The sequence below is a fragment of the Klebsiella sp. ZJOU C1 genome (genome assembly GCF_035620215.1).
Lineage (GTDB): Bacteria > Pseudomonadota > Gammaproteobacteria > Enterobacterales > Enterobacteriaceae > Klebsiella > Klebsiella variicola.
In genome coordinates, this window is record NZ_CP141644.1 from 3,700,084 (window position 1) to 3,757,754 (window position 57,671).

The 57,671-nt window shown below is 51.8% G+C and carries 43 protein-coding genes and 2 pseudogenes (2 of these 45 only partly in view); 17 read left to right on the forward strand and 28 right to left on the reverse strand.

Annotated elements, in window-relative coordinates; all coding sequences use genetic code 11:
* Both SPE70_RS17770 and SPE70_RS17775 read left to right on the forward strand, forming a co-directional pair.
* A protein-coding gene (locus SPE70_RS17770) for an NAD-dependent epimerase (protein ID WP_008804104.1) crosses the window boundary here: on the forward strand, positions 1-176 show its 3' portion. Its footprint begins 829 nt before the window's first position; only the last 176 of its 1,005 coding nucleotides appear in the window; the start codon falls outside the window, past its left edge; it ends in the stop codon at positions 174-176.
* 399 nt (positions 177-575) lie between these two features.
* A complete protein-coding gene (locus SPE70_RS17775) occupies positions 576-698 on the forward strand; it encodes a small membrane protein (protein WP_004144151.1) in 123 nt (40 codons plus the stop codon).
* 422 nt (positions 699-1,120) lie between these two features.
* Here SPE70_RS17775 and ugd read toward each other — a convergent pair whose 3' ends face one another.
* The 18 genes from ugd to SPE70_RS17865 all read right to left on the reverse strand — a co-directional run bounded on the left by ugd (position 1,121) and on the right by SPE70_RS17865 (position 24,117).
* Complete coding sequence (gene ugd, locus SPE70_RS17780) at positions 1,121-2,287, reverse strand: UDP-glucose 6-dehydrogenase (protein ID WP_000704907.1); 1,167 nt, start codon at positions 2,285-2,287, stop codon at positions 1,121-1,123.
* Between the two features lie 163 nt (positions 2,288-2,450).
* Positions 2,451-3,821, reverse strand: coding sequence for an O9 family phosphomannomutase RfbK (gene rfbK, locus SPE70_RS17785; RefSeq protein ID WP_004899416.1), 1,371 nt, complete (start codon positions 3,819-3,821; stop codon positions 2,451-2,453).
* 22 nt (positions 3,822-3,843) lie between these two features.
* Positions 3,844-5,259, reverse strand: a complete 1,416-nt coding sequence (locus SPE70_RS17790; RefSeq protein ID WP_012967599.1) for a mannose-1-phosphate guanylyltransferase/mannose-6-phosphate isomerase — start codon at positions 5,257-5,259, stop codon at positions 3,844-3,846.
* Positions 5,260-5,485: 226 nt separating this feature from the next.
* A complete protein-coding gene (gene gndA, locus SPE70_RS17795) occupies positions 5,486-6,892 on the reverse strand; it encodes an NADP-dependent phosphogluconate dehydrogenase (RefSeq protein ID WP_000043543.1) in 1,407 nt (468 codons plus the stop codon).
* Between the two features lie 175 nt (positions 6,893-7,067).
* Complete coding sequence (locus SPE70_RS17800; RefSeq protein ID WP_023340502.1) at positions 7,068-8,087, reverse strand: glycosyltransferase family protein; 1,020 nt, start codon at positions 8,085-8,087, stop codon at positions 7,068-7,070.
* Between the two features lie 65 nt (positions 8,088-8,152).
* Entirely contained in the window at positions 8,153-9,685 is a 1,533-nt protein-coding gene (locus tag SPE70_RS17805) for an oligosaccharide flippase family protein (protein ID WP_023340503.1), read from the reverse strand.
* Between the two features lie 33 nt (positions 9,686-9,718).
* Positions 9,719-10,624, reverse strand: coding sequence for a hypothetical protein (locus SPE70_RS17810; RefSeq protein ID WP_023340504.1), 906 nt, complete (start codon positions 10,622-10,624; stop codon positions 9,719-9,721).
* 18 nt (positions 10,625-10,642) lie between these two features.
* Positions 10,643-11,623 carry a glycosyltransferase family 2 protein gene (locus tag SPE70_RS17815; protein ID WP_324726395.1) on the reverse strand — a complete coding sequence of 327 codons (981 nt, stop codon included), beginning with the start codon at positions 11,621-11,623 and terminating at the stop codon, positions 10,643-10,645.
* A 21-nt stretch (positions 11,624-11,644) separates the two neighbouring features.
* Positions 11,645-13,042, reverse strand: coding sequence for an undecaprenyl-phosphate glucose phosphotransferase (gene wcaJ / locus SPE70_RS17820; RefSeq protein ID WP_110209705.1), 1,398 nt, complete (start codon positions 13,040-13,042; stop codon positions 11,645-11,647).
* Between the two features lie 71 nt (positions 13,043-13,113).
* Complete coding sequence (locus SPE70_RS17825; protein ID WP_023340507.1) at positions 13,114-14,268, reverse strand: glycosyltransferase family 4 protein; 1,155 nt, start codon at positions 14,266-14,268, stop codon at positions 13,114-13,116.
* Between the two features lie 148 nt (positions 14,269-14,416).
* On the reverse strand, positions 14,417-15,442 hold the full coding sequence (locus SPE70_RS17830) for a cellulase family glycosylhydrolase (RefSeq protein ID WP_023340508.1): 1,026 nt from the start codon (positions 15,440-15,442) through the stop codon (positions 14,417-14,419).
* 154 nt (positions 15,443-15,596) lie between these two features.
* Complete coding sequence (locus SPE70_RS17835; protein WP_023340509.1) at positions 15,597-16,697, reverse strand: EpsG family protein; 1,101 nt, start codon at positions 16,695-16,697, stop codon at positions 15,597-15,599.
* A gap of 60 nt (positions 16,698-16,757) precedes the next feature.
* A complete protein-coding gene (locus SPE70_RS17840; RefSeq protein WP_023340510.1) occupies positions 16,758-17,600 on the reverse strand; it encodes a glycosyltransferase in 843 nt (280 codons plus the stop codon).
* 22 nt (positions 17,601-17,622) lie between these two features.
* Complete coding sequence (locus SPE70_RS17845) at positions 17,623-18,720, reverse strand: glycosyltransferase (RefSeq protein ID WP_023340511.1); 1,098 nt, start codon at positions 18,718-18,720, stop codon at positions 17,623-17,625.
* 67 nt (positions 18,721-18,787) lie between these two features.
* A complete protein-coding gene (locus SPE70_RS17850; RefSeq protein WP_023340512.1) occupies positions 18,788-20,950 on the reverse strand; it encodes a polysaccharide biosynthesis tyrosine autokinase in 2,163 nt (720 codons plus the stop codon).
* A gap of 14 nt (positions 20,951-20,964) precedes the next feature.
* Complete coding sequence (locus SPE70_RS17855) at positions 20,965-21,402, reverse strand: arsenate reductase/protein-tyrosine-phosphatase family protein (protein ID WP_071787526.1); 438 nt, start codon at positions 21,400-21,402, stop codon at positions 20,965-20,967.
* Between the two features lies 1 nt (position 21,403).
* Positions 21,404-22,540 carry a polysaccharide export protein gene (locus SPE70_RS17860; RefSeq protein ID WP_023340513.1) on the reverse strand — a complete coding sequence of 379 codons (1,137 nt, stop codon included), beginning with the start codon at positions 22,538-22,540 and terminating at the stop codon, positions 21,404-21,406.
* A gap of 143 nt (positions 22,541-22,683) precedes the next feature.
* Positions 22,684-24,117, reverse strand: coding sequence for a capsule assembly Wzi family protein (locus tag SPE70_RS17865; protein ID WP_023340514.1), 1,434 nt, complete (start codon positions 24,115-24,117; stop codon positions 22,684-22,686).
* 286 nt (positions 24,118-24,403) lie between these two features.
* Between SPE70_RS17865 and SPE70_RS26465 the strand changes: the two are divergent.
* A pseudogene (locus SPE70_RS26465) lies at positions 24,404-24,531 on the forward strand (hypothetical protein).
* A gap of 545 nt (positions 24,532-25,076) precedes the next feature.
* Here SPE70_RS26465 and SPE70_RS17870 read toward each other — a convergent pair.
* Both SPE70_RS17870 and galF read right to left on the reverse strand, forming a co-directional pair.
* Positions 25,077-25,706: a phosphatase PAP2 family protein gene (locus SPE70_RS17870; protein WP_023322980.1), complete on the reverse strand. Its 630-nt coding sequence runs from the start codon at positions 25,704-25,706 to the stop codon at positions 25,077-25,079.
* A gap of 315 nt (positions 25,707-26,021) precedes the next feature.
* Positions 26,022-26,995: pseudogene (galF, locus tag SPE70_RS17875) on the reverse strand (GalU regulator GalF).
* 770 nt (positions 26,996-27,765) lie between these two features.
* On the opposite strand from galF, the gene SPE70_RS17880 reads away from it, so the two are divergent.
* Complete coding sequence (locus SPE70_RS17880) at positions 27,766-29,349, forward strand: TerC family protein (RefSeq protein WP_012541074.1); 1,584 nt, start codon at positions 27,766-27,768, stop codon at positions 29,347-29,349.
* Positions 29,350-29,575: 226 nt separating this feature from the next.
* Here SPE70_RS17880 and asmA read toward each other — a convergent pair whose 3' ends face one another.
* The 4 genes from asmA to alkA all read right to left on the reverse strand — a co-directional run bounded on the left by asmA (position 29,576) and on the right by alkA (position 33,730).
* Positions 29,576-31,423 carry an outer membrane assembly protein AsmA gene (gene asmA, locus SPE70_RS17885; protein ID WP_096834557.1) on the reverse strand — a complete coding sequence of 616 codons (1,848 nt, stop codon included), beginning with the start codon at positions 31,421-31,423 and terminating at the stop codon, positions 29,576-29,578.
* A gap of 30 nt (positions 31,424-31,453) precedes the next feature.
* The gene (gene dcd, locus SPE70_RS17890; RefSeq protein WP_004151145.1) at positions 31,454-32,035 is read right to left on the reverse strand and encodes a dCTP deaminase; all 582 of its coding nucleotides are present in this window, start codon (positions 32,033-32,035) and stop codon (positions 31,454-31,456) included.
* Between the two features lie 90 nt (positions 32,036-32,125).
* Positions 32,126-32,767 (reverse strand): uridine kinase, encoded by a 642-nt coding sequence (udk, locus tag SPE70_RS17895; RefSeq protein WP_002912442.1) that lies wholly within the window; start codon positions 32,765-32,767, stop codon positions 32,126-32,128.
* A gap of 114 nt (positions 32,768-32,881) precedes the next feature.
* Positions 32,882-33,730, reverse strand: coding sequence for a DNA-3-methyladenine glycosylase 2 (gene alkA, locus SPE70_RS17900; RefSeq protein WP_077139367.1), 849 nt, complete (start codon positions 33,728-33,730; stop codon positions 32,882-32,884).
* Between the two features lie 137 nt (positions 33,731-33,867).
* On the opposite strand from alkA, the gene yegD reads away from it, so the two are divergent.
* The 5 genes from yegD to SPE70_RS17925 all read left to right on the forward strand — a co-directional run bounded on the left by yegD (position 33,868) and on the right by SPE70_RS17925 (position 39,187).
* Positions 33,868-35,220 carry a molecular chaperone gene (yegD, locus tag SPE70_RS17905; protein WP_077139368.1) on the forward strand — a complete coding sequence of 451 codons (1,353 nt, stop codon included), beginning with the start codon at positions 33,868-33,870 and terminating at the stop codon, positions 35,218-35,220.
* 289 nt (positions 35,221-35,509) lie between these two features.
* Entirely contained in the window at positions 35,510-37,366 is a 1,857-nt protein-coding gene (locus SPE70_RS17910; RefSeq protein ID WP_023322983.1) for a sensor histidine kinase, read from the forward strand.
* Positions 37,367-37,380: 14 nt separating this feature from the next.
* A complete protein-coding gene (locus SPE70_RS17915; RefSeq protein WP_012541069.1) occupies positions 37,381-38,082 on the forward strand; it encodes a response regulator transcription factor in 702 nt (233 codons plus the stop codon).
* A 237-nt stretch (positions 38,083-38,319) separates the two neighbouring features.
* Positions 38,320-38,460, forward strand: a complete 141-nt coding sequence (locus SPE70_RS17920; RefSeq protein ID WP_046621842.1) for a small membrane protein — start codon at positions 38,320-38,322, stop codon at positions 38,458-38,460.
* Positions 38,461-38,575: 115 nt separating this feature from the next.
* Positions 38,576-39,187 carry a helix-turn-helix transcriptional regulator gene (locus SPE70_RS17925; protein ID WP_008804083.1) on the forward strand — a complete coding sequence of 204 codons (612 nt, stop codon included), beginning with the start codon at positions 38,576-38,578 and terminating at the stop codon, positions 39,185-39,187.
* A 274-nt stretch (positions 39,188-39,461) separates the two neighbouring features.
* Here SPE70_RS17925 and SPE70_RS17930 read toward each other — a convergent pair whose 3' ends face one another.
* On the reverse strand, positions 39,462-40,694 hold the full coding sequence (locus SPE70_RS17930) for a dicarboxylate/amino acid:cation symporter (RefSeq protein ID WP_155869522.1): 1,233 nt from the start codon (positions 40,692-40,694) through the stop codon (positions 39,462-39,464).
* Between the two features lie 342 nt (positions 40,695-41,036).
* Here SPE70_RS17930 and SPE70_RS17935 point away from each other — a divergent pair, with 342 nt between their 5' ends.
* The 8 genes from SPE70_RS17935 to yegS all read left to right on the forward strand — a co-directional run bounded on the left by SPE70_RS17935 (position 41,037) and on the right by yegS (position 54,929).
* The gene (locus SPE70_RS17935) at positions 41,037-42,275 is read left to right on the forward strand and encodes an MdtA/MuxA family multidrug efflux RND transporter periplasmic adaptor subunit (RefSeq protein WP_012541067.1); all 1,239 of its coding nucleotides are present in this window, start codon (positions 41,037-41,039) and stop codon (positions 42,273-42,275) included.
* Positions 42,275-45,397, forward strand: coding sequence for an MdtB/MuxB family multidrug efflux RND transporter permease subunit (locus SPE70_RS17940; protein WP_012541066.1), 3,123 nt, complete (start codon positions 42,275-42,277; stop codon positions 45,395-45,397). Before SPE70_RS17935 ends, SPE70_RS17940 begins: the two co-directional genes overlap by 1 nt.
* On the forward strand, positions 45,398-48,475 hold the full coding sequence (gene mdtC / locus SPE70_RS17945; protein WP_324726396.1) for a multidrug efflux RND transporter permease subunit MdtC: 3,078 nt from the start codon (positions 45,398-45,400) through the stop codon (positions 48,473-48,475). It abuts the gene before it with no gap.
* A gap of 1 nt (position 48,476) precedes the next feature.
* The gene (locus SPE70_RS17950; RefSeq protein ID WP_064144557.1) at positions 48,477-49,892 is read left to right on the forward strand and encodes an MFS transporter; all 1,416 of its coding nucleotides are present in this window, start codon (positions 48,477-48,479) and stop codon (positions 49,890-49,892) included.
* Positions 49,889-51,391, forward strand: coding sequence for an envelope stress sensor histidine kinase BaeS (gene baeS / locus SPE70_RS17955; RefSeq protein ID WP_012541063.1), 1,503 nt, complete (start codon positions 49,889-49,891; stop codon positions 51,389-51,391). Before SPE70_RS17950 ends, baeS begins: the two co-directional genes overlap by 4 nt.
* Positions 51,388-52,110: an envelope stress response regulator BaeR gene (gene baeR, locus SPE70_RS17960; RefSeq protein ID WP_004201558.1), complete on the forward strand. Its 723-nt coding sequence runs from the start codon at positions 51,388-51,390 to the stop codon at positions 52,108-52,110. The genes baeS and baeR overlap by 4 nt, the downstream gene beginning before the upstream one ends.
* 318 nt (positions 52,111-52,428) lie before the next feature.
* Complete coding sequence (gene yegQ / locus SPE70_RS17965) at positions 52,429-53,790, forward strand: prephenate-dependent tRNA uridine(34) hydroxylase TrhP (protein WP_008804076.1); 1,362 nt, start codon at positions 52,429-52,431, stop codon at positions 53,788-53,790.
* Between the two features lie 242 nt (positions 53,791-54,032).
* Complete coding sequence (yegS, locus tag SPE70_RS17970) at positions 54,033-54,929, forward strand: lipid kinase YegS (RefSeq protein WP_008804075.1); 897 nt, start codon at positions 54,033-54,035, stop codon at positions 54,927-54,929.
* Positions 54,930-55,168: 239 nt separating this feature from the next.
* On the opposite strand, the gene SPE70_RS17975 is transcribed toward yegS, so the two are convergent.
* The 3 genes in view from SPE70_RS17975 to SPE70_RS17985 are tightly spaced (at most 10 nt apart) and all read right to left on the reverse strand, a layout consistent with a single transcriptional unit that may run on beyond the window.
* A complete protein-coding gene (locus SPE70_RS17975) occupies positions 55,169-55,942 on the reverse strand; it encodes an ABC transporter ATP-binding protein (RefSeq protein WP_016161506.1) in 774 nt (257 codons plus the stop codon).
* A gap of 10 nt (positions 55,943-55,952) precedes the next feature.
* On the reverse strand, positions 55,953-56,816 hold the full coding sequence (locus SPE70_RS17980) for an ABC transporter ATP-binding protein (protein WP_016161507.1): 864 nt from the start codon (positions 56,814-56,816) through the stop codon (positions 55,953-55,955).
* On the reverse strand, positions 56,788-57,671 hold the 3' portion of the coding sequence (locus tag SPE70_RS17985; protein WP_002912641.1) for an ABC transporter permease. 22 nt of this gene lie beyond the right edge of the window; only the last 884 of its 906 coding nucleotides appear in the window; the start codon falls outside the window, past its right edge; its stop codon occupies positions 56,788-56,790. The genes SPE70_RS17980 and SPE70_RS17985 overlap by 29 nt, the downstream gene beginning before the upstream one ends.

Genomic DNA, 57,671 nt, shown 5'->3' on the forward strand with positions numbered 1-57,671 from the left:
AGGCGCTGGGGATGGAAGCGAAGAAGAATATGATGCCGATCCAGCCGGGCGATGTGCTGGACACCAGCGCAGACACCCAACCGCTATATGACCTGGTGGGTTTCAAGCCGCAGACGTCAGTGAAGGAAGGCGTGAAGAACTTCGTCGAGTGGTATAAGGATTACTATCAGATCTAATCCCCTGCCCTGCCGCAATCGTCAGGTTGCGGCAACCTCTTCTATGGAAACTCCGTTATCCTGACTATATGTCGACTGAATGCACATTCATTGTTTTATATATAATATTTTGTGCTATAGACAGATTTTTTACCTTTTTTCTCGCACGCCTGAAACCAGTTTCATCCAGCCTTTTTCAAAAAAGCAAATATCCGCGCGCCAGGCACTCAAACTTTTCTGTCATCCATCCCAATTTGGTGAGTGGAAACAGCATTATATGCTGATTGAGCAAAAACATTACTCTCTGTAGGAATTTTCCTAAATCCAGGATATGTTAGAGCAAGCCATGCAACAGAACAAAACTGGTGCATTGCTTATCAAACTAATAATTCAATCAACATACGCTCTGTGGTAGATATTATGGAAAACCTATTTTTCTTAGTGGTGGCTGCCATACTACTTGCTGTTTCCGTTTATTTCTTGATTTCTTATTTAAAAGACAGAAAGAAAACGAAACTGACGTTTAATAAACGCAAGTGGTAAGGACCGCTCTGTATTGCAATTAGATTAAGATAACATTAAGAGATAAAAAAATGATATTACAGAATGAGCGTTCATTCTGCTTTTTGGCGTGGCATTAAGGCAAGAAAAAATAGTGTTAATCGCGCCCTGTTCATCATATTTCCATAGGGCATAAATAACAAAAGCCTGCGTTGCAGGCTTTGTTTTACCTCCCGGCGCTTATCTCCGGCATCTACATCACAGTGACGGTAGCTCTTCACAAGGTAAGTTTAACTTATCGGACCTGTTTTCAACCCGCAACGGCTTTTGAGCAGGATCGTAATGTCCATCACAATTTATTGAGGCTAATCTGAATGTGCGAGAAATACGCGGAGTGAGGGATATAACGGGGAGATAAAGAAGAACACTGGCGGCAGGGAACCGCCAGTCTCAGACAGGCAGAATTAATCGTTACCAAACAGATCGCGGGTGTATACCTTGTCCGCCACATCCGCCAGCTCTTCCGCCATACGGTTAGAGATGATCACATCCGCTTCTTGTTTGAAGGCATCCAGATCGCGCACGACGCGGGAGTTGAAGAACTCATCTTCCTGCATCACCGGTTCATAGATAATAACCGGAATACCTTTCGCCTTGATGCGCTTCATAATGCCCTGAATAGAAGAGGCACGGAAGTTGTCCGAACCACTCTTCATGATCAGGCGATACACACCCACCACTTTCGGCTTACGGGCGAGAATAGAATCCGCGATAAAGTCTTTACGGGTACGGTTAGCATCCACGATAGCCGCGATGATATTGTTCGGGACCGATTCGTAGTTCGCCAGCAGCTGCTTGGTATCTTTCGGCAGGCAGTAGCCGCCATAGCCAAAGGACGGGTTGTTATAGTGGTTGCCGATACGCGGATCCAGACATACCCCTTCGATAATCTGCTTGCTGTTCAGCCCCTGGCTTTCAGCATAGCTGTCGAGCTCGTTGAAATAGGCAACGCGCAGCGCCAGATAGGTGTTCGCGAACAGTTTGATCGCTTCCGCTTCAGTGGAGTCGGTAAACAGGGTCGGGATATCCTGCTTGATCGCGCCTTCTTTCAGCAGGTCTGCGAAACGTTCGGCACGCGCAGAGCGCTCACCAATGACAATGCGCGATGGGTGCAGGTTGTCGTACAGCGCACGGCCTTCACGCAGGAACTCAGGAGAGAAAATAACATTATCAATCCCTAAACGTTCTTTGATGTCGCGGGTGAACCCCACAGGGATGGTCGATTTAATGATCATCACCGCGTTCGGGTTGATCTCAGTGACATCGCGAATAACCGCTTCCACCGTAGAGGTGTTGAAGTAGTTGGTTTTGGGATCGTAATCGGTCGGCGTCGCAATAATCACGTAGTCGGCATTACGATAGGCGTCGTGCTTGTCCGTGGTGGCACGGAAATTTAACGGTTTTTCTGCCAGATATTCCTGAATCTCTTTATCCACAATCGGAGAGATCTTCTGGTTAAGCATATCCACTTTGGCCTGTACGATATCCAGAGCAACCACTTCGTGGTTTTGCGCAATCAGGACACCGTTCGATAAACCAACATAACCTGTACCGGAAATAGTAATTTTCATTCGATTACACTTTAATCAGTTAACTGGGTAATGGCGGATAGCCACGAATTTAAACATTGCTGTGGGCGGTTTTACGCTTTGACCAGTGGGATGTCAAGAATAAGCCATAAGGTCAATAATACGATTAAAATCTGACCCTATGGCTTCCATTATGGATAATGCATTACTTGAGAAGAGCTAAAATCTCTTCGGTTTTTGCATTCATTAACGCAGTATCCGCTCTGGACTCCACGTTCAGACGCACCACCGGCTCGGTATTGGACGTGCGCAGGTTAAAGCGCCACTCAGGGTATTCAATACTGATACCGTCCGTTGTGTCGATGTGTGCGGCCGCCGGCTCATACTGCGCCCGGATGCGCGCTATCGCCTCCGCCGCATTCCCCAGCTTGCGGTTGATCTCCCCCGACGCCGGGAACGCCGCCTGGCGGTCCGCCACCAGCGATTTCAGCGAACTGTTCTTCAGGCACAGCAGCTCCGCCACCAGCAGCCACGGGATCATCCCGCTGTCGCAGTAGGCGAAGTCGCGGAAGTAATGGTGCGCACTCATCTCCCCGCCGTAGATGGCGTCTTCCTGGCGCATCCGCTCCTTGATGAACGCATGCCCCGTCTTCGACATCACCGGCTGGCCGCCGCTGCGGGTCACGATGTCCACCGTGTTCCACGTCAGACGCGGGTCGTGAATGATTTTCGCCCCCGGCTGTTTCTGCAGGAACGCTTCCGCCAGCAGGCCGACAATGTAGTACCCCTCGATAAACGACGCCTCGTCATCGAACAGGAAGCAGCGGTCGAAGTCGCCGTCAAAGGCGATACCCATGTCTGCCTGATGCGCACGCACCGCGTCGGCGGTGTCCTGACGGCACTCCGGCAGCAGCGGGTTCGGGATACCGTTCGGGAAATGGCCGTCCGGCTGGTGATGCACCTTGATAAAGGTCACCGGCGCCCCGGCCGCCGCGAAGCGTTTCTCCACCTCATCAATCACGTGCCCCGCCGCCCCGTTGCCGGAGTTCACCACCAGCTTCAGCGGACGGGTGAAGTTCGCCAGGTCCACGTAGCCCATCAGGTGGTCGACGTACTCCTTCAGCACCGATATCTGACGCAGGGTTCCGCGACGCGCCGGGTCCACCGGCGGGAACTGGTTCTCCTCCGCGAGGCGCTGGATATCCCGCAGGCCGGTGTCGCCGCTGATGGGCTTCGCGTTCTCGCGCACCAGCTTCATGCCGTTGTAGTTCATCGGGTTATGGCTCGCCGTCACCTCGATGCCGCCGTCCACCCCGAGGTGGAAGGTGGCGAAGTAAATCTCTTCCGTGCCGCTCAGGCCGATATCCAGCACGTCGGTGCCGGCGTCCATCAGCCCGCGGGCCAGCGCCAGCTTCAGCGACTCGCTGGTGAGGCGCACATCGCCCCCCACCACTATCTTCCCGGGTTTCAGAAATTCGCCGTAGGCGCGGCCGATACGGTAGGCGATGTCCTCGTTCAGCTCCTCGCCCAGTTCACCCCGGATGTCATAAGCCTTAAAGCATGTTAACTGTGTCATTCTGCGTTTTGTCCCGAAAAAATTAGCAACGACCATACTGGTCTTTAATACGAATAATGTCGTCCTCGCCGAGGTACGACCCCGACTGGATCTCCAGCACTTCCAGCGGAATACGGCCCGGGTTTTCCAGGCTGTGCTCGGCGCCAATCGGAATAAAGGTGGACTGGTTCTCGGTCAGCAGGAACTGCTTGCCGTTGACCGTCACCTGGCCGGTGCCGGCGAGAATGACCCAGTGCTCGGCGCGGTGGTGGTGCATCTGCATCGAGAAGGCGCCGCCCGGTTTCACGGTGATACGGTTGACGTTGAAGCGCGGGGTCTGGACCACCACGTCGCAGCGGCCCCAGGGACGGTAAATCTCGCGGTGGCGCTTGTACTCGCTGCGCTGGTTCTGCTTGAGGAACTCGACCGCCTTCTTCACGTCCTGGGAACGCTCACGGTTCATCACCAGCACGGCGTCCTTGGTGCTGACAATCACCAGGTTCTCCACGCCGATGGCCGCCACCAGCTTCTCGTCGCTGTTGATGTAGCAGTTTTCGCTGTTATGCACCCACGCGTCACCGCTGAGGACGTTACCCTGCTCGTCTTTCGGGCTGACCTCCCACAGGGCGGACCAGGAGCCGACGTCACTCCAGTCGGCATCGAGACCGACCACCACCGCGTCGGCGGTTTTCTCCATCACCGCGTAGTCCACGGACTCGTCCGGGCACTCGCAGAAAATGTCATGCGGAATGCTGATGAAGTCGCTGCCGTTGTCGGCGGCATTGACCGCGGCCTGGCAGGCTTCGAGGATATCCGGGCGGAATTTGGCCAGCTCGGAGAGGTATTTTTTGGCGCGGAACATAAACATGCCGCTGTTCCAGTAGTACTCCCCGGAGGCGAGGTAGGCCTCGGCGCGCTCGCGGTCCGGCTTCTCCACGAAGCGGGCAACCTGGTACGGGGTGTGGGCGCTGTCGGTGAGGGCCACGCCGCGCTGGATGTAACCGTAGCCGGTTTCCGGGGCGTTCGGCACGATACCGAAGGTGACCAGATGGCCTTCATCGGCATACTGCTCGGCGACGCGGATGGCGTCGTGGAAGACCGGCTGGTTATTGATGATATGGTCGGCGGCGAGGACCAGCATCAGCGGGTCGTCGCCGTGGCGGGTGGCCTGGAGGGCCGCCAGGGCGATGGCCGGGGCGGTGTTGCGCCCGACCGGCTCAAGAATAATGTTGTTCGACAGCTTGTTGAGCTGGCGCAGCTGTTCGGCCACCAGGAAGCGGTGCTCTTCGTTACAGATGACCATCGGTTCATGGATTTCAAGGCCCGAGAGTCGGGTGATGGTTTCCTGCAGCATGGAGTTCTGCCCGTACAGCCGGAGGAACTGTTTCGGGTAAAGCTCGCGAGACATCGGCCAGAGACGACTGCCGGTACCGCCAGCCATTATCACAGGAAGTAACATATTAATTTCCTTTAATTAAAACCCTGTTATTTAACACCCAGTAATTTACTGAGGCCAGAAGCAGATTAATATAGGCGTACAAGATAATAAATATGGCAAATTCTTAAAAAGGTTAAAAATTAGATATTAGAAATATTTTTAGAAAGGAAATGCTTAAGGTCAGGTTGCAACATTAAATATAAAATTAAAAACAGTCAGGCCAAATGGCCTGACTGTGTGAAGAAATTTATTCCAACCATTCTGTGTGGAATACACCTTCTTTATCAGTACGCTTATAGGTGTGCGCACCAAAGTAATCACGCTGAGCCTGAATCAGGTTAGCTGGCAGAACTGCGGAACGGTAGCTGTCGTAGTAGGCAATTGCGGCAGAGAACGTCGGTACCGGAATACCATTCTGCACGGCATAAGCCACGACATCACGCAGCGCTTGCTGATAGTCATCAGCGATCTGTTTGAAGTACGGCGCCAGCAGGAGGTTAGCAATGCCAGCGTTTTGCGCATAAGCATCGGTGATCTTCTGCAGGAACTGCGCACGAATGATACAGCCAGCGCGGAAAATCTTAGCGATTTCGCCGTAGTTAAGATCCCAGTTGTATTCATCGGAAGCAGCACGCAGCTGGGAGAAGCCCTGAGCATAGGAAACGATTTTACCGAGGTACAACGCGCGACGCACTTTTTCGATAAATTCAGCTTTATCGCCGGCCGGCTGAGCCTGCGGACCACTCAGCACTTTCGACGCGGCTACACGCTGGTCTTTTAGCGAAGAGATATAACGAGCAAATACGGACTCGGTAATCAGAGACAGAGGTTCGCCGAGATCCAGTGAGCTCTGGCTGGTCCACTTGCCGGTACCTTTGTTTGCAGCTTCATCAAGAATGACATCAACGAGGTACTTACCTTCTTCATCCTTCTTGGTGAAGATATCTTTGGTAATGTCGATCAGGTAGCTGCTCAGTTCACCTTCGTTCCATTCAGTGAAGGTTTGCGCAAGCTCTTCATTGGAAAGCGCCAGACCGCCTTTCAACAGTGCATAAGCTTCGGCAATCAGTTGCATGTCTCCATACTCGATGCCGTTATGAACCATCTTAACATAATGGCCAGCACCGTCAGCACCGATATAGGTCACACATGGCTCACCGTCTTCAGCAACCGCAGCAATCTGCTTCAGAATCGGAGCGACCAGCTCATAGGCTTCTTTCTGCCCACCAGGCATGATGGAAGGCCCTTTCAGAGCTCCCTCTTCACCACCGGAAACACCGGTACCGATAAAGTTAAAACCTTCGGCAGACAGCTCACGATTACGACGGATAGTGTCCTGGAAAAAGGTATTGCCGCCATCAATGATGATGTCGCCTTTGTCGAGGTAAGGCTTCAGGGAATCGATAGCGCTGTCGGTGCCAGCCCCGGCCTTCACCATCAACAGGATACGACGTGGTGTTTCGAGGGATTCAACAAACTCTTGTACTGTGTAGTAAGGAACCAGTTTCTTGCCTGGATTTTCGGCAATAACTTCTTCGGTCTTTTCACGGGAGCGGTTGAAAACGGAGACGGTATAACCACGGCTTTCGATGTTCAGCGCTAGGTTGCGCCCCATCACGGCCATACCGACAACCCCGATCTGTTGCTTGGACATTACATACTCCTGTCAGGTGTGGTCACTGCGACATGTTCGCAGGTTTGTAATAACATTATGTTAGCGTAAAACGTAAAAAACTCATAGCATAAACTATGTAATTCTCTTGTAAGAGAGTTACTTATTTAGTATGGAATATTTTAAATGCAATTAATAAAAGACATTTCTATGAAAATCAAACTTTATATTTTTTAACTTTATCGACGCAAGACATTAGTTTACTTACGTTTTCATAAAAAACATTATCATTGCTTAAAAATGGTTGTCTTGCCTTGCAGGACTCAAGCATTTTAACAGCAGATTCAATATACTTTAGGTCTAACTTATTTAGAGTTGCTTCCCCTAAAGATAAAGCAATCTTATCAGGAACAACTGATACTAACTTCTTTGCAACTTTATTATATTTGGGCCACCATGGTCTACCTTTATACGTTCTCTTGTTATAGAAATCAGACAGGGCGGAATCCAGAGTTAGATCCTTAATATAATAATTCTCTCCATAAAAACCCAAACCTCGGCTGCGAATTGACTCACGTAAACTGCTACTACCTAAAACCAGTGGAGAATATTTTTCCTTAATTGTCTGAGTCCAATCCAACCATTTAAAGGTATTTATCTGAGGAGATGTTATTAAAGGAAGCCATGGAACGCGCATCGCATCAGCGATAATAGCAGCATGCATTGCATCTGCTAAAACCATTTTTGCCCCTCGAATTTTATTTATAACGACCTTTGCATCCCATTGTGGATTTACAAATTCAACACCAGCCTGTTCACATACATACTGCCAGTTACCTGTTAAAAGTGCATGATGATGTGGTATAAAAATCGTGCCATTCCTTTCTTTTTCGGATAAGGGTTTAAATTCCTCAAGAGTATTTAATAATGCAGCACCATCGGTTATGTACTTATCTTCTGACAACCCAAGCACTTTAGCACTTAATGGACCTCTAACTGCAAGAATATCCCATGAATCATCACCAAAATTATTTGGGGGATTACCATAACCAACTCCGCTTGAAAAAACCACCCATTTACCAGCCTTTGGCATGGCTGTGTTTATAATAGTTCCGATTCCTGACATTCTAACAGACTCATCTTGATCGAAAAAATCTGGAATAAGAGCATCCCAAAGCCAGGAATTTAAATCATCACCAAAATTCCCAATAACATCTTTATAATAATACAGTTTCATTATAGCTCCCCAAAAAAAAATAATAAACCTAATCTCGTGGTGCAATAAGGCCGCGAAGTGTGTAGCTATTTCCTCATGCGAAAAACATGGTATTTAGAAATCACTGTCGATAAAATAACTTTCCTTTCAAATTTGCTCACTACAAAAACCAAAGCAAAAATCAGATAAATAAATGAGTAAAAAGAGCAGGCAAGTAATGTTAATAATATACCGTCGGGAGAGAAGGATACATTAATATAATATGAAATAGCATAAGTTACACCAGCTGAAAAAACACATGGCAAAACAATTTTAAAAAGATAGGCATTAAAATCGAAGCTTGTATATTTAGCAAGAAAGTACGATCTTAGAAATAGATTTATAATCGATGTGATTATCAAGGGAATATATGCGCTAAAAGGAGAAAACCCTAATTTAAAAAGGAAATATGCAAAAGGTAAACTAATGAAAACAAAAAAACTAACCGTCAATTGATAGATTTTTATTTTGCCAACAGCCTGTACACCAGCAATAACGCTTGATGAAAAGCTATCAATTAACGCAACAATAATAACCAACCGGACGAATCCTATAGTGTAAGGTGGAATGTTAACTAACCAAACAGACAAAAGTTCTTTTGTGCATATAAGTACCGGGCAGGATATTAAAAAAAGGAATGAAAAAGTATATTTTGAACAGTAAGTTACCAACGTAAGGTATCTCTGCTCATTCTTCTCAGCATATGACTTAAATATTTGTGGTCGTACCGCCGAAACTAATGACTGAGTTAACGAATTAATGGCATTAAGAATAGTTGCTGATAAAGCATAAGCAGCATTGACAGTGGTTGCAAAAAAAACATTTATCGCTATATTAATCCCTTGCGTTCTACACACATATGCAAAATTTCCAAATGTATTCCAAAATGAAAACATTGTAATATCTTTAATTACCTTACGACTTAATACCCCGCCTTTAAAAGACAGAGGAAAATTTTTGTAACAATAGAAAACATATATACAGAAGCTGGTCAAAGACGACAATAAAAGCAATAATGAGTATATAATTAACTTATTGTAAGGCAAAACAGTAAGCACAAAAGAAACAATAAGTTTTGAAAGGGAATCAAATATTGCCATATACGCGTAAAAAGACATCTTTTCATGTGCTAATACAAGTGCATTAAAAGGAGTCTGAATAATAGAGATAAAGATTGAAAACAATGCAATAATATATACTTCTTTGGCTGTCGACAATGAATTAACATCGATGGTCAGTACATGGCCTATAACGTAACCTCTAATTATAAGCAAAAGAATAAAGAAGAACATTCCTCCTAAAAAATATATCAATATACTATTTTTCAACGTATTACTGACCGCAGAATAATTATTGGCTCCTAAATTAATAGAGATGAATCTTTGCACCGAATCGTTCATAGCTGATACAATAAATACAAAAAATGCTACAGTTCCAAAAATGACACTAAAAAGACCGTAATCTGACACACCTAGTTCATGCAGAACAATTCTAGTTGTGTAGAATGAGATGAATAATGACAACAATGTCCTTATAGCCAAGTAAAGAGTGTTTTTTACTATGAGTTTATTCTTTGACATATATCCAACGTCATATAATTAGTTATTGGTTTTTTATTGATTGCATACCTTACTCAATAAAAAAATATTTTCCATATCCTTGAAGGAATATGTTTTTAATATTTGGCTATCATTTTGGCTCATTAATACATTGGTATTCATAAGTCCCAAGTGTTGGGTGTTATTAACAATCAAAAAATGAGCGCTCGTTTTTTTAAGTTGCATGACCTTATAGTTATTTAAATATGCCATGTAATGTAGCCAAACATCATCGGCTCGAGGACATTTATTTATAAAATCGTCACCAGCTTTATACAAATGATCAAGGAAGTTTTTAGGATAAATCACACCAGAAACGCCAGTTGCAAAAAAAGCAATATTTTTTTCAATTGAGCTACATGCATTCCATTCTTCATAAGGTTTAAATTTTCCTCGTCCATCAAAAGTAATTTCATGTGCACGATGGCAGACAATTACATCAGAACAGGTTTTAGCAGCAGAATATAAATCAAACAACCAGTTCTTCGGATAAATGATATCATCATCCGCTGTAACTAAATAATCATTATGCTTTCTCTCCAAAATATACGGAAAATATTTAGTATGTGGACCGTAGTTTTTAGAAAGTTTTATTTCTAAGCCTCTATCCTTAAGCCTAACCAGAGACAAAGGTAGATTTTTAATAGCATTTTCATTATCTAACCATAGTATAATTCTTGCTGGTAAAACTTTACCACTTAATATTGACTCAATCGTAATATGTACACTTGCAATGCGATCACCGTGTGTTGTTAAGCTAACATCTACATTGGGCAATACATTTTCAAGGTTTTGATAACGTCCACTTTTAATCTTATTATTTCTCTCAAATAACCTTGTGTAAATCATTGAAAGCAGAGGATCTTGTATCTTATAAATATAATAAGACTTACATTTTTGAATAAAATTCTTGGGTTTCATATTTACTCCAAAACAATATCAACGTTTAATCGATTTAAAAAATTTCTTAATGGATTTTAATGAATGAATTATATTAACTGACATTTTAGGAGAGTGAACATAAACACTTAATATAAAATATTCAAGAAATGATATCTTTAAAATTCTTTTCTTATTATTATGTAGCATATCAACAGAAAAGACAGGGGAATTATATTCCTGAATAAATACTCCACCACAATCGATTAACATTTTGTATACTTGATGTATAAAATAGCTTTCAACAATACTTTTTATATTATCATTCGCGAAGTTAGCTATAATATAGTTATAAATAAATAGTGAAGATCTATATCTATCCATGAATAATTTAGCTGTAGGAGATGAAGTCAAGCTATCATCACGTAATCTATACTTATATACAACAATATTTGTTGTTGCTATGATCTTAGCACCTTTTAAAATTTGTATTAGGAAAATACCATCTTCACCATAATTTGAATCTCCATAAATGATTTCTCTATTAAATAATTCCTTACGAAACAATTTCCCCCATAAATAGAAATTATTTACGGCGACAGAATCAGCTAAAAAATCGACGCTCTTATCATACTTATTAGTTTGCCACCTCACCGGCCTAGTAATAATACCATTATAAATGCCATCATGACTTCCTGCTACAACATCGCAATTATTAGAAATTGCGAGACTATACATTGTTTCTATCGCATTAGGAGGAAGCGTATCATCACTATCCAAAAACATAATGTATTGTCCTGATGCGGATTTTAATCCAACTGGCCGTGTAGTAACAACCCCGCCATTATTTTTATTTATTATAATAATTCTTTTATCTAATTCTTTATACTTTTCTAAAATATTGGCAGATAGGTCTGTACTACCATCATTAACAAAAATAAACTCAGCTTCTTCAAATGTTTGTTCTAACAACGAATCAATACACTCTGACAAATACTTTTCAACATTATAAACAGGAATAATAACACTTACTTTACACATTTTAAATGTCTCTGTATAGACTTAATAAGCTGATTTATTTACAAACCCTTTGAAAATAGTTAGAAATATTATTTTCAAATCCAACCAAATACTCCAGTTACGAATATAAAGGAGATCGTATTCTACCCTTTTTTGCATTTTATCCAGCGTATCCGTTTCTCCTCGCCAACCGTTTACTTGTGCAAGACCAGTAATGCCCGGTTTAACTTTATGTCGTAACATATAACCTTTGATTAGTGTACGATATTGTTCATTGTGAGAAACTGCATGTGGCCGTGGACCAACTACAGACATTTGTCCAAATAGAACATTAAAAAATTGAGGTAATTCATCCAAAGATGTTCGACGTAAAAACCTACCTACTTTAGTAACTCTAAGGTCATGTTTTGTTGCCTGGGTGACGTTGTGATCATTTTCCATAACAGTCATTGATCTAAACTTCCAAACTTTAATAGACTTCCCGTCCATACCATATCTAATTTGTCTAAATATCACTGGACCGGGCGATGTGAATTTGACCGCACAAGCAATAATTAATAAAACTGGAGAAATTACAATCAGTATAGATAATGATACAATTATATCCTCTAGGCGTTTAAAAACCATATTAATCCCACTTAATGGGGACTCATACAAAGGGACTACAGGGACACCATTAATCTCTTCAGTTCTAGATTGTAATATATTAAATGTAAAAATATCAGGAATAAGGAGAACAGAGCATGTAGTATCTGATAATTCACTTATTACTTTTTTGATTTTTGCCTCATCATGCATGTTCATTGCGATATAGATTCTGTCTAACTCACCATGTCTTGCATCTAAAATTAATTTCGACAAGTCTCCGACAAAAGGTATCCCGTTATGGTCATTAACAGGATTTTCATCGTATATACCCTTGACAATGAAGCCAAGCCAAGGTTCTTCCAAAAAACCTTTAAGTAAGTTTATACCTGCTGGCAATGTTCCTACTACTGCTACTCTTCTCGTATTGTATCCAAATTTTCTTAATACACCGGCTCCGAGTCTGATAGTTGTACGACAACATATGAATCCTAAGGATACTACTAAGTACCACTGCATAAAAAAGCTAAAACCTAAGTTATCATCCGCATATAGAGATATTATACTTAGATTTAACAATATACTAAGCGACCAATTTTTCAGTATTAAGGTTAACTCGGTTGATATACGAACCCCTCTCCAAGATCGATAGAAATCTGTAATTCCTCCAATCATCTGAAAAATAACCAATACTGTCAAATAATATAGAACTTCATTGTATGTAAATGGCGTTCGGTTAAATAAACAAGTAAAATACAACCCCAAAAAAATAATAAGGATATCCGAAAACCTTTGGACCATGGATATTAATGAAGCATTTGCATTTACACGTGCACGATGAGTAAAGGTTGTCATACTAAATCCGCCATAATTAACCATAATTCCTATTGAGCAAAGTTATAGACTTCAACCACCAAACAAACGAATTAATAAGATATTTTTTTTCTTTCATTAAAACTCATCCATTTTTCGTTAACGTACGTTTCCATTTCGGTATCGAAGCGCTCACAAGAAAAGCGAACTGTGTTTGCTCTACATATATGCGGTTCAAATTTATCTTGATTATTCTCAAAGTATTCAATGGATTCAATAATTGCTTCTACTGTCTGTCTATCAAAAAATACACCTGTAGGATTTATAACTCCTAATGGCCTGATTGTTTCTAAAGACCCACCCTTTCCAAAGGCAATTACCGGTGTACCGCATGCTTGAGCCTCAACAGGTGTAATACCAAAATCCTCTTCAGCTGCAAAAACAAAAGCCTTTGCTTTTTGCATCAAATCCAGCATAACATTTGAAGATTGGTAGCCCAAAATCTCAACATTTGATTTTGCTTTAGCCTTAATTTTTGCCATTTCACTTCCATCGCCGATAACAATCAGCTTCTTATCTGGCATATGGCTAAATGCTTCAACTATAAGATCAATTCTTTTATAAGGTACCAATCTAGATGCTGTAAGATAGAAATCTTCTTTTTTTTCAAACAATGGAAAATTATTTATATCTACAGGTGGATAAATAACATCTGCTTCTCGTCCGTATACTTTTTTTATCCTCCTTGAGATGAAATGAGAGTTAGCAATAAAATGATCCACCCCATTAGAAGTTCTTGAATCCCAAACTCTCATTTTGTGAAGAATATATTTAGCTAACATGCCTTTGAAACCAGAATCTAAACCTGCCTCTCTTAGATATTGATGCTGTAAATCCCAAGCATAGCGTATTGGGGAGTGAACATAGCTAATATGCAGTTGATCTGGGCCAGTTAAGACTCCCTTTGCAACCGCATGGCTGCTTGATATAACCACATCGTGTGAAGAAACGTCTAGTTGTTCAATAGCCAAGGGCATTAAGGGTAAGTATTTTTGATATTTATCTTTTGAAAAAGGCATTTTTTGAATAAAAGTGGTATCTGCATGTTTTCCTCCCATTAACCCTCTTGCATCAGGAGAAAGAAAGTCCACCAGTGAGTACAGCTTTGATTCAGGATACAAATCAATTAATTCTTTAATTACTCTTTCAGCGCCAGCATAAGTAACTAACCAATCAGCTACTATTCCAACATTATAATCGTGAGACATATTAAAACCCATAATTAAATTAGAATGAAATCATTTTAGTTAAAAGTGATAATACTGCAGAGGTGTATTACACAAATTCTTATTGAAAACAGTCACAGGTAGATAAAGGATGAAAAGAGCATTAATTATATTTTAGCTGACCTTGCTCCTATTGATTTTTGGGTAGAGAATATAGATAACTAGCAGCAGGTTTAGGTGATCCATCAACGTTTAATATTCCGAAATTACTTTCAAAATCGGACGCGTCAGTACCCTTATTAACAAAACAGTACCACCAAACACCTTTTATGAAATTATATTTTTTAGCTTCTATATAGTAACTAACCAAATATTGACCAATATCTTTATCGGTAAAAAGATTTTTCGAGAATGATGATACCCCAACTTCTGTAATGTATAAATTTACTTCATGACCAGAAGAATAAGACAATAGCTCATCATGTGCTTTGCGAATCTTATCTAAGCTAACACTAGCTGGTGTAATTTTCTCATGTGTCCAATCGTATGGGTGAATAGATATACCGTCAACATACGCCATAACCCCATTTAAAACAATTTCTTTACCCCAATTCATTTCTTTTCTTGAAAGCGGGTTGAATCCACCTGCTATAATTATGGCATTTGGATTATTTCGCCTAATAATTTCGCTGCTTTTTTTTACTAATGCAACATAATCCAAAGCCGACTCGAGACTATTATTATTATATTTAGGCTTACTGTGATTCCATTCATTCCAAATTTCAAATATTATCTTATTCTTACCAAAGTGTTTAGAAACCCAATCGACATAGTTAATAAACCCATTGATTTCTTCATCACTACTTAATCGAATATTTTTATGCCCTCCTGTGTTCTCTTTATAGTTACTATTACCATAATTGAGAATTACCAACGGGGTGAATCCCTCTTTCACCCCCAGTTGAATAGCATTTTCTAGCTTAGAATCAGGAACATTAAGTAATCCTTTTTTTTTCTCAACGCCTTGCCAAGAATAATCAACCCTAAATGAATCAATATTGTATTTTTTCAGAGTTTGTAATAAAACAAGTGGATCGCTTGGGAAAGTTGCCGGATGAACATTCATTCCTGAATCAAATGCATTGGCATTGCGAATTAGGAATAATTGTGTAATCAAAAATGTACAAATACCGACAACCTTTAAATTTAAATGCATAGTTCACCTCACTGCTAATTGTTTACGTTACATTCAAATTAGTTTAATTATGTATTTATTGTACTGGAACAATAACACATTTAAAGTTTAAAAATAAACCAACTTAAATAAATATGGCTATATGAGTAGTTACTACAGATTCATGCTTATATTATTAAAGGAATTCAAATGTTTTGGTTAAAATAGCATTGAACGTGTAGGGGAATACACCATAAACACCTTTAATGACAAATATATAATACGCCATTGCTAAGCATAAAATTAATATTAACACTGATAATACCAGTCTGGACGTATAAGTGAATATCTGAAGCAGTGTAGAGAATATAAAAATACTGCCAATATAGAAATATACTACAACTCGCCCTGGTCCCTCATATCGTAAGCCTAAAAACATAATACAGAACCATGTCAATGCTGACATGCAAATCAAATACACACATAATAGATGAAGGTTATTTTCTCGAGCTCTCTTATTAATTAATGAAAATACAGATAATAAAGCTAATATGAAATAAATTGCAAAAAAACCGCCGCCAATGTTACTCTCAGCGCTATATGAACTATATTTTGTTGTCCCAATAATATTTCCAAGAAAACTAAGTATTACTGATGAAGCAGAATAAACCCCCATAAAAGCTATAGAACCAAGTGTTACTAATACTGGTTTTTTGCGTATATATTTATATGCCAGAGGGATAAATACAAATAATAATCCAGAGATATGAAACAATACTGATACTGCAATTACTATATAGGCTTTTTTATATTTCTCCTCCAATATATAAGGAATCGAATACAAAAATACGGCCAGCGCTAAACTTGCTCGGATGACATTGAAATGGAAAAAATAAATTGTACTAAAAGTTAATAATGATAATATAGATATTAGTGGATTTGGTGATAATTTAAATATAGTAGAAATTACTAAATAGTTAAAAATTATAGCAACCCCGAAAAAAAAGTATGCATAATTTGTCAAGCCAAACAATTGATACAACTTTATTAAGAATACGAAGCCAGGTTCGATTGCTATGCCGCTAACCAGCCAGTCATGATATGATCTATCAACAACTAGAAAATTAGCATACATCAAAGAATCTGTACCGACGCTAATATCTCTTAGGCCTGGCATTAACGAACAAATAACTACAATAAATCCGACACATGTTTTTTGAAGTAGTTTAGTTCTACAATGCATTCCTACGAAAGATAAGAACAGCGATAAAGTGATTGTTATTATGTATATTTCCACAATCTATCCTTCATATATAGTTTTGATTATTCACATACGCATTCCCCAAAAAATAGGCTATCATAAGTATCCTAATTTTTTTAATACATCTTTGACCAGGAATTTTATATTTCTTGCTAATATAGATGCTTTAGATGCTTCGATTATATTTGAGGTGCCTTCATGATACTTAATTAAATAATTTATAACATATAGCGCAGAAGACGAGTATTTCTCAATATTTCTATTTTTTAAATCTTCCAACGCCAAGTTCGCTGGATAACTGCTAGTTACTCGACTACTGCCAATCGCATGATCATGGTGCATGATATATAATGGTTTTGATACATTTTTGAAATCACCGTATTTATAGCATAACCTAATCCAAGTATCCCAGTCCTGAAAACGTCTTGCCCTTAAGTCAAATCCACCAATTGCCTTGAGTCGTTCCGTCAAGGTAAATACTTGATTGGTTGCAAGGTTTTCTAATAATAGACCTTTAAGTGTTAACTTATGTCTTCTTTGTTTGAATCTTTTCTCATTTCCATCTGCATATTTATCAATATAATCACTACATAGAAACGAATATTTGTCATCCCAAGCCGATACAAAAGAACTAATTCTTTCAGGCATAAACTCATCATCATCATCCAGGCCTGTAATATACTCACCCTTCGAGGAAAATATCCCCATATTACGAGCTGCACATGCGCCAGATTGCCGTTCAGTACAAAAATACCGAATATTTTTACCTTCAGCAATTAATTTTTTAACATAATCCCCTGTACCATCTGTTGAACTGTCGTCGCAGATTAATATTTCAATGTTTTTATAGTCTTGTAATAATACAGATCGAATAGCTCTTTTGAGCATTTCTAAACGATTACAAGTAGGTATATAGACACTAACTAATTTTTCTTTCATATCTTATTCACTTATAATATTCTTATTCATAAAGAAGAAATGTCTTTTGACACATTAAAACTTCGTTAAAGTTATGTATAATAATATCCCGCGCTTCCTTTGCGTCTAAATCTATTTTCGAGGCGTTTTCTTCATATTGACTCATTAAAGAAGGTACCTGTGACGCAGAAGTGAAAAGATTATTCTTTAATTTAGTATGCCCAATAATATCAGTATTCCCCACAACATCGGTTAATATAGGTATACATCCTCGTGCCATGGATTCAATTACGCTCAATGGAAGCCCTTCCCACCTCGAAGTATTTAGCACAAAATGTGCATTATCAAAAAATACATTGGGATTATTTACATTGCCATGTTTTATTATCTTTACTCGTTTCAACCCAGTAATATTATTCAACTTGTATATATCATCACCTTCACCCAACACATCAATTGTAATATTTATTGCAGGGTTCGCATTTGAACGATCTAAACATTTAATAACGTCAACCAAAAGATCAGTATTTTTTTGATAATCAAACCTTGAAATGACAACAATTTTAAATGATTCACTCACTAGTTTTGTTTGATATTCACTTGGAATTCGCACACCATTTATAATGATATTGTCTTTATTTGCACTGCCTGATATCCCTGTTTTTTTAGCGATGCTACATTCACCATTAGATACATATATAAACTCATCGGTAAGATATGAAAAAGCTCTTTCGGATATAACATAGACACTATTTTTGAATAGGGTCTTGAAGTCCTTATCTTGTGATAGATTTAGCCCATGGAAGGTATGAATCACTTTAACTTTTTTCATGAATACTTTGAGTAATCTGGAGAAGACCCCGGCACCTCTTCCATGAGAGTGTATTACTGATATGTTATTTTTCTTACAAAAACTTAGAAGCCCCTTGAAATATCTAAGATTAAACGTCCTATGTTTTAAAAAATAAAAATTTTCATTAGGAACTATTTGATGATATTTGCTGAAGAACGGTTCATCTTTAGGGCAAGCCAAGTATACATTATATTTTTCTTGATTGATATTCTCTATTAGCTGCAGTAAATGTTTTGGCCCCCCACCCATATCTGTTCTGGAAGTTATAAATAATATGTTTTTTTTCATGAGTTTATGCCTTGGATATCGCCAGAAAACATAAGAAATGCACAGCGTCGCTGTGCATTTCTTTTAATTAATCCTTAGAGTCATAAGTATAACCATAATTACTATAGCCATAACTGTAATAACTACTGGCTTTTTTCACTACTCCATTCAATATACATCCTTTCACTATTACCCCACCATGCTCGAATCTTTTTATGCTGACCTCAATTTCTTTTGCAGTATTAACTTCAAATCTTGCAACAAGTAGTGTTGTACCAGCATAATTACCGATAATGGCAGCATCTGTTACAGCAAGAATTGGAGGCGTGTCTAAAATTACAATATCATAATTTGAACTTGCCCAACTGATTAACTGTCCGAAATTCTTGTGCATCAGAAGTTCTGCAGGATTAGGAGGAACCATCCCTCTTGAAATAAAATCAAAACCGATATTCAGTTCTTTTTGCACTGCAGTTTCTATAGCAATTTTTCCGGATAGTACGTCAGATAAACCTTGTTCATTACTTTTGCCGAATAATTTGTGCGTATACCCTTTACGCATATCTGTATCGATTAGCAGTACTTTTTTATCTGTCTGAGCAATAATTGCTGCCAAATTTGTACTTACAAAAGTTTTACCTGCATTTGGACTTGCTCCAGAAATCATTAATACATTATTTCGAGCTTCCATCATAGCAAAATGCAGGCTAGTTCTTAGTCCTCTTATTGCTTCTATAGCTAGATCCGCAGGGTTCTCAACTGCAAGAAAGGTATATGTCTCCTGAGACTTTGCTTTTTTCAAAGGACTATCACGAGTAATGTTTTTTGCAAATGATTCTGATACTGGTATACTTGCATAGACATTTATGCCAAGCTCTTCTAATTGTTCAGGCGATTCAATACCTCGGCGCAAGAAGACTCTTAGCAAGACAATTCCTACTGAAACCATGCAACCTAGCAAAAAACCTAGTATAACAACCAGAATCTTTTTTGGTTTCACTGGTTTAGGTTGCGTAACCGCTTCATCAATAATTCTCACATTACCAATTGCGCTAGATTTTGCAATATTAAGTTCTTGTTGACGATTCAGAAGCATCATGTAAACTGCACGGCCTGATTCAACATCCCGGCTAAGACGCAATATTTCCTGTTGAGTTTCCGGCATTGATGAAACTCGTTTATTAAGTTTCACCTTTTCATCTTGTAGTGTTTTTCTCTTCTCTAATAAAGCCTTATAAGTAGGATGCTCTTTTGTATATAACTGAGAGATTTCTGACTCTCTGAAGGTCAATTCGTTTAACTGATTGTCAACATTAACAATTTGATCAAGCACTGATTTTGCTTCTAAAGATAAATCAACTGAATCATTTTGACGACGAAATTGATTCAGCTTATTTTCTGCAATATCTAAATCGCTGCGCACCTTTGGTAGTTGTAAATTCAAGAAATCCAAGCTTTTTGCGTCTTGAGCTGCCTGACGAGCAATGTTCTGTGCTAAATAATTATTACTAATGTTATCAATAATTTTGCTAATTAGCTCTTTATTATCACCTGTCAAGGAAATGGACAATATGCCTGTATCCTTACCTTGATCGACAATCGTTAAATTTTCCTGTAAATCCGTGATAGCTTTCAATCTTGAAACATAATCAATTGTAAATTCAGTACCGGGTTTAGCTTCGATTTTATCAATCTTAAGGGTTGCACCATTAATATCAACTAAGTCCCCTCGCTTACCTTGTACAGTATTATCTCCAATATTAACTTCAAAACTGTTTTCATTAATTATTTTAACTATAATTTCCGGAGTGTCATCCCCTACGTTTGGAATAAAGAGTCGTGACACCTCGATCGAACCAGGTTTTTCTCCTGAAATACGCGAAAAACCTTTACCGAAAATTGGGAAGTAGTTTTGTCGTACTCTTGCCTGAAGATTCAAATCATCTACTGTTTTTCCAATTATCATTCTTGATTGAAGTAATGATATTTCTGGCGCTGATTCAGGTTGACTATTCGGTAGCATTTGACTTAAATTGCTAAGAATAGCATTTGCTTGCTTTTGTTCCACTTGAATTAGTGCATCAGCTTGATATATAGGTGTTGCAAATAAAGCATAGGTTAGAGCAAGCAAGGTAAACAAAGCTGTGATTGATATTATCAATTTTCGATGATCGATCACCTCTCCGATTAACCGTCCTAAATCTATTTCCTCGGAATCATTGTCTACTTTCTTATTTATAACTGAAGTCATTAAAAAATTCCCGCTTAATTTACACCTAATTTTTCAGCCCAAAGCTTGCCAGACTGCTCTATCAAATCATAAACAGAAGAAAATGCTTCTTCACTTTTTCGGTATGGGTCTGGTATTTCTCTATTACCTAACCAATAACCAAATAACATCGTTTTGCCTCTAACCTCTGGTGCAATACGACCAATATGATCAATATGGTTTTTTTCCATCACTAAGATTAGATCGAAACTGCGACCTAATGATGAAGTAAATTGTTTTCCTTTATGGCCTTCAAGACATAATCCATGCCTTGCTGCTATTTTTGACGCACTTGAATCTGCAGCATGCCCTACTAATGCACTGGTCCCAGCAGAGTCAATTATTTTGTTGGTTAATAAACCACGTAATAGATGTTCCCCAATAGGGGAACGACAGATGTTACCAGTACAAACAACTAAAATAGTATTAAACATTTTATGGCCAATCCTTAATAAACTTAGCCGTTTCTGTCATGTCATGCACACCGCTAATAGTCGGTACTAACTGTGATATTACACGATTCCAACGTACTACTGGGGCTGTTGTGACATAAACAATATCGTATGGCTGTAGTTGAAATTCTGTACCAAGTACCATTGCCGAAGCATCTTGCGCATTAAGCTGATAAATATTTGCAATTTTACCTTGCTTATCGCCTTTCAACTGCCGAATGACAAATACACCAGTCGCGTCGCTGGAGGCTTGTAAGATACCTTCGGCGTTACCTAACGCTTCAGCTAAAGTCATGCCACTGCGATCCATCTTCAATGTGCTCTGTTTGCCAACCTCCCCCATAACAAATACTTTTAAATCATCATTACGAGGAACAAATAGGATATCTCCAGGATAGAGTAGATGATTCTGGGTAAGATCGCCCTTTTGCATTAATGCGTAAAGAGACACTTTTGTATCTTTCCCATTATGCGTTAACACTACATTTCGCCAATCTGCATCAGGGGCTAAGCCTCCTGCAGCATTGATAGCATCCATCACAGTTAATGGGATGTTGGTTATAGGTTGCTTGCCAGAATTTACAACCTCGCCGGTAATATAGGCCTTTTGAGAGCGAAATGCCGCAACACTCACGTCAACCTGTGGGCTTTCAATATAAGTTGTCAAACGGCTGGCTATATCCTGTCGTACTTGGCTCAAAGTTTTACCAGCCACCTGTACCTTACCGATATAAGGATAGAAAATAGTACCGTCGGAGTTAACCCAGTTGCCGGTATCGCTGGCGCTGCGGTATTGCCCTGCTGGCGTTGTCAGTTCTGGATGGTCCCAAACAGTGACCATAAGTACATCGCCAACCCCGATGCGATATTCATAACTGCGCAATAAATTGTCTAGCTGAGGGTTAGGTTTCGCCAGAACGGTTTCCGGACGAAGCTGATCGACCAGACCCGGTGTCAACGGATATACATTGACCAGTTTATCCAGATCGTAGTCACTATCCGGAAGCTCCACTACGTTCTTCCGCAGACTGTTTAGTCCCTGACCAGGGATGATTGTACAACCCGATAAGAACCCAATTGCCAACGCTAATGCCGAAAATCTAACAATTTTTTTCTTCATAATGTCACATCATCAGTAAATCAAAATTTGCCAATTCCTGAGCAGCTGTATAGCCGTTGCTTCCCTGCCGGCTTATGGAGAGATAAAAGCTGACTGCATCCTGCAGCGCTACCACCCTCTCTCCCCTGTTTCAGCATTCAGCCTTATAAACTAAACGGTATTTCTATCCCTGCACTGGCCCCAACGTCATCGCTGTCGCTGTTGTTAGCGTTGGTGTACCACAGTGAAGTATTCAAACGGACCGACTGATAAACATCCCCGCTCCAGCCCAGCTGTACTCCTTTCAAAGTATCTGCATGAGGGAATGCTTTGTTGATCGACTGATTCTCCGGGTTAACTTTGGCGTATACCAGACGCGTGCTCCAGCGCTGGTTATCCTCCGTAATAAGCTCAACTTTTCCTGCGATAAGCTGGCCATCACCCCCCATTGCGTCACCAAGGGGATACCCCTGCTGATAGTAGCCATCCTTATAGATATGATGGGTATAACTGTAATTGGTCCGGCTCATATTGGTGCGCGTATCATGCGCTTCCAAGTACCAGTTTACGGCATCTTTTCCCCAGCCGTGGTGTCCTTCGACCCCACCGAGGAACATATTTGCCGATGGCAGGTAACCAGATTCATCCTCACCGATCATCTGTCCGTAGAAACTGACCGGCCAGCCGAGAGTTGGCTCCAGTTTAAACTTAAAGTCAAAGCCGGCCAGCTGGTTACCAGGTTCGTTATCCGTTCCGGTATTGTCATGGCCAGTGAAGCCATCCCAGAAGCTGCTAAATGACTCAGGCCGCCCTTCCCCACCCCATTGCATAATGCGCGACGCGCCTAATTCCAGAGACTGAAAAGGTGAGAAAGTGAAACGACCGCCGATAATTTTGGCATGGGGTACAGCGGTATATTGATTCATCTGGCTGGCGGAGATCTGGTACTGCCATGGACCCACCCAGCGCAGCCACCAGGTTTCCGGCGCCGCCTGCTCGGCTCGCTGCATCAGGAAGCCGGTCATCGGTCGCATCGCATCCCCACGGATCAGGCTTCCTTCATAGCCCGGTCCCCACCACTGCGGAACCTGACCAAAGGAGAGCCACTGGTTCCAGAACTTCACCGCGCCGTAGGCGCCGTTGGCGTTGAAACGCGATCCGTTGCTGATTCGCTCTCCCCCTTCAACGTTGCCCTGGAGGTGGACATCCCACCACTCGCCGCTGTTGTTGAACGCCAGACCTAACGAATTATCCGCCGGCTGCGTCTGACCAAACCCCTGCGGGGTGCCCGGCTGGTCGGTCGAGGTATAGCCGGTGGCCCGGAAATCGGCTTTTAAAGCAGACAGTCGCTGGTTGATACGGGCCAGAACTACTTGCTCAGAAGAATAGGATGGTTTGGCCTTTTTTAGCGCCCGGGCGATCTCTTCCTGGCTCAGCGGCCAGGTCGACAGGCTCAGATGGATGACCCCGCGATCGGAAAGCCAGGCAAGGTCGTTACGCAGATCGTTATCATTTACTACTAACCCGGCCGCGTAAGCCTGGGCTCCCAGTGAGGAAAGCAAGCCCAGCGTCACGGCAATGCGCGCAATTTTTATCATTGTACAAGATCCATTTTCAGCCCCGCTGTCGTATCTCAATGAGAATGAGGGGAATACCAAGATAGAAAGCGCTCGCGGCACCAGCTGACTTCACTGTGCAACACCGGCGAGGCAAGTACAGTTACCCTAAGCTGCTTGTCACCCTTATAACATCCACCCAGCTCACAATGTAGGCGAATTTTACCGTACAGGCTATCGATGAGACGGGAAAGTTGGTGTACAGGCGATATCAGCAGCTGCTCCTGACCCCTTTATGAGGATATCTGATGAGCATGATAGATATCTTATGGCGTTAATCACCCAAAGTGCATCGATTTTTATAGCCGTTCAGAGAAGGTATTTTGTGCGGCCGCACGTGGTTTCAGCGACGCTACCGCCCCTGGCTTAACAGCTACCAGCGCACTGACTACCTGAACGGCGTATTTAATCGGCCTGTGGGTGATAAATTGGTCAGGCCTTTATTTTTTGCGGCGTTAAGTCTACGGGATTTCGGTCACAATTGGGAGTCTTGCTGCTGAATATCTGCCAATTAATCCCATCCGCTGTTTTATTGGTGAAAAATAAGCGGCTCGCCAATAAAGATTATTTATTGCTCTTAACTACCAAACAGCTGCCTGGCGCAGCTATCCCGGCACAGGAAAAGATAACTATCTGTAAAAAAAGAACTTTTCCATTATGCTCAAGTCATTCCAAAATCAGATGATGACGCGACAGTCAACTACAATTTCTAATAGTTTCTCGATGCAGGATTATTCATCCAACGTGGAACAGGTGCTTTCTGAACGCATTTAAGAAACGTCTGACCACGGCTATATCCACGCAAATTGACAATAACAGTGTAGTAGCACTGCATTATTTCATAAATATGAATTATCAATTGACTGGCATATAGTAGATTATTTTCTTATTTGTCTAATTAACCGGCGAAAACTTAATTTCCCCTGTAAAACAAATGGCAATTACCAGGCCTGCTTATGCAGATCGGTACGCGTAAAGGGTTTATCCAGCGGCCCTACTGCGGTGGCAATTTGCCCCAGCAGGGACTGAGTCGGCGCTTTATTGCCGCTATGCAACAGGATAAGCGGGACCATCACCAGGCACGCGACGCCGCCCCAGGAAATACTCAGGCTTTCCGAATGGGTGGTACGTTTTTGCAGCAGCAGGAACAAAGCGCTACCAGCAGCGCCGAGCAGCAGGCCAGCGATCACTTCCGAGACGGAATGCGCATGGATGACCAGCCGTGAATACCCCACCACAGCGGCCAGAATATAGCCGGTGGCGACGGCTGCTTTTTGCAAGCCCGCGGAAAAACGCGCGCTAAGCAGCCACAGGAAGATAGGCCAGAAGGCCGCGGAGAGCGCTGAGTGGCCGCTGAAGCCGGTGTAATCCAGCTCGCGAATACCCAGACCCCAGCCCATAAAGGCCAGTTTGGAGGCGCAGACGATGGCGCCGGTGATGCCGAACAGCAAACTCCACTGCCACGCCAGCAACCGCGACGTTTTACGCAGCATCAGGACAATAAACAGCGCCGCTGCGCTGGGCAGCAAAACGGTGCTATCGCCAAAAAATGAGATGAGTTGCCAGTTCATATACCTGTGATCCTTCGATGATGTCCACTGCCGTGCTCAGGGATTATCCGTAATGTCTGTACCAGCTCGCATGCCAATTCATTTCACATTTTTATGCATGCAAGTGAGATGTTTAAAGCGGAAACATGATCGCAGTCAAGTTTTATTTTTGGCTGACGTTGACCGCTTTCCCTGCGCTTTAGGAATTGTCGCACTAAGTGACTATTCACAAAGCATTATTGCCGCTACTCCGACCATTGCACCACAGAGGCCAGAGACAAACTACCAGAAGTCTCCGAAGCCATACGTTTCTTTACAATCGTTATAACATTCACGTTATGAATAATTTCTGCATAACGTTATGAGCGGCGTGGCGAAAGCCTTTGCCCTGCCGCTCATCTTCACACCAGCTGTCAGGCCAGCAGTTTTTTAATGCTTTCGCGGAATTTGGCGCCTTCTTTCAGGTTACGCATTCCGTAGGTGACGAAGGCCTGCATGTAGCCCATTTTCTTACCGCAGTCATAGCTTTCGCCGGTCATCAGCATCGCGTCAACGGACTGCTTCTTCGCCAGTTCGGCAATGGCATCCGTTAGCTGGATACGGCCCCAGGCGCCCGGCTCGGTACGCTCCAGCTCAGCCCAGATATCTGCCGACAGCACGTAGCGGCCCACCGCCATCAGGTCGGAGTCCAGGGTCTGCGGTTCGTCCGGTTTTTCAATGAACTCGACGATACGCGCCACCTGCCCTTCGGCTACCATTGGCTCTTTGGTCTGGATAACGGAGTATTCGGAGAGATCGCCCGGCATGCGTTTCGCCAGCACCTGACTGCGGCCGGTCTCGTTAAAGCGAGCGACCATGGCGGCGAGGTTATAGCGCAGCGGGTCCGCAGTGCCGCCGTCGAGAATGATATCCGGCAGCACCACCACAAACGGGTTATCCCCGACTACCGGGCGGGCGCAGAGGATGGAGTGGCCCAGACCCAGCGGCTGTGCCTGGCGCACGTTCATGATGGTTACGCCCGGCGGGCAAATGGCCTGGACTTCCGCCAGCAGCTGGCGCTTCACGCGCTGCTCAAGCAGGGCTTCCAGCTCGTAGGAGGTATCAAAGTGGTTTTCCACCGCATTCTTCGAGGAGTGCGTCACCAGGACAATCTCTTTGATCCCGGCGGCGACGATTTCGTCAACAATGTACTGAATCATTGGCTTATCAACGATCGGCAGCATCTCCTTTGGAATTGCCTTTGTGGCCGGCAGCATATGCATGCCTAGTCCTGCGACCGGAATAACCGCTTTCAAATTCGCCATATTCATCTTCACCTGTTTGGTTGCAAAACACGCAGTTTTGCAAAATTGTACATGTCACAAATCCATTGGAACTGATAATACACGGATACTGCCCGGGCATCTGCCCGCCAAATTCTTAAATTCACTGTCACCTAAAAGAATACACACAACTTCCTTTTACCAACAGTTTGAAGTGAGAATAATCTTATTCTCCATCAGGATATTCAGCGGCCCGCTTCCCTGCACAGCGCGATGTCGCCGCGAGGCCCCTACACCGCGGCCTTTGGTACGCAGCCCCTGCCAGCTGCAGGCTGCGGCGCCCATGTGTGCGGAAAGAATAGATATAGATAATTAATTTCACCAGGCAATCTATTTCAGCACAAACAGCCAGATATGGCAGGATAATAACCGTAAACCACGGCAGAGAACTGCGATCGGCACTATTCTGCGCTCACTTCATGATGTGAATTATGCCGATTTTGTGAGCGGGCTTCGCACTTCACGCGGGGATGAGGAAGGGTGCCTACCGTGGAGAACGACGGGACTGCCCGCGCTTTTGCGCCGGGCAGAACGCAGCGGGTTATGGTTCTGATATCAGCAAGCTTATTCCAGCGCGTTCCGCCATATTGTTATTTTTCCGCTGATCTTTTCTGGAACATAATTCTTTTCTGTTCTCTTAATTTGCTGGAAATATATCCACCCCTGGCGGAGTGATATCCGCGTCGTTATTGCATTTTAGACTCATCTTATCCATGATCGTGGTAACACATACCGCAGTCGTACAGGTTTTAATACATATGGAATGGATTGCCGATCCGTCAATCTGGGCAGGTCTCGTCACGCTGGTGGTTATCGAACTGGTGTTGGGTATCGATAACCTGGTTTTCATCGCTATCCTCGCCGAAAAGCTGCCGCCCGCCCAGCGCGACCGCGCTCGTATCACCGGTCTGCTGCTGGCGATGGTCATGCGTCTGCTGCTGCTGGCCTCTATCTCCTGGCTGGTGACCCTGACCAAACCGCTGATTGTTTTTCACGACTTCAGCTTTAGCGCCCGCGATTTAATTATGCTGTTCGGCGGCTTATTTCTGCTGTTTAAAGCCACCGTCGAACTCAACGAACGGCTGGAGGGGAAGGACAGCGATAATCCCACCCAGCGCAGAGGGGCGAAATTCTGGGCCGTGGTGGCGCAGATCGTGGTGCTCGACGCCATCTTTTCGCTCGACTCAGTGATCACTGCCGTCGGCATGGTCGACCACCTGGCGGTGATGATGGCCGCGGTGATCATCGCCATCAGCCTGATGCTGATGGCCAGCAAGGCCCTGACGCGCTTCGTTAACAGCCACCCGACCATTGTCATCCTCTGTCTGAGCTTCCTGCTGATGATCGGCTTCAGCCTGATTGCTGAAGGCTTCAGCTTTATTATCCCGAAAGGTTATCTGTACGCGGCAATTGGCTTCTCGGTCATGATTGAAGCCCTTAACCAGCTGGCGCTGTTTAACCGACGTCGCTTCCTGTCGGCCAATATGACGCTGCGTCAGCGCACCACCGAGGCGGTGATGAACCTGCTGAGCGGCCAGAAGGAAAAAGCTGAACTGGATGCTGACACGGCGTCGCTGGTGGCCGATCAGGACCATCATCCTTTGTTTAATCCGCAGGAAAGGTTGATGATTGAGCGGGTGCTGAACCTTAATCAGCGCAGCGTCAGCAGTATTATGACGTCACGCCATGATATCGAGCGCATCAACCTCAGCGCGCCGGAGGAAGAGATCCGCAGCCTGGTGGAGAAAAATCAGCACACCCGGCTGGTGGTGACCGGCGGGAAAGATAATGAAGACCTGCTGGGAGTGGTTCATGTTATTGACCTGCTCCAGCAGTCCCTGCGCCAGGAGCCGCTGGATCTGCAGGTGCTGGTGCGGCAGCCGTTGGTCTTTCCGGAGGGGTTACCGCTCCTCTCCGCGCTTGAGCAGTTCCGTCAGGCCCGCACCCACTTCGCCTTTGTGGTCGATGAGTTTGGTTCCGTCGAGGGGATTGTGACCCTGAGCGACGTGATGGAGACTATCGCCGGTAATCTGCCCAACGAGGTGGAGGAGATCGACGCCCGGCACGATATTCAGCATCATCAGGACGGTTCGTGGACGGTTAACGGCCATATGCCGCTGGAGGACCTGGTGCAGTACGTTCCGCTGCCGCTGGATGATAAACGGGAGTACCACACCGTCGCCGGTCTGCTGATGGAGTATCTGCAGCATGTGCCGCAGGTGGGAGAAACCATTGAGATTGATGGCTATACCCTGCGCACGCTGCAGGTCGACAGCCATCGGGTGCAGAAGGTGCAGATCGTCCCGCCGGCAAAGCAGGATGAGCTGGATTATGAGGTGTAATCGTCAGGCATAAAACGGCCCGGGGTATCCCGGGCGGTGGGATGGATAATCAAACCCATGCCTGATGGCGCTGCGCTTATCAGGCCTACATGGATAGCGACTCAAGCTGATGATATTGCGCATATCCCCCAGGCCGGGTCAGGCGTAGCCGCCACCCGGCATCAACATGACATCACCCTCTGACGACAATCTCGCAGCCCGGAAGGCCCGGGCCGCGGGGTGGAGATTACAGCTTATCGAGCAGCTTCTTGGCGTCTTTGCTCTCTTTGCTGCCTTTATTACGCTCAACCCAGTCGTTGAGACGCTGCTTCGCTTCATCCTGTAGCTGTTTGCGCAGGATTTGATCGACCTGCAGGCTGTAGCTCAGCGACTGCCAGTCGCCGTAGATGCGCAGCGGGATGGCGGTCTGTTTCAGGCGGTCGATAAGTTTGCCCTCCCCTTTCCAGCCGCCGAGCACGCGCACGTTAAAGCGCATATCGCAGTTCTCTTTCTGCAGATCAAGCTGACCTTCGCCGGTCATCGCCATCACGTCGGACTGCCCCTGCAGGCGGTTCAGCGTCACCACCCCGTTATCCAGCATCAGTTGGCTGCTCACGGAATCCAGGCGGGTGGCATTGTCGTAATTCTCCTGCGCCCGCACGTTGGTGCTGCGCTCCACGGCCTGCTGCACCAGCTGCTGGAAATTCAACCCCTCGGTACGGGTATCGGCCATCTGCAGCTGGGCCTGCCCCTGCCAGTGACGGCGGAAATCATCCGCGTCAATGCGCGTTCCGGAAAACTCGCCGGTCAGCGACAGCTTGCCGGTCAGGTTTAATGAATAGTTAAAGGCTTTGATCAGCGAACCGATCTCCACATTCTGCAGCGCCGGCTGGAACGTCGCCTGCGGCGTGTCGCCACGGGCATCCAGAGTGCCGGGGAGAGAGAGCTGCCCGCCGTCGAGGTTGCCCTGCATTTTGCTGACCGTCAGCAGCCCCTGCTGGTTGCTGATTTCGCTCTGCACCTGGGTGAAGTTCAGGCCGCGCCACTGCAACTGGTCGGCGCTCAGGGCCATCCGGCCGTTAAAGCCGCGCAGGCTCTGGTAATCTTCGCGCTCATCGCTGTCGGCGATCACCGGACGCAGCGGTCGCGTCTGGCTCTGGCCCTGCTGGCTGGCGCTGCTGTCGGTCGCTGGCGAGGAGGGCGCCAGCAGGCTGTCGAGATTCAGGGTAGTCGCGTGGAGATCCAGCGACCAGTCCGGGCGATCCCCCAGCACCACGCTGCCGTTGCCGGTAAGGGTGCTGCCGCTGGCCATCAGATTCAGGTTGTCAAAGCGCAGGGTTTTGCCATCTTCCTGCCAGCTGGCCTGCAGGCTGCCCTGGCCATTAATGCCATCAGGGGGCAGCTCGGCGCCGCGCAGCTGCCAGCTTAGCTGGCTAAAATCGGCTTTTAAGGAGTGGGGATAGTCGCCGCCCTGCACGGTAGCGGAGAAGCTCAGCGCCAGGTCGCGCTGGTCGCGGTTGATCCGGCCGGAGAAGTCGACGGTGGCCCGGTGATTCTCATCCTGCTCCATTTGCAGGCGGATATCACGCACAGTGACCTGCTCGCCGTTCTCATGCTGGAAGAAGAGCACGCTGTCGGCCACCTGCAGCTGGCGCACGTCGTAGGACCACCCGCGGTCCTCCGGGGCCTGCGGCAGGGTGTTGTCATGCGGCACCACCGGCGCAGCGCTATCGCGAACCGCCTCGGTTTTCGGGGTCAGCTGGATCACCGCCCCCTTGAGCATCACCTGCTTCACCTGCAACTGGTGCGACAGCAACGGCAGCAGCGCCACGTCGAGGCGCATGTTGTCGGCGCGGATCACCGGCTCTTCGGCGCCCCGGGCGGTCAGCGTCATGCGTCCGCTGAGAATGCTGAGCTGCGGCCAGACATGCCAGCGCAGCGGGCCATCGAGTTCAAGCTGATAACCGCTGCGCTCTGCCACCTCATGCACCATATAGGCGCGAAAATCGTTGGGATTGACCAGCAATACCAACGAGGTAAGCCCGGCGACAATGACCGCCAGCAGGATCATCAGCGTTGTCAGTATTCGTCTCATGGCACCCTCAGCAACACCCCGTTGACGTTATCAATCCTTGTCGATTCGGCTCGCCACCGCGCCCTGCTGGTCGCGATATTTGGCGTCTTCACGGCGGTTATACGGCCGGGCCGCCGGGCCCGATAATGGCTCAAAGCTCAGCGCGCCGATAGGCATTCCCGGGCGCAGCGCCAGCGGCAGTTTGCCGGAGTTGTAGAACTCAAGCACGATGCAGCCGGACCAGCCCGGGTCGATGCGGTGCGCGGTAACGTGCACCATCAGCCCCAGCCGCGCCAGTGAGGAGCGTCCGTCCAGCCAGCCCACCAGATCGGCAGGCAGGGTGACTGACTCATAGGTCACCGCCAGCGCCAGTTCGCCCGGATGCAGGAAAAAGGCCTCCCCTTCCGGCAGGACAATCTCTTCGCTCATCACGCGGTCCAGCGCGGCGCTGACCTCGGCCTTCGGACCGCTTAAATCGATAAACGGCGCCGTGTGGCCGCGGAAGGTGCGGAATTTATTACCCAGCCGTACATCAACCGTCGCGCCATTAATACGCTCAACGGGTGGGCGCGGATTGATGGCGAGTCGCCCTTCATCCAACCAGGCTTCGATATCTCGGTCACACAGACGCATGGGCTTTCTCCTTATAAGGCTGCTTCCCGCACGCTTCGCGGCGGAGAGGGCAACAGGGCTACTCTTTGCACGTTACACAATTCGGCCAGGTTATTCAAAGAACTGACTGATTTTGGCCTTCAGAATATCAATCGCGATGCGGTTTTTGCCGCCGCGCGGCACGATGATGTCGGCATACTGCTTCGACGGTTCAATAAACTGCAGGAACATCGGGCGCACAGTCTTCTGGTACTGGGCCATCACCGAGTCCATGGAGCGGCCGCGCTCGTTAACGTCGCGCTTAATACGGCGCATCAGGCAAATATCGAGCGGGGTGTCGACGAAAATAGAGAAGTTAAGCTCGTTACGCAGGCGCGCGTCGGTCAGCAGCAGGATCCCTTCAAGAATGATCACCTTCTTCGGCTCGACGTGAATGGTGTTCGGGGTGCGGGTATGCTCGACGTAGCTATAGACCGGCAGTTCAATCGGCTGGCCGCTTTTCAGCATCTGCAGGTGCTGGAACAACAGACTGTGGTCCATTGAGCTCGGGTGGTCATAGTTGGTTTTGACGCGCTCTTCCATCGACAGATGACTTTGATCTTTGTAATAGCTGTCTTCCGGAATGACGCCAATATGTTCGTCGCCAACTTGTTCACGCAATTCGCGATAGAGAGTACTGGCAATAAGACTTTTGCCAGAAGCCGATGCGCCGGCGATACCTACAATGACGCACTGATGGGACATATCAGTCATAAATTTTTGCGACCTGATTAACCTGGATAGAGATGGAGGGTGGCGGCGGACCGCCAAACGCGGCAATTATAGGGATTTCAGCGTCCCGATACCAGTGGTATGCGCCCCGGACGGCTATTCCGCCGCCGGGACCCAGTCATCGGTATACCAGATATGCAACAGCGCATACGATCGCATCGGCTGCCAGCGACGGGCATAGCGAGCGATGGCGGCCGGGGTCATTCCCGGAAAACGCTGTTTAATCAGGTAATCATCCGGCAAAAAGATATCTTTCGCCTGCCAGCCGCGCAGAGCAAAGTAGTTTGCCGTCCAGCGGCCAATCCCGGGCAGGCTCTGCAGTTGACGCAGCCCGGCATCGATGTCCGCTGGCGCCGTCAGGGGCAGCTCGCCGCTGAGCGCCGCCCGGGCGAGGTGGATCAGCGCCTCCGCGCGCCGAAGCGGCATTCCCAGCGCCTTCAGCGCCTGCGGGTCGGCCTGGGACAGCGCCTCTGGCGTCGGGAATAACACATAGCCGGGCACCTCCGCCAGCGGTTCGCCCCAGCCAGCAGCCACTTTGGCAGTGAGCCGGGCGGCCATCGCCACGCTCACCAGCTGGCCCAGCACCGCCCGCACCGCCTGTTCGAAGGCATCCAGCGCCCCCGGCAGGCGCAGCCCCGGCCGCGCCTGGGCCAGAAAGCCCAACGCCCCGGCGACCTGCCGCGGGTCGCAGGCTAAATCAAACAGCTGGCCAATTCGCGCATAGCAGATCTCCGCCACCGGTTGCAGCCCCGGGGAGAGGGTCACCCACAGGCCCTGCGCCTCCTCGTCCGGCGCCAGATGAATCAGCCCGCGATGCCCTTCAACGCCAAAGCTGCGACTATAGCCTCCTTCATCAAAGCGCTCGACGCCGGCGACGGCACGCGCCTGCAGAAAACCAACCATCCACGCCCAGTCGTAAGGCGGGGTCCAGGGTAACAGCACCATAAGCTCTCCTTTATATAGCGTTTCAATGATAGTCGCCCTTGACCGTCAGCGCCTTGCTTTTAAATTCCAGTTGTCGGCTTGGCGACGATCCGCTAAAGTCGCCCCCCTTCTTCACCGGCATGGGGATTTTGCAGACGATGTTTATTGGTTTTGACTACGGCACCGCCAACTGTTCGGTGGCCGTGATGCGGGAAAACACCCCTCAGCTGTTGACACTGGAAAACGGCAGCGCGCTGCTGCCCTCGATGCTCTGCGCGCCAACGCGCGAAGCGGTCAGCGAGTGGCTCTATCGCCATCATGACGTCCCCACCCACAGCGATGAAAACCAGGCGCTGCTGCGCCGGGCCATTGCCGCCAACCGCGACGAAGACATCGAGGTGCTGCGCAACAGCGTGCAGTTCGGTCTCGCCTCGCTGCATCAGTATGTTGAAGATCCGGAAGAGGTCTACTTCGTTAAATCGCCAAAATCCTTCCTCGGCGCCAGCGGGCTGAAGCCGCAGCAGGTGGCCCTGTTTGAAGACCTGGTCTGCGCCATGATGCTGCACATCAAACTGCAGGCTGAGAGCCAGCTGCCCGAGCAGATCGACCAGGCGGTGATTGGCCGGCCGATTAACTTCCAGGGCCTCGGCGGCGACGACGCGAACGCCCAGGCGCAGGGGATCCTTGAGCGGGCGGCTCTCCGCGCCGGTTTCCACGATGTGGTCTTCCAGTTTGAACCGGTTGCCGCCGGGCTCGATTTCGAAGCCACCCTCAATGAAGAAAAGCGGGTGCTGGTCGTCGATATCGGCGGTGGGACCACCGACTGTTCCTTGCTATTGATGGGCCCGCAGTGGCGGGAGCGCGCCGACCGCCAGCAGAGCCTGCTCGGCCACAGCGGCTGCCGCATCGGCGGCAACGACCTCGACATTGCCCTGGCCTTCAAATGCCTGATGCCCCTTCTCGGTATGGGCGGCGAAACGGAGAAAGGCACCGCGCTGCCGATCCTCCCGTGGTGGAACGCGGTGGCCATCAACGACGTGCCGGCGCAGAGTGATTTCTACAGCACCGCCAACGGCCGTCTGCTTAACGATCTGCTGCGCAGCGCCCGGGATGCCGACAAGGTGGCTCTGCTGCTCAAGGTCTGGCGCCAGCGTCTCAGCTATCGTCTGGTGCGCAGCGCCGAAGAGAGCAAAATCGCCCTCTCCAGCGCCGCCAGCGTCGAAACCGCGCTGCCGTTTATTCAGGACGAGCTGGCCACCGCCATCGCCCAGCAGGGTCTGGAAGCGGCGCTGGATCAACCGTTGACCCGCATTATGGAACAGGTGCAGCTCGCGCTCGACAGCAGCCAGACCACCCCGGACGTGATCTATCTTACCGGCGGCAGCGCCCGCTCGCCGCTGATCAAAAAGGCGCTGGCCGCCCAGCTGCCGGGTATTCCGCTGGCCGGTGGCGATGATTTTGGCTCGGTAACCGCCGGGCTGGCCCGCTGGGCGCAGGTGGTTTTCCGCTAACCCCAGCCCACCGCCGCCGCGCAGCAGGTCTGTCCTGATCGTGGCGCTGCAGATTACACTGGAATATTCCTGGTCTCCCACGCAAAATGGCCTGTTCGTCCGGACAGGCCTGTCCACTCTTCCCCATTTCAGGGGGCGTATTATCCATACCGTAGCCAGATGTCTGCGGTCTGTATCGTTGGCATGCCGCAAGGGGGCGTGATTGAAAAGGGTGTCTGCGATCTTCGCAGCGGTCCGGCGTTGCCGGCCGCAGTTCCTGGCAGGCTGGCTGCTCAGCTGTGGATTATTCTTGCTGCTGGTCGCCCCACAGGCGCAGGCGGCGACGCGCCAGGTGGGCATTGATATTCCGGTCCAGTGGTACGCGGACGCCAGCGGCCAGATGACCATCGATCGCTTCGCCGCCCTGCCCACAGACCAGCTCGCCACCACCCGGCAGATCCCCTCCTTTGGTTATTCGCGAAAAACCTGGTGGCTGCGCAGCGAGCTGCCGGGAACGTGGTTTGCCGGGGAGCCGCGCTGGCTGCAGCTGGGCCCCTCTTTTGTCGACCATCTGACCATTTACTACCGACCTCTGGGCAGCGATGCCCCCTGGGAACAGCGCACCTTTGGCGACCGCGACGTCGCCCGCGAGAGCGACCTGCACTACCGGGAAAGCGTACTGATTATCCCCCCGCCGCCAACCGCCGCCGGCTATGAGGTGGTCTTTCGCCTGCAGAGCACCAGCACCCTGATCCTGCTGGCCTCGCTCTCTTCGCCGCAGGAATTTGTGCAGCGGGCGACCGCCGACACCGCTTTCTGGAGCTTCTATTTCGGCCTGGCCGCCGTCGCCAGCGGCGTGGCGCTGTGGCTGGCGCTGGCCCTGCGCCGGCGTCTGCTGTGGGGCATCTGTCTTTTCTCGCTCAATTATCCGCTGGTGGCCGCCCTGCACGGCTTCCCGGAGTGGTTTTTCGGCCACGCGGCGCTGCCGTTCCAGGACTTCATGATCAGCAGCCTCTCCCTGTTCAGCTATGCTACCGCCCTCTGGCTGCACAGCGAGATTTTTGATTTGAAGAAGAATATGCCGCGGCTTCATCAGCTACTGATCGCCGCGGTGGTCCTCAACCTGGTGCTGCAGGTCAGTATTCCGCTCGGGTTTTACGGCTTCGCGATGCAGATTGAAGGGGTGATCTTCATCATTATCACCCCGGTGCTGCTGTTCACCTCCTGGTGGCTGTGGCGCAAAAAAGCTATCGACCGTAACACCCTGCTGCTGGGTCTGCTGCCGCCGTTCTACGTCGCCGCCGCGGTGCTGGTGCAGTTGTCTATCCACGGGATAATCCCGTTCCATATGGCGATCTATTCCCTCTGGCAGTATGCGCTGATCGTCCACATCATTACGGTGCTGATCATTGCCATCCTGCGGGTGCGCGCTGAAAACCGCCAGCTGGAGCAGAAGCAGCGCCTGGCGCGTGAGCTGCAGATTGAGCGTGAAGCCAGCTTCCATCAGCGACAGTTTATGGGCATGGTAGCGCACGAATTCCGCACGCCGCTGGCGGTGATCCAGGCAGCGCTGGAAAATCTCCGCCTCTCGGCCGCCTCGGCCAGCCAGGAGGCGCGCTTCGATCGCATCGGGCGCGCCGCCACCCGTCTGGTGCAGCTCACCGATAACTGCCTTGCCGACGCCCGGCTCGCCTCACACGACCTGCACGTCGATCGCCAGCAGACCGCCCTGCTGTCGGTGATCAACATGGCCGCCTCGGTGGTGGCCATCTCCCACGACCATTACCTGAACATCCGCCATCACGGCGCGGTGGAAAGCCCGCAGCTGCAGGCCGATGCCGGCCTGCTGTGCATCGCCATCGCCAATCTGCTGGATAACGCGGTGAAGTATTCGCCCCCCGGTGAAATCGCCATCGATATCCGCTCCGAAGCCGGGCATACCGAGCTGCGCATTCGCGACCACGGCCCGGGCCTGCCCGACGGGCAAGCGGAACTGATCTTTGAGCGCTATCGTCGCGGCGAGCACACGTCGCCGGTGCCGGGCGGCACCGGTCTCGGACTGTATGTTGCGCGTCAGATCGTGCAGGCTCATGATGGCAAACTGTGGCTGGCCGAGCATGGCCCGGACGGCTGCACCTTTATTCTCACCCTCCCCACGGTTGCTTAAGAGGAGAACGACGTATGGCTTTACGGCTGGCGATAATTGAAGATAACGCCGATCTGCTGGATGAACTGCTGGCCTGGCTGGGCTATCGCGGCTTCGAGGTGTGGGGCTCGCGCAGCGCCGAAGCCTTCTGGCGACAACTGCATAGCCATCCGGTGGACATCGTGCTGATTGATATCGGCCTGCCCGGGGAAGATGGCTTCAGCGTGCTGAGCTACCTGCATGAGCTGGGGCATTACGGTCTGGTGGTGGTCAGCGCCCGCGGCCAGCAGCAGGATAAACTGCAGGCGCTCAGCCTTGGGGCCGATGCTTACCTGATTAAGCCGGTTAACTTCGCCCACCTTGCGGAGACCCTCACCGCCCTTGGCGCCCGCCTGCAGCAGGATCGACCCGCCGCCCTTCCATCGGAGGCGCCCGGCACCGCGTCATCCGCCGCCACCGGACTGTGGCGTCTGCATGAGGATAAACTGATTTCTCCCGATGCCCGGACGCTGGAGTTAACCCAGCAGGAGTACCGTCTGGTGGAGCTGTTAATGCGCAATCGCAACGAGGTGTGCAGCAAGCTGGACCTCCATGCCTGCCTGTTTTCCCACGACAGCGAGCCTGACCTGCACCGCATCGACGTGGTGATTAGCCGCCTGCGCCATAAGGCGCGCCAGCAAGGGATCCACCTGCCCGTACGAGCGATCTTTGGCAAAGGACTGGCGTTTATTTCCTGATCGAAAGCGCGATCTGGCCGCTGCGCGGGGGGTGAATAACTCGCAAGTGTTAATTTTTCTCATTTTCTGAGAGAAATGAGAGGAATGAGACTGACGACGCGCTTAAGAACTTTCTTATAGTGCTAGCACATCAGGATGATGTCGTATGATTTTCAGTGGACAGGAAAACATATAACAAAACGTAATAGCCGTTCGCGGTAAATTCTGACACCATGCAGCACAAATAAGGTAAAAACGATGGCCATGCAAACGTGGTTAATATTATTGCTATGCATATTTTTCTTCAGCATCTCTGTATACAGTTTTATTTCCTATCTAAAAGACAGGAGACGGCAGAAGTTTACGTTTAACGATAAGCGTTCGACGCGTCGTAAATAATTCACTTTATAATAATTAAAAACGATTACAGGTACGTTTATAAAATCAACACACCGCATACGCCCGGAGGATTTGTCACAGCATGGCGTTATGTTTTGCATAAGGAAATAACGCCATGAGAAACATTAATGTCACCATCAATACCCGCAACACCTTTGTACGTGAATCGCTGGTCGCCATGGTTAATGATCTCTCCCGGGACGATATGCGGGCCCGTTTCTCCTGGCGCAATAACGACCTGTCAGACGAAGATATTATTATATGCGAAGTGATCCCTGGTGAAATCTATCTGTGCAATACCCTGATTAAAAACAGAAAAAAAGGCAGTTCTCTGATTATCCTCCACAGCTACGACCAGCTGCCGGAAGACGATTTCATGATTAATTGCCTGAAAGGGGTCATTTTTGTCTCGCTGAAAACGGCCAGTATTCCACAACTGCTGGCGATCATTAAAAGCGAACTACAGCATTGTATGGACCCGTCGGCCACTGACGCCACGAGCCGGGAACTGAGCTGCGCCAGCTGCCCGCATCGTGTCCTGTCGCGGTCGCAGACCGCTGTGGTGCACGGTATTCTTGAAGGGCTGGACATGAGTAAAATCGCCGCCCTGCAGCGCGTCAGTCCCCGCACCGCCGCCTACCATAAGAATAAGATTATGGAAAAATACAGCCTGAATAATAACCACGACTTTTTCCAGTTTATGAATCTGTTACGTGAGCGTTGGTAGGCAAATAGCGAACAGAAGAGAATAAGATATTCCCGTAGTGATATTGTCTGGAATCCGAAAATAGCCGCAGGATGCTAAAAAAGCGCCAGCGCTGCCGAACATAACGTTAAACTCTGACGCTTCCTCGGTATAAAGACGTTACCGCGCGTTTTTATATAAGAAAAAAGACTAGTTACGAGGAAAACTGATACTTCGTCACATTACCCCTGACGTGCCTGTCAGGGGTCTTTTTTTCCGTGTGGAATGGCGCCCTTTGTGAAAGGGCGCGGCAGGATCAGGCTTCCGCTTTCTCGGCTTCCCAGTCCGGCTGTGCTTCCTCGTCGGTCAGCAGACCTTCGTTTTTCGACAGCATGGCGGTGGCAATGCCGTTACCCAACACGTTGATGGCGGAGCGCCCCATGTCGAGGAAATGGTCGATACCCATCAGCAGCAGGATCCCGGCAACCGGAATATTGAAGCTGGGGATCGTGGCCGCCAGCACCACCAGCGCCGAGCGCGGCACCCCGGCGATGCCTTTCGAGGCCAGCATCAGGGTCAGCATCATGACCGTAATCTCGCTAAAGCTCAGCGGTACGTTATAGGCCTGGGCGATAAACATCGCGGCGAAGGAGCAGTAGACCATCGAGCCCACGAGGTTGAACGAGTAGCCAATCGGCAGGACGAACGAGACGATATTGCGCGAGCAGCCAAACTTCACCAGCCGCTCAAGGGTCTTCGGATAGGCCGCTTCGGAGCTGCTGGTGGTAAACGCGACCAGCACCGGGTCCTTCAGCATATTCAGCAGACGGAAGACCTCTTTCTTCAGCACCATATAGCCAACGGCGATCAGTACCGCGCTGGTCAACAGCACCGCCAGGTAGTAACCGCCGATGAACGAAGCGTAGTTGAGCAGGATCCCCAGCCCCTGGGAGGCAATCACCGACGAAATGGCGGCGAAGATAGCCAGCGGCGCAACGTACATCACATAGCCCGTCACCTTCAGCATAATGTGCGACACCACATTGAGGGCCGCCACCAGCGGGGCATTAAACTTCTCGCCCAGCGACGCGCCGGCGATGCCAAAGAACATCGAGAACACCACAATCTGCAGGATCTCGTTGTTGGCCATCGCCTCGGTGATGCTGGTGGGGATGGTGTGCGACAGGAATCCTTTCAGGCTCATGCCGCTGACCGCCAGGCCGGTATCCACCGCCTCTTTCGGCACCGCCAGGTTTAACCCGGCGCCCGGGTGCTGGAAGGTGACGATCACCAGCCCGACGAGAATGGATAATACCGAGGAGGTGATGAACCACACCATCGCCTTCCCGCCTACCCGGCCAATGGTCGCCGTCTCGCCGAGACGCATAATGCCGACCGTCAGAGTGCTGAACACCAACGGCGCGATGACCATTTTGATCAACCGCAGAAACAGATCGGTCAGCAGCGTAATGTTGTCCGCCCAGGCGGAGATGGTGGTCGGCGTCGCGTAGGCATGGATAGCCGCGCCGGAGAGGATCCCCATCAGCATAAAAATGACGATGAAGAGCGTGAGTTTGTTTGCGTTTGCCACAACAATGACCCCTGATTATTTAACACGTTGATTTTTAAGTGCATATGTTATTATTATGAAAATGCACAGATTTATTCACCGCATAAATCTAATTAAAGCCCTCCCGGATACAACTATTTTTTACTTTTTTAAACTAAAAGTTGATATCACCCCGGAAATCTACAACGAGACCGCCCGGCGTCGCGGCGGTTATCCAGACATTTCTCAACCTTCTTTTCATAATTCCTCCATTTTTACGGCCCCTTCCCTCACTAAACTAGTATCATTCAGCGAAACGCTTCAGGATGAGACCGTAAACTAATGAAAGGCAGTAACATACGTCGTTGGGGCGCCGCGCTGGCGGTAGTGATTATCGCCGGAGCCGCCTACTGGTTCTGGCACGATCGTGGCACGAGCGGCAGCAGCGCTCCCGCAGCAGGACAAGGCCCGCAGGGGCCGGGCGGCGCGCGTCATGGCCGTTTCGGCGGCGCGCTGGCGCCGGTGCAGGCGGCGACCGCGACCGAACAAGCGGTGCCGCGCTATCTCACCGGGCTGGGTACCGTGACGGCGGCCAATACCGTGACCGTGCGCAGCCGGGTCGACGGCCAGCTGCTGAGCCTTCACTTCCAGGAGGGACAGCAGGTCAAAGCCGGCGACCTGCTGGCGCAGATCGACCCCAGCCAGTTTAAAGTCGCCCTCGCCCAGGCGCAGGGTCAGCTGGCGAAAGATAACGCCACCCTGGCGAACGCCCGCCGCGATCTCGCCCGTTACCAGCAGCTGGTGAAAACCAACCTCGTCTCCCGCCAGGAGCTCGACACCCAGCAGTCGCTGGTGGTGGAATCCGCTGGCACCGTAAAGGCCGATGAAGCCGCCGTCGCCAGCGCCCAGCTGCAGCTCGACTGGACCCGCATCACCGCGCCGATTGACGGCCGCGTCGGCTTAAAGCAGGTGGATATTGGCAACCAGATCTCCAGCGGAGATACCACCGGGATTGTGGTTCTCACCCAGACGCACCCGATTGATGTGGTCTTCACCCTGCCGGAAAACAGCATCGCCACGGTGGTGCAGGCGCAGAAAGCGGGCAAAGCGCTCAGCGTCGAAGCCTGGGATCGCACCAATAAGCAGAAAATCAGCGTCGGCGAGCTGCTGAGTCTCGACAACCAGATCGATGCCACCACCGGGACCATTAAGCTGAAGGCGCGCTTCAGCAATCTGGACGACGCGCTGTTCCCCAACCAGTTCGTTAACGCCCGCCTGCTGGTGGATACCGAAGAGAACGCGGTGGTGATCCCCGCCGCCGCCCTGCAGATGGGCAACGAAGGGCATTTTGTGTGGGTGCTGAACGACGAGAATAAAGTCAGCAAACACAGCGTGACGCCCGGCATCCAGGACAGCCAGAAAGTGGTCATCAGCGCCGGGCTTTCTGCCGGGGATCGCGTGGTCACTGACGGGATTGACCGCTTGACCGAGGGGGCGAAGGTGGAAGTTGTCACCGCCAGCGGCAGCGAGCAGGCGCAGCCCGCTCCGCGCCAGAGCGGTAAACACGGAGCGCGTTCCTGATGCAGGTGTTACCCCCAGGCCGCACCGGCGGCCCGTCCCGGCTGTTTATTATGCGTCCGGTCGCCACCACTCTGCTGATGGTGGCGATCCTGTTAGCCGGGATCATCGGCTACCGCTTCCTGCCGGTCTCCGCCCTGCCGGAGGTCGATTACCCGACCATCCAGGTGGTTACGCTCTATCCGGGCGCCAGCCCGGACGTGGTGACCTCCGCTATCACCGCCCCGCTGGAGCGCCAGTTCGGCCAGATGTCCGGCCTTAAGCAGATGTCGTCGCAAAGCTCTGGCGGCGCCTCGGTAGTCACGCTGCAGTTCCAGCTAACCCTGCCGCTGGACGTCGCCGAGCAGGAAGTGCAGGCGGCCATTAACGCCGCCACCAACCTGCTGCCGAGCGATCTGCCCAACCCGCCGGTGTACAGCAAGGTGAACCCGGCGGATCCGCCGATCATGACCCTCGCCGTCACCTCCTCCGCGATCCCGATGACCCAGGTAGAGGACATGGTGGAGACGCGGGTGGCGCAGAAGATCTCCCAGGTTTCCGGCGTCGGTCTGGTGACCCTCGCCGGCGGTCAGCGCCCGGCGGTGCGGGTGAAGCTTAACGCCCAGGCCATCGCCGCCCTCGGCCTGACCAGCGAAACCGTGCGTACCGCTATCACCAGCGCCAACGTTAACTCGGCGAAAGGCAGCCTCGACGGCCCGGCCCGCGCGGTGACGCTTTCCGCTAACGATCAGATGCAGTCCGCTGAGGATTATCGCCGGCTGATTATCGCTTATCAGAACGGGGCGCCGATCCGTCTCGGCGATGTCGCCAGCGTCGAACAAGGGGCCGAAAACAGCTGGCTCGGGGCGTGGGCCAACCAGCAGCGGGCCATCGTGATGAACGTCCAGCGCCAACCGGGGGCCAACATCATCGACACCGCCGACAGCATTCGCCAGATGCTGCCGCAGCTCACCGAGAGCCTGCCGAAATCGGTGAAGGTGCAGGTCCTCTCCGACCGGACCACCAACATTCGCGCCTCGGTGCGCGACACCCAGTTTGAGCTGATGCTGGCCATCGCCCTGGTGGTGATGATCATCTATCTGTTCCTGCGCAACGTGCCGGCGACCATTATTCCCGGCGTCGCGGTGCCGCTGTCGCTGGTGGGCACTTTCGCGGTGATGGTGTTCCTCGACTTCTCGATCAATAACCTGACGCTGATGGCCCTGACCATCGCCACCGGCTTCGTGGTGGATGACGCCATCGTGGTGATCGAGAACATCTCGCGCTATATCGAAAAAGGCGAGAAGCCGCTGGCCGCCGCGCTGAAAGGCGCCGGGGAAATCGGCTTCACCATTATCTCCCTCACCTTCTCGCTGATCGCGGTGCTGATCCCGCTGCTGTTTATGGGCGATATCGTCGGCCGTCTGTTCCGCGAATTCGCCGTCACCCTTGCCGTCGCTATTCTTATCTCGGCGGTGGTCTCCCTGACCCTGACGCCGATGATGTGCGCCCGTATGTTAAGCCACGAATCGCTGCGCAAGCAGAACCGTTTCTCCCGGGCCAGCGAGCGTTTCTTCGAACGGGTGATCGCCGTCTATGGCCGCTGGCTGAGCCGGGTGCTGAACCATCCGTGGCTGACGCTCGGCGTCGCGCTGAGCACCCTGGCGCTGTCGATAATCCTGTGGGTCTTTATCCCGAAAGGCTTCTTCCCGATCCAGGATAACGGTATTATTCAGGGCACCCTCCAGGCGCCGCAGTCGGTCTCTTTCGCCAGCATGGCCGAGCGCCAGCGGCAGGTGGCCAGCATTATCCTTAAGGATCCGGCCGTGGAGAGCCTGACCTCGTTCGTCGGCGTCGACGGCACCAACCCGGCGCTGAACAGCGCCCGTCTGCAGATCAACCTCAAGCCGCTGGATGAACGCGATGACCGCGTCCAGACGGTGATTAGCCGCCTGCAGCAGGCGGTGGACGGCGTCCCGGGCGTGGCGCTCTACCTGCAGCCGACCCAGGATCTGACCATCGACACCACGGTGAGCCGCACCCAGTACCAGTTCACCCTGCAGGCAAACTCCCTCGAGGCGCTGAGCACCTGGGTGCCGCCGCTGCTCAGCCGCCTGCAGGCCCAGCCGCAGCTGGCCGACGTCAGCAGCGACTGGCAGGACAAAGGCCTGGCCGCCTATATCAAGGTGGATCGCGACAGCGCCAGCCGCCTTGGCATCTCAATGGCCGATGTCGATAACGCGTTGTACAACGCCTTCGGCCAGCGGCTGATCTCCACCATTTACACTCAGGCGAATCAGTATCGCGTGGTGCTCGAGCAGGATACCGAGGCGACGCCGGGCCTGGCGGCGCTGGATAATATCCGCCTGACCAGCAGCGACGGCGGCATCGTGCCGCTGACCGCCATCGCCACGGTGGAGCAGCGCTTTACCCCGCTGTCGGTGAACCACCTCGATCAGTTCCCGGTGACCACCATCTCGTTTAACGTCCCGGACAACTATTCGCTGGGCGAAGCGGTGGACGCGATCCTCGCCGCCGAACAGTCGCTGGATTTCCCGACCGATATCCGCACCCAGTTCCAGGGTAGCTCGCTGGCCTTCCAGTCGGCGCTCGGCAGCACCGTCTGGCTGGTGGTCGCCGCGGTGGTGGCGATGTATATCGTGCTGGGGGTGCTGTATGAAAGCTTTATCCATCCGATCACGATCCTCTCCACCCTGCCCACCGCCGGGGTCGGGGCGCTGCTGGCGCTGTGGCTGGCGGGCAGCGAGCTGGACGTGATCGCCATCATCGGCATCATTCTGCTGATCGGCATCGTGAAGAAGAACGCCATCATGATGATCGACTTCGCGCTGGCCGCCGAACGCGAACAGGGCATGCCGCCGCGGGAAGCGATCTACCAGGCCTGTCTGCTGCGTTTTCGGCCGATCCTGATGACCACCCTCGCCGCCCTGCTCGGCGCCCTGCCGCTGATGCTGAGCACCGGCGTCGGCGCGGAGCTGCGGCGTCCGCTGGGGATCGGCATGGTCGGCGGTCTGATGCTCAGCCAGGTGCTGACCCTGTTCACCACCCCGGTGATCTATCTGCTGTTCGACCGCCTGTCGCTGCACCTGAAGCGCCGCTTCCCGCGTCAGGAAGAGGAGGCGTAAGTGAAGTTTTTCGCCCTCTTCATTTACCGCCCGGTGGCGACGATCCTCATCTCGCTGGCCATCACCCTGTGCGGCATTCTTGGCTTCCGGCTGCTGCCGGTAGCCCCGCTGCCGCAGGTGGACTTCCCGGTGATCATGGTTAGCGCCTCGCTGCCGGGAGCCTCCCCGGAAACCATGGCCTCGTCGGTGGCCACCCCGCTGGAACGCTCCCTGGGACGGATAGCCGGGGTCAATGAGATGACCTCCTCCAGTTCGCTGGGCAGTACGCGCATCATTCTTGAGTTTAACTTCGACCGCGATATCAACGGCGCGGCGCGCGACGTTCAGGCGGCGATCAACGCCGCGCAAAGCCTGCTGCCGAGCGGGATGCCCAGCCGGCCGACCTACCGCAAAGCCAACCCGTCGGATGCGCCAATCATGATCCTGACGCTGACCTCGGACACCTACTCCCAGGGTGAGCTGTATGATTTCGCCTCCACCCAGTTGGCGCAGACCATCGCGCAGATTGACGGCGTGGGTGATGTCGACGTCGGCGGCAGCTCCCTGCCGGCAGTGCGCGTCGACCTCAACCCGCAGGCGCTGTTCAACCAGGGCGTGTCGCTGGACGCGGTGCGCACCGCCATCAGCGACGCTAACGTGCGCAAACCGCAGGGGGCGCTGGAGGACAGCGCGCACCGCTGGCAGGTGCAGACCAACGATGAGCTGAAGACCGCCGCCGACTATCAGCCGCTGATCGTCCACTACCAGAATGGCGCCGCAGTGCGACTGGGGGATGTCGCCACCGTCTCGGATTCGGTGCAGGACGTGCGCAACGCCGGGATGACCAACGCCAAACCGGCGATCCTGCTGATGATCCGCAAACTGCCGGAAGCCAATATTATCCAGACAGTGGACAGCATCCGCGCCCGCCTGCCGGAGCTGCAGCAGACCATTCCGGCGGCTATCGACCTGCAGATCGCCCAGGACCGCTCGCCGACCATCCGTGCTTCGCTGGAGGAGGTGGAGCAGACGCTGGTGATATCGGTGGCGCTGGTGATCCTCGTGGTATTCCTGTTCCTGCGCTCGGGGCGCGCCACGCTGATCCCGGCCGTCGCCGTCCCGGTTTCCTTAATCGGTACCTTCGCCGCGATGTATTTGTGCGGCTTCAGCCTCAATAACCTGTCGCTGATGGCTCTGACCATCGCCACCGGCTTCGTGGTGGATGACGCTATCGTGGTGCTGGAGAATATCTCCCGCCATCTGGAAGCGGGGATGAAACCTCTGCAGGCGGCGCTGCAGGGGAGCCGCGAAGTCGGCTTTACCGTGCTGTCGATGAGCCTGTCGCTGGTGGCGGTGTTTCTGCCGCTGCTGCTGATGGGCGGCCTGCCCGGCCGCCTGCTGCGCGAGTTCGCCGTCACCCTGTCGGTGGCGATCGGCATCTCGCTGGCGGTGTCCCTCACCCTGACGCCGATGATGTGCGGCTGGCTGCTGAAAAGCGGCAAGCCCCACCAGCCGACGCGCAACCGCGGCTTTGGCCGCCTGCTGGTGGCCGTGCAGGGCGGCTATGGGAAATCGTTAAAATGGGTGCTCAGGCACAGCCGGCTGACCGGCCTGGTGGTGCTCGGCACCATCGCCCTCAGCGTCTGGCTCTACATTTCGATCCCGAAAACCTTCTTTCCGGAGCAGGACACCGGGGTGCTGATGGGCGGCATTCAGGCCGACCAGAGCATCTCCTTCCAGGCGATGCGCGGCAAGCTGCAGGACTTTATGAAGATCATTCGTGAAGATCCGGCGGTGGATAACGTCACCGGCTTTACCGGTGGCTCGCGGGTCAACAGCGGGATGATGTTTATCACCCTCAAGCCAAGCGACCAGCGCCACGAGACGGCGCAGCAGGTGATCGACCGGCTGCGCAAAAAGCTGGCCAACGAGCCCGGGGCCAACCTGTTCCTGATGGCGGTGCAGGATATTCGCGTCGGCGGCCGGCAGTCGAACGCCAGCTATCAGTACACCCTGCTGTCCGACGACCTGTCGGCGCTGCGCGAGTGGGAGCCGAAGATCCGCAAAGCGCTGGCGGCGCTGCCTGAGCTGGCGGACGTCAACTCGGATCAGCAGGACAATGGCGCCGAAATGGACCTGGTCTATGACCGGGACACGATGTCGCGCCTCGGCATCAGCGTCCAGGACGCCAACAACCTGCTGAACAACGCCTTCGGCCAGCGGCAAATCTCCACCATCTACCAGCCGCTCAACCAGTACAAGGTGGTGATGGAGGTGGATCCGGCCTACACCCAGGACGTCAGCGCCCTCGACAAGATGTTTGTTATCAATAGCGAGGGCAAGCCGATCCCGCTGGCTTATTTCGCCAAATGGCAGCCGGCCAACGCCCCGCTGTCGGTGAACCACCAGGGGCTGTCGGCGGCGTCCACTATCTCCTTTAACCTCCCCACCGGCCGCTCGCTGTCGGAAGCCAGCGACGCCATTAACCGCACGATGACCCAGCTCGGGGTGCCGTCGAGCGTGCGCGGCTCCTTTGCCGGTACCGCTCAGGTCTTTCAGCAGACCATGAACGCGCAGGTGATCCTGATCCTCGCGGCCATCGCCACGGTCTATATCGTGCTGGGGATGCTGTATGAGAGCTATGTGCATCCGTTGACCATCCTCTCGACGCTGCCCTCCGCCGGAGTGGGCGCCCTGCTGGCGCTGGAGATATTCGATGCCCCGTTCAGCCTAATCGCCCTTATCGGGATCATGTTATTAATTGGCATCGTGAAGAAAAACGCCATCATGATGGTCGATTTTGCCCTTGAGGCGCAGCGCACCGGCAATCTGGCGCCGGAAGAGGCGATTTTCCAGGCCTGCCTGCTGCGTTTCCGGCCGATTATGATGACCACCCTGGCGGCGCTGTTCGGCGCCCTGCCGCTGGTGCTCTCCGGGGGCGATGGCTCTGAGCTGCGCCAGCCGCTGGGGATCACCATCGTCGGCGGTCTGGTGATGAGCCAGCTGTTAACGCTCTACACCACGCCGGTGGTCTATCTTTTCTTTGACCGTCTGCGGTTGCGTTTTTCGCGTCACTCCTCTCAACCGGTAAGCGAATAACATGACAGACCTCCCGGCCAGCGTGCGCTGGCAGCTATGGATAGTGGCGTTCGGCTTCTTTATGCAGTCGCTGGACACCACCATCGTTAACACCGCCCTCCCCTCGATGGCCAAAAGCCTCGGGGAGAGCCCGCTGCATATGCATATGATCATCGTCTCCTATGTCCTGACGGTGGCGGTCATGCTGCCGGCCAGCGGCTGGCTGGCCGACCGGGTCGGGGTGCGCAATATCTTCTTCACCGCCATCGTGCTGTTTACCGCCGGGTCGCTGTTTTGCGCCCAGGCCAGCACCCTTGACCAGCTGGTGATGGCGCGGGTGCTGCAGGGGATCGGCGGCGCGATGATGGTGCCGGTTGGTCGCCTGACGGTAATGAAGATCGTCCCACGCGATCAGTACATGGCGGCGATGACTTTCGTCACCCTGCCGGGCCAGGTTGGCCCGCTGCTCGGCCCGGCGCTGGGCGGGGTGCTGGTGGAGTATGCCTCCTGGCACTGGATCTTCCTCATCAATATCCCGGTGGGGATCGTCGGCGCCATCGCCACCCTCTGCCTGATGCCCAACTACACCCTGCAGACCCGGCGCTTCGACCTCTCCGGCTTTCTGCTGCTGGCCGCCGGGATGGCGACCCTGACCCTGGCGCTGGACGGCCAGAAAGGGCTCGGTATATCGTCACGCTGGCTGGCGGGGCTGGTGGCCGTCGGCCTCGCCGCCCTGCTGCTGTACCTGTGGCACGCCCGCGGTAACGCCCGGGCGCTGTTCAGCCTCAACCTGTTTCGTAACCGCACCTTCTCCCTCGGCCTCGGCGGCAGCTTCGCCGGACGCATCGGCAGCGGTATGCTGCCGTTTATGACCCCGGTGTTTCTGCAGATTGGCCTCGGCTTCTCCCCCTTTCACGCCGGGCTGATGATGATCCCGATGGTGCTCGGCAGCATGGGGATGAAGCAGATCGTGGTCCAGGTGGTCAACCGCTTTGGCTACCGCCGCGTACTGGTCGTCAGCACCCTGGGCCTGGCGGCGGTCAGTCTGCTGTTTATGTTTAGCGCCCTGGCCGGCTGGTATTACGCGTTGCCGCTGGTCCTGTTTCTGCAGGGGATGATCAACTCCAGCCGCTTCTCCTCAATGAATACCCTGACGCTGAAAGATCTCCCGGACGATCTGGCCAGCAGCGGCAACAGCCTGCTGTCGATGGTGATGCAGCTGTCGATGAGTATCGGCGTGACCATCGCCGGGCTGCTGCTGGGGCTGTATGGCCAACAGCATATGAGCCTCGACGCCGCCAGCACCCATCAGGTCTTTCTCTATACCTATCTGAGCATGGCGGCGATCATCGCCCTCCCGGCGCTCATCTTTTCCCGGGTACCGGATGACGTCGGCACTAATACCGTCATCCGTCGACGCAACAGGAGTGGATCGTGAAATTTTGGCGCCCGGGCATTACCGGTAAGCTGTTCCTCGCTATTTTCGCCACCTGCATCGTGCTGCTGATCAGCATGCACTGGGCGGTGCGTATCAGTTTCGAACGTGGGTTTATCGACTACATCAAGCGCGGTAATGAGCAGCGGTTAACCATGCTCAGCGACGCGCTGAGTGAGCAGTATGCCCAGCACGGCAGCTGGGCGTTTCTGCGCAACAACGACCGCTTTATCTTCCAGCTGCTGCGCACCTTCGAACGGGATAACGACGACCGTTCGCCGCCGGGACACGGCATGAAGCCGGGTCCGATGGAGGGTCAGGGGCCGGATGGGCCGCCGCCGGATGGGCCGCCCGACGGCCCCAGCGACACCCCGCCGCCGAGGCCGGAAATGCCGCCCCACGGCTGGCGCACCATGTTCTGGGTGGTCGATCAGTCGGGCCGCGTGCTGGTGGGGCCCCGTGAGCGCGTACCGGAGGACGGCACCCAGCGCAGCATTGTGGTCAACGGCGTGGAGGTAGGCAAAGTGATCGCCTCGCCGGTAGAGCGGCTGACGCGCAATACCGATATTAACTTCGACCGGCAGCAAAAGCGCACCAGCTGGCTGATTGTCGCCCTTGCAACCCTGCTTGCCGCGCTGGCCACTTTCCCGCTGGCCCGCGGCCTGCTGGCGCCGGTGAAGCGGCTGGTGGAAGGCACCCATAAGCTGGCGGCGGGCGACTTTTCCACCCGCGTGACGGTGACCGGCGGCGACGAGCTCGGCCGCCTGGCGCAGGATTTCAACCAGCTCGCCAGCACCCTGGAGCGCAACCAGCAGATGCGTCGCGATCTGATGGCCGATATCTCCCATGAGCTGCGTACTCCGCTGGCGGTGCTGCGCGGCGAGCTGGAGGCGATTCAGGACGGAGTCCGGCGCTTCACCCCCGAGTCCATCCCCTCCCTGCAGGCCGAGGTGGCTACCCTCACCAAGCTGGTGGACGACCTCCATCAGCTGTCGATGTCCGATGAGGGGGCGCTGGCCTACCAGAAAACGTCGCTGGATATCATCACCCTGCTGGAGGTGGCCGCGGGCGCTTTTCGCGAGCGCTTCGCCAGCCGGCAGCTGAGCATTCAGGTGTCGCTCCCCGAGCAGGCGATGATCTTCGGCGACCGCGACCGCCTGATGCAGCTCTTCAACAATCTGCTGGAGAACAGCCTGCGCTATACCGACAGCGGCGGCAGCCTGCACATCACCGCCCGCCGCAGCGGCCGGATGCTGGTGATTGACTTCGCCGACAGCGCCCCCGGCGTCAGCGATGAGCAGCTGGCCCGCCTGTGTGAGCGCTTTTACCGGGCGGAAGGATCGCGCAACCGCGCCAGCGGCGGCTCCGGCCTCGGACTGGCGATTTGCCTCAATATTGTCGCGGCCCACGGCGGCACCCTGCGTGCCGACCATTCGCCTTTTGGCGGGGTTAGCATTAAAGTTGAGTTACCTCTGGAACATGATTTACCGAGAGACGTATGACTGAATTGCCTGTAGATGAAAACACCCCACGCATTCTTATCGTGGAAGATGAACCGAAGCTCGGCCAGCTGCTGATTGATTATCTGCAAGCCGCCGGCTATGCGCCTACGCTGATTAACCACGGTGACAAGGTCCTGCCCTACGTTCGGCAGACGCCGCCGCACCTGATCCTGCTGGATCTGATGCTGCCCGGCACCGACGGTCTGACGTTGTGCCGGGAAATTCGCCGCTTCTCCGATGTTCCGGTGGTAATGGTGACGGCGAAGATCGAAGAGATCGACCGTCTGCTGGGGCTGGAAATTGGCGCCGACGACTATATCTGCAAGCCCTACAGCCCGCGGGAAGTGGTCGCCCGGGTGAAAACCATTCTCCGCCGCTGCAAGCCGCAGCGCGATCTGCAGGCGCTGGACGCCCAGAGCCCGCTGATTGTCGACGAAGGTCGTTTTCAGGCCTCCTGGCGCGACAAGCTGCTGGACCTCACTCCCGCCGAGTTCCGGCTGCTGAAAACCCTCTCCCAGGAGCCGGGCAAGGTCTTCTCCCGCGAACAGTTGCTCAACCATCTGTATGACGATTATCGGGTAGTCACCGACCGCACCATCGACAGCCACATCAAAAACCTGCGGCGCAAGCTGGAGGCGCTGGACGCCGAGCAGTCGTTTATTCGCGCGGTGTATGGCGTTGGCTACCGCTGGGAAGCGGACGCCTGTCGACTGGCGTAGTTAGCCTTTTCCCGGCTCGCGCTGCGCTTAGCCGGGCTACACGTTCACCGCCCTCTGCACACCGTAGCCCGGGTAAGGCGTTTACGCCGCAACCCGGGGAACGCCATAGAGCCTATCCCACCAGGCGTTATGAGTGCTGTCAGTGTGAGCACTGCCCAGGTTCAAAATGGCAAACAAATTAGCCATACTGAAAGATACCCATCTGATATTTACTCCCCTTCGCCGCGGCGCTACAATGCCCGCCCTTAATGTGGGGACACTCCCCAACTCGCCGCACCAGGTGCGGCGAATCTGACCTGTCATCAGAACGAGAACACCATGTTTAAACCAGAACTCCTCTCCCCGGCGGGAACGCTGAAGAATATGCGTTACGCTTTCGCCTATGGCGCCGATGCCGTTTATGCCGGCCAGCCGCGCTACTCGCTGCGCGTGCGTAACAACGAATTCAATCACGAAAATCTGCAGCTCGGCATCAATGAAGCCCACGCGCTGGGTAAAAAATTCTATGTGGTGGTCAACATCGCCCCGCATAACGCCAAGCTGAAAACGTTTATTCGCGATCTGAAGCCGGTGGTGGAGATGGGGCCGGACGCGCTGATCATGTCCGATCCGGGTTTAATCATGCTGGTGCGGGAACACTTCCCGGAGATGCCGATCCATCTTTCAGTGCAGGCTAACGCCGTCAACTGGGCGACGGTTAAATTCTGGCAGCAGATGGGGCTGACCCGCGTGATCCTGTCGCGTGAACTGTCGCTGGACGAAATCGAAGAGATTCGCCGCCAGGTGCCGGAGATGGAGATCGAGATTTTCGTCCACGGCGCGCTGTGCATGGCCTACTCCGGCCGCTGCCTGCTCTCCGGGTATATCAACAAGCGCGACCCGAACCAGGGGACCTGCACCAACGCCTGCCGCTGGGAATACAACGTGGCGGAAGGCAAAGAGGACGACGTCGGCAACATCGTCCACAAATATGAGCCGATCCCGGTGCAGACCGTGGAGCCCACCCTCGGCATCGGCGCGCCGACCGATAAAGTCTTTATGATTGAGGAAGCCAAACGTCCGGGCGAGTACATGACCGCCTTTGAGGACGAGCACGGCACCTACATCATGAACTCGAAAGATCTGCGGGCTATCGCCCACGTTGAGCGTCTGACCCAGATGGGCGTTCACTCACTGAAGATCGAAGGCCGCACCAAATCCTTCTACTACTGCGCGCGTACCGCCCAGGTTTACCGCAAGGCGATCGACGATGCCGCCGCAGGAAAACCGTTTGATACCAGCCTGCTGGAGACCCTGGAAGGACTGGCCCACCGCGGGTACACCGAAGGCTTCCTGCGCCGCCATACCCATGACGATTACCAGAACTACGAGTACGGCTACTCCCTCTCCGAGCGCCAGCAGTTTGTCGGCGAATTCACCGGGGAGCGTAACGGCCCGCTGGCGGCCGTGGCGGTCAAAAATAAGTTCAGCGTCGGCGACAGCCTCGAGCTGATGACCCCGCAGGGTAACGTCAACTTCACCCTCGAGCATATGGAAAATGGCAAAGGCGAAGCCATGCCGGTGGCCCCGGGCGATGGTTATACCGTATGGTTGCCTGTGCCGGACGACCTGCCCCTGCAGTATGCGCTGCTGATGCGCAACTTCACTGGTCAGACAACCAGAAATCCGCACGGTAACTAGTTAATTTGCGTTATTTTTTCATGATGTAAGGATATTAGAATCGGATCACATACCGTTTCGATCGAAACAGGTATCATCCATTTCGCTGAAAAACATAACCCATAAATGCTAGTTGTACCAGGAACCACCTCCTTAGCCTGCGTAATCTCCCTTACGCGGGCTTATTTTTTTGCCTCTCCTCCGGTCTTCGCTTGCGTCATGCGGTACACTTTATGCAACATTAAGCAATAAAGGTTCCCTTGATGATGTCTACGTTTCCTGCCAGCTTACTGATCCTTAACGGCAAAGGTGCCAATGAACCGCAGTTACGCGAGGCGGTTAACCTGTTACGCGACGAAGGGATCGATATTCACGTCCGCGTCACCTGGGAAAAGGGCGATGCCGTGCGGTTTATCGATGAAGCCCTGCAGCTGAACGTTGAAACGGTGATCGCCGGCGGCGGCGACGGCACCATTAATGAAGTGGCGACCGCGCTGGTGGAGCGCGGTAGCAAGATGGCGCTGGGGATTTTACCGCTGGGCACGGCCAACGACTTTGCCACCAGCGTCGGCATTCCGCAGGATCTGGCCAGCGCACTCAAGCTGGCGATCGTCGGCCGCGATGTGCCGATAGATATCGCCCGGGTGAATGATAAAACCGGCTTTATTAATATGGCGACCGGCGGGTTCGGCACCCGGATCACCACCGAAACGCCGGAAAAACTCAAAGCCGCGCTCGGCGGTGTCTCTTATTTAATCCATGGCCTGATGCGTATGGATACCCTGAAGCCAGACCGCTGCGAGATCCGCGGAGAGAACTTTCACTGGCAGGGCGATGCGCTGGTCATTGGCATCGGCAACGGCCGCCAGGCCGGCGGCGGCCAGCAGTTGTGCCCGGAGGCGTTGATTAACGATGGTTTGCTGCATCTGCGCATTTTCACCGGCGAAGAGCTGATCCCTGCCCTGTTCAGCACCCTGGCGAATCCGGAAAACTCGCCGAATATTGTTGACGGTGTCTCCTCATGGTTTGAGATCACCGCCCCCCATGAGATGACGTTTAACCTCGACGGCGAGCCGCTCAGCGGAAAAACCTTCCGCATGGAGCTGTTACCGGCGGCCCTGCGCTGCCGGCTGCCGCCCGACTGCCCGCTGCTACGTTGATCAGGCTTCGCAAAGCAAAGACGGCGCCCGGCTGGTATACAGCAGCCGGGTTCGTTGATTGAGCCTCTGAATGTTAAGGTAAAACGGCACCTGCGGCTGCAGGAAAAACCTGGGCAGGATATCGATCCAAACACCGCACTTACATTAATAGACGATATCTACAACCTCAAACTCACATAATATCAAATAATTACCCATTAAAATGGGCGCATCTGCCGTGAGACAATGCGCCATCAAGCTTAATAGTCCGCCACCTCGCGCGCCATTTCGCGCGTATATTGTCGACTGGCGTTAACCAGCATCTGCGTATAGGCCGTCCGCGCCTCGCCGCTGACCAACGCATCGACCGTCAGGGTTTCGAGGATCTTCCCGTACTGCATCACCGCCACTTTCTGGCATAAGTGGGCAATAACCCCGAGATCGTGGGTGACCATCAGGTAAGTGAGCTTCGCCTCCCGCTGCAATTCCGCCAGCAGGTTAAGGATCTCAGCCTGCACCGACACATCCAGCGCCGACGTCGGCTCATCCAGCAGCAGCACCTGAGGCTCAAGAATCAGCGCTCTGGCTATCGCCACGCGCTGCCGCTGCCCGCCGGAGAGCTGATGCGGATAGCGCTCACGAAAAGCGCGGTTGAGGCCAACTTTATCCAGCAGCGCATTGATCCGCCGGTCGCGGTCATTGAAACGATGGATCTGCAGCGGCTCTTCGAGGATATCGCCAATGGTGTGACGGGGATGCAGCGATCCGTAGGGGTCCTGAAATACCATCTGCACCTGACGGCAGCGCTCGCGGCTAATTTCATGCCCTAAGGGCTGAGCATCGATGGTCAGTTCCCCCTGCCAGTGGGTAAACAGCCCCGCCAGGCACTTGAGCACCGTCGTTTTACCGGAACCGGACTCTCCTACCAGACCGTAGATCTCGCCGGGCTTAACGTGGAAACTGACGTCATACAGCACCTGGTTACGCTTCTCCCCCTCGCCAAACGCGAGGTTGAGATGTTGAACTTCAATCATTATCAGCTCCTTAATCCGTTAACCAGCTGGCCTGACGCTGCAGCACCGGCAGTATCGGGCGACGATGCTGCATATCCGGCAGCGAGTTAATCAATCCCTGAGTGTAGGGGTGACGGGCGTTATCGAGATCTTTAGCGGCGATGGACTCCACTACCCGTCCGGCGTACATCACCAGTACGCGGTCGCAGAAGCTGCGCACCAGGTTGATATCGTGGCTGATAAAAATCAGCCCCAGCCCGCGCGACTGAACCAGGTCATCCAACAGGCCCAGCACCTGCAGGCGCACCGACACGTCCAGCGCGGAGGTGGGCTCATCGGCAATGATCAGTTCCGGGTCGGTAATCAGCATCATGGCGATCATGATGCGCTGCCCCTGTCCGCCGGATATTTCATGCGGATAAAGCTGATAAACGCGCTCCGGCTGGCGAATACGCACCACCTTCAGCATCTCCAGCGCCCTGGCTTTCGCCTCATCTTTGCGCCCGGGATGATGAGTAAGCCAGGCCTCGGCGATTTGCTTACCCACGCAGACCACCGGATTAAGCGAATATTTCGGGTCCTGCATAATCATAGAGATACGTTTGCCGCGTACGCCGCGCATCTGCGCTTCGCTTAGATGCTGCAGATCGAGGTCGGCAAACTGCATCCGGCTGGCGCTGACGCGGGCCTTTTTCGGATGCAGCTGCAGCAGTGCGCGCCCAACGGTGGACTTACCCGAACCGGACTCGCCGACAATGGCCAGCTTCTCATGCCCCAGCTGGAAGGAGACGCCGCGCACGGCGTGGGTCACCGCGCTACCATTAACAAAGTCGACGCACAAATCGCGCACGTCGAGCAGCGGTGCATTATTCACTGCGGGGATCGAGGATGTCACGTAGGCCATCTCCTAAGAAGTTGAACGCTAAGCTATTGATCAGAATCGCCAGCCCCGGAATGGTTACGACCCACCAGCACTCCATCATATAAGTGCGCCCGCTGGAGATCATCGCTCCCCACTCCGGCTCTGGCGGCTGCGCGCCGAGGCCGAGAAAGCCGAGGCCGGCCGCGGTCAGAATGATCCCGGCCATATTCATGGTGATACGGATAATGACCGAGGGCAGACACAGCGGCACGATATGGCGCCAGAGGACGCGGGCCGATGAAGCGCCCTGCAGACGCACGGCGGAGATAAAATCGGCCTGACGCAGAGAGAGCGTTTCGGCGCGCGCCAGACGGGCAATCGGCGGCCAGGCGGTCAGCGTGATGGCGATAACCACGTGCTCCAGCCCCGGTCCTAAAGCGGCGACAAACGCCAGCGCCAGGACCAGACTCGGGAAGGAGATGAAAATATCGGTGACGCGCATCAGCACCATATCGACTTTACCGCCGAAATAGCCGGCGCTGACGCCCAGCAGCAGCCCGAGCGGACCGACAGTCACCGAGACCAGCAGCACGATATAGAGCGTGATGCGGGAGCCGTACACCAGGCGACTAAAGATATCCCGGCCAAACTCATCGGTGCCGAACCAGTGCTGTGCATTCGGCGCGACCAGCGCACTATTCAGGTCCTGTACCAGCGGGTTATAAGGCGCAATCAGCGGCGCGAAAATCGCCACCACCAGCAGCAGAAAGATAATGCCTCCGCCGATGGCCGTGAGCGGATTGCGCGCCATTTTGCCGATAAACCCGACGGCCCGCGCCGCCGCGCGTTGCAGCCGCTGACGGCCTTCGCCCGCACCGCCCGAAAGCG

Bases quoted from the DNA above. Each gene is read 5' to 3' on its own strand.
- SPE70_RS17775 (WP_004144151.1), top strand. From the start codon at position 576: ATGGAAAACCTATTTTTCTTAGTGGTGGCTGCCATACTACTTGCTGTT.
- ugd (WP_000704907.1), bottom strand. From the start codon at position 2,287: ATGAAAATTACTATTTCCGGTACAGGTTATGTTGGTTTATCGAACGGT.
- rfbK (WP_004899416.1), bottom strand. From the start codon at position 3,821: ATGACACAGTTAACATGCTTTAAGGCTTATGACATCCGGGGTGAACTG.
- SPE70_RS17790 (WP_012967599.1), bottom strand. From the start codon at position 5,259: ATGTTACTTCCTGTGATAATGGCTGGCGGTACCGGCAGTCGTCTCTGG.
- gndA (WP_000043543.1), bottom strand. From the start codon at position 6,892: ATGTCCAAGCAACAGATCGGGGTTGTCGGTATGGCCGTGATGGGGCGC.
- SPE70_RS17800 (WP_023340502.1), bottom strand. From the start codon at position 8,087: ATGAAACTGTATTATTATAAAGATGTTATTGGGAATTTTGGTGATGAT.
- SPE70_RS17805 (WP_023340503.1), bottom strand. From the start codon at position 9,685: ATGTCAAAGAATAAACTCATAGTAAAAAACACTCTTTACTTGGCTATA.
- SPE70_RS17810 (WP_023340504.1), bottom strand. From the start codon at position 10,624: ATGAAACCCAAGAATTTTATTCAAAAATGTAAGTCTTATTATATTTAT.
- SPE70_RS17815 (WP_324726395.1), bottom strand. From the start codon at position 11,623: ATGTGTAAAGTAAGTGTTATTATTCCTGTTTATAATGTTGAAAAGTAT.
- wcaJ (WP_110209705.1), bottom strand. From the start codon at position 13,042: ATGACAACCTTTACTCATCGTGCACGTGTAAATGCAAATGCTTCATTA.
- SPE70_RS17825 (WP_023340507.1), bottom strand. From the start codon at position 14,268: ATGTCTCACGATTATAATGTTGGAATAGTAGCTGATTGGTTAGTTACT.
- SPE70_RS17830 (WP_023340508.1), bottom strand. From the start codon at position 15,442: ATGCATTTAAATTTAAAGGTTGTCGGTATTTGTACATTTTTGATTACA.
- SPE70_RS17840 (WP_023340510.1), bottom strand. From the start codon at position 17,600: ATGAAAGAAAAATTAGTTAGTGTCTATATACCTACTTGTAATCGTTTA.
- SPE70_RS17845 (WP_023340511.1), bottom strand. From the start codon at position 18,720: ATGAAAAAAAACATATTATTTATAACTTCCAGAACAGATATGGGTGGG.
- SPE70_RS17850 (WP_023340512.1), bottom strand. From the start codon at position 20,950: ATGACTTCAGTTATAAATAAGAAAGTAGACAATGATTCCGAGGAAATA.
- SPE70_RS17855 (WP_071787526.1), bottom strand. From the start codon at position 21,402: ATGTTTAATACTATTTTAGTTGTTTGTACTGGTAACATCTGTCGTTCC.
- SPE70_RS17860 (WP_023340513.1), bottom strand. From the start codon at position 22,540: ATGAAGAAAAAAATTGTTAGATTTTCGGCATTAGCGTTGGCAATTGGG.
- SPE70_RS17865 (WP_023340514.1), bottom strand. From the start codon at position 24,117: ATGATAAAAATTGCGCGCATTGCCGTGACGCTGGGCTTGCTTTCCTCA.
- SPE70_RS17870 (WP_023322980.1), bottom strand. From the start codon at position 25,706: ATGAACTGGCAACTCATCTCATTTTTTGGCGATAGCACCGTTTTGCTG.
- SPE70_RS17880 (WP_012541074.1), top strand. From the start codon at position 27,766: ATGGAATGGATTGCCGATCCGTCAATCTGGGCAGGTCTCGTCACGCTG.
- asmA (WP_096834557.1), bottom strand. From the start codon at position 31,423: ATGAGACGAATACTGACAACGCTGATGATCCTGCTGGCGGTCATTGTC.
- dcd (WP_004151145.1), bottom strand. From the start codon at position 32,035: ATGCGTCTGTGTGACCGAGATATCGAAGCCTGGTTGGATGAAGGGCGA.
- udk (WP_002912442.1), bottom strand. From the start codon at position 32,767: ATGACTGATATGTCCCATCAGTGCGTCATTGTAGGTATCGCCGGCGCA.
- alkA (WP_077139367.1), bottom strand. From the start codon at position 33,730: ATGGTGCTGTTACCCTGGACCCCGCCTTACGACTGGGCGTGGATGGTT.
- yegD (WP_077139368.1), top strand. From the start codon at position 33,868: ATGTTTATTGGTTTTGACTACGGCACCGCCAACTGTTCGGTGGCCGTG.
- SPE70_RS17915 (WP_012541069.1), top strand. From the start codon at position 37,381: ATGGCTTTACGGCTGGCGATAATTGAAGATAACGCCGATCTGCTGGAT.
- SPE70_RS17920 (WP_046621842.1), top strand. From the start codon at position 38,320: ATGGCCATGCAAACGTGGTTAATATTATTGCTATGCATATTTTTCTTC.
- SPE70_RS17925 (WP_008804083.1), top strand. From the start codon at position 38,576: ATGAGAAACATTAATGTCACCATCAATACCCGCAACACCTTTGTACGT.
- SPE70_RS17930 (WP_155869522.1), bottom strand. From the start codon at position 40,694: ATGCTGATGGGGATCCTCTCCGGCGCGGCTATCCATGCCTACGCGACG.
- SPE70_RS17935 (WP_012541067.1), top strand. From the start codon at position 41,037: ATGAAAGGCAGTAACATACGTCGTTGGGGCGCCGCGCTGGCGGTAGTG.
- SPE70_RS17940 (WP_012541066.1), top strand. From the start codon at position 42,275: ATGCAGGTGTTACCCCCAGGCCGCACCGGCGGCCCGTCCCGGCTGTTT.
- SPE70_RS17950 (WP_064144557.1), top strand. From the start codon at position 48,477: ATGACAGACCTCCCGGCCAGCGTGCGCTGGCAGCTATGGATAGTGGCG.
- baeR (WP_004201558.1), top strand. From the start codon at position 51,388: ATGACTGAATTGCCTGTAGATGAAAACACCCCACGCATTCTTATCGTG.
- yegQ (WP_008804076.1), top strand. From the start codon at position 52,429: ATGTTTAAACCAGAACTCCTCTCCCCGGCGGGAACGCTGAAGAATATG.
- yegS (WP_008804075.1), top strand. From the start codon at position 54,033: ATGATGTCTACGTTTCCTGCCAGCTTACTGATCCTTAACGGCAAAGGT.
- SPE70_RS17975 (WP_016161506.1), bottom strand. From the start codon at position 55,942: ATGATTGAAGTTCAACATCTCAACCTCGCGTTTGGCGAGGGGGAGAAG.